This window comes from Streptomyces sp. NPDC002958 (assembly GCF_055563255.1).
The window spans coordinates 439561-496501 of record NZ_JBVHDS010000003.1; the positions used below are offsets into that span (position 1 = coordinate 439561).

Annotated in this window: 48 protein-coding genes, 1 tRNA gene and 2 pseudogenes (2 of these 51 running past the window's edge); 25 read left to right on the forward strand and 26 right to left on the reverse strand. The window is 69.3% G+C overall.

Going from position 1 to position 56941, the window contains the following annotated elements; genetic code table 11:
* A protein-coding gene (locus ACZ3IC_RS08345) for a lysine N(6)-hydroxylase/L-ornithine N(5)-oxygenase family protein (protein WP_467413814.1) crosses the window boundary here: on the forward strand, positions 1 to 1087 show its 3' portion. Its footprint begins 332 nt before the window's first position; only the last 1087 of its 1419 coding nucleotides appear in the window; its start codon lies beyond the left edge, outside the window; it ends in the stop codon at positions 1085 to 1087.
* Between the two features lie 94 nt (positions 1088 to 1181).
* Here ACZ3IC_RS08345 and ACZ3IC_RS08350 read toward each other — a convergent pair whose 3' ends face one another.
* Positions 1182 to 2993, reverse strand: coding sequence for a bifunctional metallophosphatase/5'-nucleotidase (locus ACZ3IC_RS08350; RefSeq protein WP_467413817.1), 1812 nt, complete (start codon positions 2991 to 2993; stop codon positions 1182 to 1184).
* 135 nt (positions 2994 to 3128) lie between these two features.
* On the opposite strand from ACZ3IC_RS08350, the gene ACZ3IC_RS08355 reads away from it, so the two are divergent.
* Together ACZ3IC_RS08355 and pyk are read left to right on the forward strand one after the other, a co-directional pair.
* Positions 3129 to 3833 (forward strand): SIMPL domain-containing protein, encoded by a 705-nt coding sequence (locus ACZ3IC_RS08355; RefSeq protein ID WP_467413820.1) that lies wholly within the window; start codon positions 3129 to 3131, stop codon positions 3831 to 3833.
* Between the two features lie 125 nt (positions 3834 to 3958).
* Positions 3959 to 5392: a pyruvate kinase gene (gene pyk / locus ACZ3IC_RS08360; protein WP_467413823.1), complete on the forward strand. Its 1434-nt coding sequence runs from the start codon at positions 3959 to 3961 to the stop codon at positions 5390 to 5392.
* Between the two features lie 8 nt (positions 5393 to 5400).
* Here pyk and ACZ3IC_RS08365 read toward each other — a convergent pair whose 3' ends face one another.
* Complete coding sequence (locus tag ACZ3IC_RS08365; protein ID WP_467413824.1) at positions 5401 to 6165, reverse strand: transcriptional regulator; 765 nt, start codon at positions 6163 to 6165, stop codon at positions 5401 to 5403.
* Between the two features lie 110 nt (positions 6166 to 6275).
* A tRNA-Leu gene (locus tag ACZ3IC_RS08370) sits at positions 6276 to 6350 on the reverse strand.
* 98 nt (positions 6351 to 6448) lie between these two features.
* Here ACZ3IC_RS08370 and ACZ3IC_RS08375 point away from each other — a divergent pair.
* A complete protein-coding gene (locus ACZ3IC_RS08375) occupies positions 6449 to 7111 on the forward strand; it encodes an ANTAR domain-containing response regulator (protein WP_467413826.1) in 663 nt (220 codons plus the stop codon).
* A gap of 78 nt (positions 7112 to 7189) precedes the next feature.
* Here ACZ3IC_RS08375 and ACZ3IC_RS08380 read toward each other — a convergent pair whose 3' ends face one another.
* The 7 genes from ACZ3IC_RS08380 to ACZ3IC_RS08410 all read right to left on the reverse strand — a co-directional run bounded on the left by ACZ3IC_RS08380 (position 7190) and on the right by ACZ3IC_RS08410 (position 16462).
* Positions 7190 to 7906: an ABC transporter ATP-binding protein gene (locus ACZ3IC_RS08380; protein ID WP_467413828.1), complete on the reverse strand. Its 717-nt coding sequence runs from the start codon at positions 7904 to 7906 to the stop codon at positions 7190 to 7192.
* A complete protein-coding gene (locus ACZ3IC_RS08385) occupies positions 7903 to 8832 on the reverse strand; it encodes an ABC transporter ATP-binding protein (RefSeq protein ID WP_467414049.1) in 930 nt (309 codons plus the stop codon). Before ACZ3IC_RS08385 ends, ACZ3IC_RS08380 begins: the two co-directional genes overlap by 4 nt.
* A 5-nt stretch (positions 8833 to 8837) precedes the next feature.
* Complete coding sequence (locus ACZ3IC_RS08390; RefSeq protein WP_467413830.1) at positions 8838 to 10634, reverse strand: branched-chain amino acid ABC transporter permease; 1797 nt, start codon at positions 10632 to 10634, stop codon at positions 8838 to 8840.
* Positions 10635 to 10639: 5 nt separating this feature from the next.
* Positions 10640 to 11569 carry a branched-chain amino acid ABC transporter permease gene (locus ACZ3IC_RS08395; protein WP_467413832.1) on the reverse strand — a complete coding sequence of 310 codons (930 nt, stop codon included), beginning with the start codon at positions 11567 to 11569 and terminating at the stop codon, positions 10640 to 10642.
* A gap of 110 nt (positions 11570 to 11679) precedes the next feature.
* On the reverse strand, positions 11680 to 12894 hold the full coding sequence (locus tag ACZ3IC_RS08400; protein WP_467414050.1) for a branched-chain amino acid ABC transporter substrate-binding protein: 1215 nt from the start codon (positions 12892 to 12894) through the stop codon (positions 11680 to 11682).
* Positions 12895 to 13553: 659 nt separating this feature from the next.
* Positions 13554 to 14024, reverse strand: coding sequence for a PaaI family thioesterase (locus ACZ3IC_RS08405; RefSeq protein ID WP_467413833.1), 471 nt, complete (start codon positions 14022 to 14024; stop codon positions 13554 to 13556).
* A gap of 101 nt (positions 14025 to 14125) precedes the next feature.
* Positions 14126 to 16462 carry an FdhF/YdeP family oxidoreductase gene (locus ACZ3IC_RS08410; protein ID WP_467413835.1) on the reverse strand — a complete coding sequence of 779 codons (2337 nt, stop codon included), beginning with the start codon at positions 16460 to 16462 and terminating at the stop codon, positions 14126 to 14128.
* Positions 16463 to 16618: 156 nt separating this feature from the next.
* On the opposite strand from ACZ3IC_RS08410, the gene polA reads away from it, so the two are divergent.
* The gene (gene polA / locus ACZ3IC_RS08415; RefSeq protein ID WP_467413837.1) at positions 16619 to 19330 is read left to right on the forward strand and encodes a DNA polymerase I; all 2712 of its coding nucleotides are present in this window, start codon (positions 16619 to 16621) and stop codon (positions 19328 to 19330) included.
* 52 nt (positions 19331 to 19382) lie between these two features.
* Here polA and ACZ3IC_RS08420 read toward each other — a convergent pair whose 3' ends face one another.
* Positions 19383 to 20222, reverse strand: a complete 840-nt coding sequence (locus tag ACZ3IC_RS08420) for a DUF4184 family protein (protein WP_467413838.1) — start codon at positions 20220 to 20222, stop codon at positions 19383 to 19385.
* A 186-nt stretch (positions 20223 to 20408) separates the two neighbouring features.
* Here ACZ3IC_RS08420 and ACZ3IC_RS08425 point away from each other — a divergent pair, with 186 nt between their 5' ends.
* The 3 genes from ACZ3IC_RS08425 (at position 20409) to pgfA (ending at position 23480) form a co-directional block, all read left to right on the forward strand.
* Positions 20409 to 22082, forward strand: coding sequence for a lytic transglycosylase domain-containing protein (locus ACZ3IC_RS08425; protein ID WP_467413840.1), 1674 nt, complete (start codon positions 20409 to 20411; stop codon positions 22080 to 22082).
* Between the two features lie 170 nt (positions 22083 to 22252).
* Positions 22253 to 22390, forward strand: a complete 138-nt coding sequence (locus tag ACZ3IC_RS08430) for an SPW_0924 family protein (protein ID WP_467413841.1) — start codon at positions 22253 to 22255, stop codon at positions 22388 to 22390.
* 79 nt (positions 22391 to 22469) lie between these two features.
* The gene (gene pgfA / locus ACZ3IC_RS08435) at positions 22470 to 23480 is read left to right on the forward strand and encodes a cell envelope lipid trafficking protein PgfA (RefSeq protein WP_467413842.1); all 1011 of its coding nucleotides are present in this window, start codon (positions 22470 to 22472) and stop codon (positions 23478 to 23480) included.
* Here pgfA and hrpB read toward each other — a convergent pair.
* Together hrpB and ACZ3IC_RS08445 are read right to left on the reverse strand one after the other, a co-directional pair.
* A complete protein-coding gene (gene hrpB, locus ACZ3IC_RS08440; protein ID WP_467413844.1) occupies positions 23467 to 26004 on the reverse strand; it encodes an ATP-dependent helicase HrpB in 2538 nt (845 codons plus the stop codon). The two genes, pgfA and hrpB, sit on opposite strands and share 14 nt — an antisense overlap.
* A gap of 143 nt (positions 26005 to 26147) precedes the next feature.
* A complete protein-coding gene (locus ACZ3IC_RS08445; protein WP_467413847.1) occupies positions 26148 to 26960 on the reverse strand; it encodes a class I SAM-dependent methyltransferase in 813 nt (270 codons plus the stop codon).
* A gap of 398 nt (positions 26961 to 27358) precedes the next feature.
* Between ACZ3IC_RS08445 and rpsA the strand changes: the two genes are divergently transcribed.
* From rpsA to ACZ3IC_RS08470, 5 genes and pseudogenes are all read left to right on the forward strand, one after another.
* Positions 27359 to 28870: a 30S ribosomal protein S1 gene (gene rpsA / locus ACZ3IC_RS08450; RefSeq protein ID WP_467413849.1), complete on the forward strand. Its 1512-nt coding sequence runs from the start codon at positions 27359 to 27361 to the stop codon at positions 28868 to 28870.
* A 107-nt stretch (positions 28871 to 28977) separates the two neighbouring features.
* Positions 28978 to 29220: pseudogene (locus tag ACZ3IC_RS08455) on the forward strand (FAD-dependent oxidoreductase); the annotation flags it as partial.
* Positions 29221 to 29382: 162 nt separating this feature from the next.
* The gene (locus ACZ3IC_RS08460) at positions 29383 to 30321 is read left to right on the forward strand and encodes a PAC2 family protein (protein WP_467413851.1); all 939 of its coding nucleotides are present in this window, start codon (positions 29383 to 29385) and stop codon (positions 30319 to 30321) included.
* A 34-nt stretch (positions 30322 to 30355) separates the two neighbouring features.
* Entirely contained in the window at positions 30356 to 30958 is a 603-nt protein-coding gene (gene coaE, locus ACZ3IC_RS08465; RefSeq protein WP_467413854.1) for a dephospho-CoA kinase, read from the forward strand.
* A 68-nt stretch (positions 30959 to 31026) separates the two neighbouring features.
* Positions 31027 to 31395, forward strand: coding sequence for a tetratricopeptide repeat protein (locus ACZ3IC_RS08470; RefSeq protein ID WP_467413856.1), 369 nt, complete (start codon positions 31027 to 31029; stop codon positions 31393 to 31395).
* A 56-nt stretch (positions 31396 to 31451) separates the two neighbouring features.
* Here ACZ3IC_RS08470 and ACZ3IC_RS08475 read toward each other — a convergent pair whose 3' ends face one another.
* Positions 31452 to 31730 (reverse strand): DUF6343 family protein, encoded by a 279-nt coding sequence (locus ACZ3IC_RS08475; protein ID WP_467413858.1) that lies wholly within the window; start codon positions 31728 to 31730, stop codon positions 31452 to 31454.
* Positions 31731 to 31808: 78 nt separating this feature from the next.
* Between ACZ3IC_RS08475 and ACZ3IC_RS08480 the strand changes: the two genes are divergently transcribed.
* Complete coding sequence (locus ACZ3IC_RS08480) at positions 31809 to 32927, forward strand: ADP-ribosylglycohydrolase family protein (RefSeq protein ID WP_467413859.1); 1119 nt, start codon at positions 31809 to 31811, stop codon at positions 32925 to 32927.
* Positions 32928 to 32993: 66 nt separating this feature from the next.
* On the opposite strand, the gene ACZ3IC_RS08485 is transcribed toward ACZ3IC_RS08480, so the two are convergent.
* The 3 genes from ACZ3IC_RS08485 to ACZ3IC_RS08495 are packed head-to-tail and all read right to left on the reverse strand — an operon-like array spanning position 32994 to position 35276.
* Positions 32994 to 34091, reverse strand: coding sequence for a tyrosine-protein phosphatase (locus ACZ3IC_RS08485; protein WP_467413862.1), 1098 nt, complete (start codon positions 34089 to 34091; stop codon positions 32994 to 32996).
* A 37-nt stretch (positions 34092 to 34128) separates the two neighbouring features.
* On the reverse strand, positions 34129 to 34419 hold the full coding sequence (locus ACZ3IC_RS08490) for a hypothetical protein (RefSeq protein ID WP_467413865.1): 291 nt from the start codon (positions 34417 to 34419) through the stop codon (positions 34129 to 34131).
* 5 nt (positions 34420 to 34424) lie between these two features.
* Positions 34425 to 35276 (reverse strand): SGNH/GDSL hydrolase family protein, encoded by an 852-nt coding sequence (locus tag ACZ3IC_RS08495; protein ID WP_467413867.1) that lies wholly within the window; start codon positions 35274 to 35276, stop codon positions 34425 to 34427.
* Positions 35277 to 35509: 233 nt separating this feature from the next.
* On the opposite strand from ACZ3IC_RS08495, the gene ACZ3IC_RS08500 reads away from it, so the two are divergent.
* Positions 35510 to 36715, forward strand: coding sequence for a PucR family transcriptional regulator (locus ACZ3IC_RS08500; protein WP_467414052.1), 1206 nt, complete (start codon positions 35510 to 35512; stop codon positions 36713 to 36715).
* A gap of 54 nt (positions 36716 to 36769) precedes the next feature.
* Complete coding sequence (locus ACZ3IC_RS08505; protein WP_467413869.1) at positions 36770 to 37477, forward strand: class I SAM-dependent methyltransferase; 708 nt, start codon at positions 36770 to 36772, stop codon at positions 37475 to 37477.
* Positions 37478 to 37701: 224 nt separating this feature from the next.
* Here the strand turns inward: ACZ3IC_RS08505 and ACZ3IC_RS08510 are convergent, their stop codons facing one another.
* Entirely contained in the window at positions 37702 to 38049 is a 348-nt protein-coding gene (locus ACZ3IC_RS08510) for a hypothetical protein (RefSeq protein WP_467413872.1), read from the reverse strand.
* A gap of 273 nt (positions 38050 to 38322) precedes the next feature.
* On the opposite strand from ACZ3IC_RS08510, the gene ACZ3IC_RS08515 reads away from it, so the two are divergent.
* The 3 genes from ACZ3IC_RS08515 to ACZ3IC_RS08525 all read left to right on the forward strand — a co-directional run bounded on the left by ACZ3IC_RS08515 (position 38323) and on the right by ACZ3IC_RS08525 (position 43834).
* Complete coding sequence (locus ACZ3IC_RS08515) at positions 38323 to 39339, forward strand: slipin family protein (RefSeq protein ID WP_467413873.1); 1017 nt, start codon at positions 38323 to 38325, stop codon at positions 39337 to 39339.
* A gap of 230 nt (positions 39340 to 39569) precedes the next feature.
* The gene (locus tag ACZ3IC_RS08520) at positions 39570 to 42545 is read left to right on the forward strand and encodes a DEAD/DEAH box helicase (protein WP_467413876.1); all 2976 of its coding nucleotides are present in this window, start codon (positions 39570 to 39572) and stop codon (positions 42543 to 42545) included.
* A complete protein-coding gene (locus tag ACZ3IC_RS08525; RefSeq protein ID WP_467413877.1) occupies positions 42542 to 43834 on the forward strand; it encodes an SWIM zinc finger family protein in 1293 nt (430 codons plus the stop codon). The genes ACZ3IC_RS08520 and ACZ3IC_RS08525 overlap by 4 nt, the downstream gene beginning before the upstream one ends.
* Positions 43835 to 43857: 23 nt before the next feature.
* Here the strand turns inward: ACZ3IC_RS08525 and ACZ3IC_RS08530 are convergent, their stop codons facing one another.
* A complete protein-coding gene (locus ACZ3IC_RS08530) occupies positions 43858 to 44172 on the reverse strand; it encodes a hypothetical protein (RefSeq protein ID WP_467413878.1) in 315 nt (104 codons plus the stop codon).
* Between the two features lie 86 nt (positions 44173 to 44258).
* Between ACZ3IC_RS08530 and ACZ3IC_RS08535 the strand changes: the two are divergent.
* A pseudogene (locus ACZ3IC_RS08535) lies at positions 44259 to 44366 on the forward strand (DUF7873 family protein); the annotation flags it as partial.
* Positions 44367 to 44748: 382 nt separating this feature from the next.
* Here ACZ3IC_RS08535 and ACZ3IC_RS08540 read toward each other — a convergent pair.
* Positions 44749 to 45444 carry a cysteine peptidase family C39 domain-containing protein gene (locus ACZ3IC_RS08540; RefSeq protein ID WP_467413880.1) on the reverse strand — a complete coding sequence of 232 codons (696 nt, stop codon included), beginning with the start codon at positions 45442 to 45444 and terminating at the stop codon, positions 44749 to 44751.
* 4 nt (positions 45445 to 45448) lie between these two features.
* Positions 45449 to 46660, reverse strand: a complete 1212-nt coding sequence (locus tag ACZ3IC_RS08545) for a pyridoxal phosphate-dependent aminotransferase (RefSeq protein ID WP_467413882.1) — start codon at positions 46658 to 46660, stop codon at positions 45449 to 45451.
* An 86-nt stretch (positions 46661 to 46746) separates the two neighbouring features.
* Between ACZ3IC_RS08545 and ACZ3IC_RS08550 the strand changes: the two genes are divergently transcribed.
* Together ACZ3IC_RS08550 and ACZ3IC_RS08555 are read left to right on the forward strand one after the other, a co-directional pair.
* A complete protein-coding gene (locus ACZ3IC_RS08550; RefSeq protein WP_467413884.1) occupies positions 46747 to 47451 on the forward strand; it encodes a winged helix-turn-helix transcriptional regulator in 705 nt (234 codons plus the stop codon).
* Positions 47452 to 47604: 153 nt separating this feature from the next.
* Positions 47605 to 48099 (forward strand): cupin domain-containing protein, encoded by a 495-nt coding sequence (locus ACZ3IC_RS08555; protein WP_467414055.1) that lies wholly within the window; start codon positions 47605 to 47607, stop codon positions 48097 to 48099.
* A 190-nt stretch (positions 48100 to 48289) separates the two neighbouring features.
* On the opposite strand, the gene ACZ3IC_RS08560 is transcribed toward ACZ3IC_RS08555, so the two are convergent.
* Together ACZ3IC_RS08560 and ACZ3IC_RS08565 are read right to left on the reverse strand one after the other, a co-directional pair.
* Positions 48290 to 49186, reverse strand: a complete 897-nt coding sequence (locus tag ACZ3IC_RS08560) for a carbohydrate kinase family protein (RefSeq protein WP_467413885.1) — start codon at positions 49184 to 49186, stop codon at positions 48290 to 48292.
* On the reverse strand, positions 49183 to 50244 hold the full coding sequence (locus ACZ3IC_RS08565; protein ID WP_467413888.1) for a pseudouridine-5'-phosphate glycosidase: 1062 nt from the start codon (positions 50242 to 50244) through the stop codon (positions 49183 to 49185). The genes ACZ3IC_RS08560 and ACZ3IC_RS08565 overlap by 4 nt, the downstream gene beginning before the upstream one ends.
* Before the next feature lie 150 nt (positions 50245 to 50394).
* On the opposite strand from ACZ3IC_RS08565, the gene ACZ3IC_RS08570 reads away from it, so the two are divergent.
* Positions 50395 to 50757: a cupin domain-containing protein gene (locus ACZ3IC_RS08570; protein ID WP_467413890.1), complete on the forward strand. Its 363-nt coding sequence runs from the start codon at positions 50395 to 50397 to the stop codon at positions 50755 to 50757.
* 4 nt (positions 50758 to 50761) lie between these two features.
* Here ACZ3IC_RS08570 and ACZ3IC_RS08575 read toward each other — a convergent pair whose 3' ends face one another.
* Genes ACZ3IC_RS08575 through ACZ3IC_RS08585 form a run of 3 tightly spaced genes read right to left on the reverse strand, consistent with a single transcriptional unit; the run spans position 50762 to position 53689 of the window.
* Positions 50762 to 52090: an MFS transporter gene (locus ACZ3IC_RS08575; RefSeq protein WP_467413893.1), complete on the reverse strand. Its 1329-nt coding sequence runs from the start codon at positions 52088 to 52090 to the stop codon at positions 50762 to 50764.
* 52 nt (positions 52091 to 52142) lie between these two features.
* Positions 52143 to 52685 (reverse strand): methylated-DNA--[protein]-cysteine S-methyltransferase, encoded by a 543-nt coding sequence (locus ACZ3IC_RS08580; protein ID WP_467413896.1) that lies wholly within the window; start codon positions 52683 to 52685, stop codon positions 52143 to 52145.
* A 59-nt stretch (positions 52686 to 52744) separates the two neighbouring features.
* Positions 52745 to 53689 carry a glycerophosphodiester phosphodiesterase gene (locus ACZ3IC_RS08585; RefSeq protein WP_467413898.1) on the reverse strand — a complete coding sequence of 315 codons (945 nt, stop codon included), beginning with the start codon at positions 53687 to 53689 and terminating at the stop codon, positions 52745 to 52747.
* A 237-nt stretch (positions 53690 to 53926) separates the two neighbouring features.
* On the opposite strand from ACZ3IC_RS08585, the gene ACZ3IC_RS08590 reads away from it, so the two are divergent.
* Together ACZ3IC_RS08590 and uvrB are read left to right on the forward strand one after the other, a co-directional pair.
* Positions 53927 to 54814: an MHYT domain-containing protein gene (locus ACZ3IC_RS08590; RefSeq protein ID WP_467413901.1), complete on the forward strand. Its 888-nt coding sequence runs from the start codon at positions 53927 to 53929 to the stop codon at positions 54812 to 54814.
* A gap of 62 nt (positions 54815 to 54876) precedes the next feature.
* On the forward strand, positions 54877 to 56941 hold the 5' portion of the coding sequence (gene uvrB, locus ACZ3IC_RS08595; protein WP_467413904.1) for an excinuclease ABC subunit UvrB. The gene runs 56 nt beyond the window's last position; only the first 2065 of its 2121 coding nucleotides appear in the window; the start codon lies at positions 54877 to 54879; the stop codon falls past the right edge of the window.

The window sequence follows — 56941 nt, forward strand, 5'->3', positions numbered from 1 at the left end:
CGACGCCTACTGTCGCTGGGTCAGCGACCAACTCCCCGGCCTCCACTTCAGCCACCAGGTCGACGCCGTCCGCTGGAACAACGAACGCGGCCTCTTCGAAGTCGACTTCACCCAACTCGACACCGACGGCGAAGCCGAAGCACTCGGCCGCGCCCACACCCGCCACATCGCCCTCGGAATCGGCACCGAGCCCTCCATCCCCGAACCCCTCAAACCCCTCGCCGAAGCCGAATCCGTCCCCGTCATCCACTCCGCCGACTATCTCCACCACCGGGAAACACTCCTCGACGCCCAACACATCACCGTCATCGGATCCGGACAGTCCGGCGCCGAAATCTTCCTCGACCTCCTACGCGCCCGCCCCGCAGGCCACGAAAGGCTCCACTGGATCGCCCGCACCCAGGCCTTCGCACCCATGGAGTACTCCAAACTCGGCCTGGAACACTTCACCCCCGACTACAGCCGCTACTTCCACGCCCTGCCCGAATCCGTACGCGACGAACTAGTCCCCCACCAATGGCAGCTCCACAAGGGCATCGACACCGACACCATCGCCGCCATCCACGACGAGCTCTACCGCCGCACCCTCCACGGCGGCTGGCCCGACGCCACCCTCACCCCCGGAGTCTCCGTACGCACCGCAGGACGCCTCGCCGACACCCGCATCGAACTCCACCTCGAACACACCCAGCAGAACACCCGCTCCCGCCTCACCACCGACGCCGTGGTCCTCGCCACCGGCTACCGCGAACGCTCCCTCGACCGCATCCTCACCGGCCTCGACCCCTACATGCGTCGCGACGCCTCCGCCCGCCCCCGCATCGACGACCGGTTCCGCCTCGTCCTCGACCCCACCGTCACCGGCAACGTCTACGTACAGAACGCCGAACGCCACACCCACGGCGTCGGCGCCCCCGACCTCGGACTCGCCGCCTGGCGCAGCGCCACCATCCTCAACAACCTCACCAACACCAACGCCTACCCCCTCCCACAACGCACCGCCTTCACCACCTTCGGCCTCACCCCCCAAGCCCCACCCGTCCCCAACCAGAACCCCGACCTCATCCCCCTCGCCCAAGGCAACTGACACCCGCCCCCCCACACACACAGAAGACGGCCGCCCCCTCCACAAGGAGAGGACGGCCGCCCACCCACACCAGTACACCCCCAGGGGCAACCGCCTAGAACACCGGCGTACCGTCCCGCGTCAGCCGCCAGTCCACCGAAGCGAACTGCGCACCGTCCACCGAACCCTTCGCCTGCACCCAGGAGATGATCGTGTTACGGATCTCCTCCGAGTTCGCCCACACCTGCTTGGCACCCGCCACATGCGGGAAATTGCCACCGCCGCCCGCCCGGTAGTTGTTCACCGCCAGCACGAACTGCGCCGCCGGATCGATCGGCTCGCCCTCGAACGACAGATTCACGATCCGCGAACCGCTCGGCTTCGCGATGTCGATCTCGTACGTCAGACCCGACACCGCGTCGTAGTTGTAGTCCGGGGTGTTGTCCGCGTTCGTCAGCTTCGCCGTGTCCACCGGAACGCCGGCCGCCGTCTGCACGTAGTACCGGGCCGAGAACTCCAGATAGTCCTTGACCTGCGCACCGGTCAGCAGCCGCGCCTCAAGGGTGTTCTCGAACGGGTAGAGCCCCGCCGCGTCCTTCAGCGTCACATTCCCGGCCGGAATCTGCGCCGTACGCGAGAAACAGGACGCCTGCGAGAGAACGGGAAGCGCCGCGTACGCACCACCCGCCAGCGCCGCCTTCACCGTCTCCGCCTGGACGACATTGATCAGATCGATGATCGGCTCGTCCTTCCAGGCCGCCTCCGCCGTCGTCATCGCCGCCGTGGACGTGCCGATGACCTGATTGACGTACGCCACGACCTTCTTGTGCTCATCCACGAGAAGCTTCTTGATCTCCGGGTCCTCGTCCACGGTGTTGGAGTTCAGCACCTGCGAACCCGCCTTCTCCACCACCCAACGGCCCTTCTCCCACACCAGATCGAAGTCGAACAGCGTCAGCCGCTGCCCCCACTTCAACGGCTCGGAGAGCACCACCTTCTTGCCGGTCCGCTTGTTCTCCACGAAGTACTCGGGGATTTCCTGATGCGCATGCCCGACCAGAATCGCGTCAATACCCGGAACCTGCTCGGCCACCAGACCCGCAGCGTTCTCGACATACGGAATCTGATCACCCCACGACGAGGTACCACTGTGGCCCGAGTGCGCCGAGACGATCACGACATCCGCACCCATGGAACGCAGCCGCGGCACGAACTTCGCCGCCTGCTCCTCCAGACCGGGGAACACCATCTTCCCGCTGACGTTCGCCTTGTCCCAGATGGCGATGCCCGGGTTGGTCAGACCGAGGATCGCGACCTTCACATCCCGACCGTGCGGGGTACGCAGCCTCTTGATGAAATACGGGGCGAACGCCGGCCGCAGCGTCTTCGCGTCCAGCGCGTTCGCACCCAGCAGCGGGAAGTCGCACTGCTCCTCGAACTTCCGCAGCACCGGGATGCCGTAGTTGAACTCGTGGTTGCCGAGCGCCGCGGCGTCATAGCCGATCGCGTTCATCGCCTGCGCCATCGGGTGCACCGGGCCGCGCTTCGCCGTGATCGGATCGACCCTGGCGTAGTAGTACGACAACTGGGTGCCCTGGATCGTGTCACCCGCATCGATCAGCAGGGTGTTGTGGCGGCCCTTCTCACGGCGCACCTGGTCCACAAGGGTGGAGATCTTCGCCAGGCCGACGTCGTTGTGGGCCTTGTCGTCGAACTCCTTGTCCGTGAAGTAGTCCCAGTTGAAGACGTTCCCGTGCAGATCGGTGGTCCCCATCACGGTGAACGAGTACCGCTTCGACGGACGTCCGTGACCGTGCCCATGGCCAGGATCATGGGCCGCGGCAGGCACGGCGGAGCCACCAGCGATCGCCACACCGGCACCGGCAGCCGCCGATGTGCCCAGGAACGTCCTACGGTTCAGCGGCATTTGTTCTCCCACATCTCAGTTCTCGCAGTACACAACGCGCGTAGATGATGACCCAGGAGACACACCCGGCAAAACCCCTTACGGGTTTCGATCTGATGACCACCCGTTGTCGTACCCGGATGCGAGGGTGAACCCATGACCGACATCCCGCCGCCCTACGGCACCCCCGACCACCCCCGCGTCGCCGTCCGGGGCGAGGCCCGCCTCGAAGTCGACCCCGAGACCGCCCGCATCGGCATCACCGTCAGCGCCCGCGGAAAAGACCGCCGCACCGCCCTCGAAGACCTCACCCGCCGCAACAACCACGTCCTCGAACTGGCACGGTCCTACGGACAAGCGGTCGAAAAACTCGAAACCGGCGCATTCTCCATCACCCCCGAACTCACCCAACGCGGCCGCGACGAAAAAATCCGCGCCTACCACGGCCGCGTCCATGTCACCGCCGTGCTCGGCGACTTCACCGCACTGGGCGAATTCACCACCCGCGTCGCCGACCTCGACATGACGCGCGTCAACGGCCCCTGGTGGGGCCTGCGCCCCGACTCACCCGCCCACGCGAACGCCCGCCGCCAAGCCGTACGCGAAGCCGTCCAACGCGCCCGAGAATATGCCGACGCCCTCGGCGCCCACCTCACCGCCCTGGTCGAACTCGCCGACCTCGGCGCGGAGAACGCCGCCCCGGCCATAGCCATGCCCGCCCCACCCGGGGGCGTCCGAGGCCGCGCGGCCTACGGCGGAGCAGCGGCCGAACCCGCCCCGGCCCTCGACCTCGAACCGCAACGCCAGACCGTCTACGCCCAGGTGAACGCCCGCTTCACCATGTCACCGCCAAAACTATGAAGAGAATGCTCATCCGAGCATCCCGCCGCACAATTCAACACTTGTCAATAACCCTTCACCCAAAGGTTGTTGGGTCGCCATGCGCGGCAGAATTGCTACCGGTAGGTAAGGTCTAGGGTCAAACCATGCGCCGAGCAAAAATCGTTTGCACCCTGGGCCCCGCCACCGACACATACGACCAGATCAAGGCATTGGTCGAAGCGGGAATGGACATCGCCCGCCTCAACCTCAGCCACGGCACCTACGCCGAACACGAAGAGCGATACCGCCATGTACGCAAGGCCTCCGACGAGAGCGGACACAGCGTCGGGATCCTCGCCGACCTTCAAGGCCCGAAAATCCGCCTCGGACGCTTCCGCGAAGGCCCCGTACTCCTTGAACGCGGCGACACCTTCACCATCACCGTCGAACCCATGGAAGGCGACCGCCACACCTGCGGCACCACCTACGACGGCCTCGCCGCCGACGTCACCACCGGCGAACGCATCCTCGTCGACGACGGCCGCGTCACCCTCGACGTCACCGAGGTGGACGGCCCCCGCGTCCACACCACCGTCATCGAGGGCGGCATGGTCTCCGACCACAAAGGCCTCAACCTCCCCGGCGTCGCAGTCTCCGTCCCCGCCCTCTCCGAGAAGGACATCGAAGACCTCCGCTGGGCCCTGCGCACCGGCGCCGACGTCATCGCCCTCTCCTTCGTACGCAGCGGACGCGACATCGAGGACGTCCACCGCATCATGGACGAGGAGGGCCGCCGCCTCCCCGTCATCGCCAAGGTCGAGAAGCCCCAGGCTGTCGAGAACATCGACGGCATCGTCGCCGCCTTCGACGGCATCATGGTCGCCCGCGGCGACCTCGGCGTCGAAATGCCCCTGGAGCAGGTGCCGATCGTCCAGAAGCGCGCGATCAAACTTGCCAAGCGCAACGCCAAGCCGGTCATCGTCGCCACCCAGATGCTCGACTCGATGATCGACAACTCCCGCCCCACCCGCGCCGAAGCCTCCGACGTCGCCAACGCGGTCATCGACGGCACGGACGCGGTGATGCTCTCCGGCGAGACCAGCGTGGGCAAGTACCCCATCGAGACGGTCCGCACGATGTCCCGCATCGTCGAAGCCGCCGAGGAGGACATCCTCGCCAAGGGCCTCCCGCCCCTGAACGACCGCAACAAGCCCCGCACCCAGGGCGGCGCGGTGGCCCGCGCGGCGGCCGAGATGGGCGACTTCCTGGGCGCCAAGTTCCTGGTCGCCTTCACCCAGAGCGGCGACACGGTCAGGCGCCTGTCCCGCTACCGCTCACCCATCCCGCTCCTGGCCTTCACCCCGGCCCCGGCCACCCGCTCCCAGCTGAACCTCACCTGGGGCGTCGAGACTTTCCTCGGCCCGCAAGTGGATTCGACGGACGCGATGGTGGCCCAGGTCGACGAGGAGCTGTTGAAGATCGGCCGCTGCGAGAAGGGCGACATCGTGGTCATCACGGCGGGCTCCCCGCCGGGAGTCCCGGGCTCGACGAACCTGGTCCGGGTGCACCACATCGGCGAGGACGACAGTCCGAAGTAGGCCGGTCGTCAGTACTTCGGCCCGACATGGGCGTCCATGAGAGCGACGGACGCCCGTCGGGCGACGGAGACGTTCCTTGAGTTGGCCATCCTCCATTCGACTCCCACGAGGTCGAGGGCTGCGGTGAAGAGTCCAATGATGTCGGCAGACAGGTTGGTGAAGAAGTAGCGGGGATACTCGTAGCGCCGCAGCTCCCCGTTGACACGGCGAGTGGTCCAGTTGATGATTCGGCATCCGTCCGAGTGAATGAGCCCGCGAATGAACTCCCACGGATAGTCGTCGACGACTTTCTGCTGCCACGCTTCGAGAGCGATCTCACGCTCATGCTTCTTGCCGGGGCCGTGCTGCGGGAAGAAGCACGGCCAGTGCTTGCTGTGGCAGGTGACGTACTGGCATCCCTGTCGCTGGACGCGGAACACCTTGTTCCCCGGACGTGCGATCTGCATGGCGTCGGCACAGGCATCAATGAGCCCTGGCCAGGCATCGGCGCAGGCAATGCGGAGGAAGTACACACCTCGTCTCGCTAGGCTGATGCAGCCATCACCCAGATAGAGACCGAGCAAGTAGGCGTATGCAGCGGGGTCTTCGGGATCGCCCTGCCGGTCGTGGCACCTTGGACAGTCCGCAGCGCGGTTCCGGCCGAGAGGTTCTATTCGTGTTTGCCATGAACGGATGGCGGCGCGGGAGACGCCGGTCTGCTTACTTACGGAGTTCTGGCTGAAGCCCTGGCCCAGGAGTGACAGAGCATGCTTGCGCATTTCTAGGTCGTACACACGGCCGAGCCTGGCTGAATCATGGTTCTTGGGAGATGGAACCGTGAAGCGATGACACGATCAAGTGAAGTGTTACCGCTTCCCTTGCGACCTTGGAATCCAAGGAAAAGTGCCCCAGGTGGGATTCGAACCCACACTTTCGGCTGTTTGAGAGCCGCCTCTCTAACCAGTTGGAGTACTGGGGCCTTAGAAAGGATGGGCAACGAGTGCCCTACGTAGTGACACCTTATCGTAGCTAGGTAGGCTCGTGGCAGCAGTACCCCTGCATTGATCAAGGAGCCCCGTGACCACGCCAGAGTCGCCCCAGCCCGCAGCCGACGACGACAAGTCGCACGTTCCGCCGCTGACGACCCGCGTCGTCATCGCCGAGGACGAGGCGCTCATCCGTCTCGACCTCAAAGAGATGCTGGAGGAAGAGGGCTACGCGGTCGTCGGTGAGGCCGGCGACGGGCAGAAGGCAGTCGAGCTCGCCCGGGAGCACCGGCCGGACCTGGTCATCCTCGATGTGAAGATGCCGATCCTGGATGGGATCTCCGCCGCTGAGAAGATTGCCGAGGAGTCCATCGCGCCGGTCCTGATGCTCACCGCGTTCTCGCAGCGCGATCTCGTGGAGCGGGCGCGGGACGCCGGGGCGATGGCGTATCTGGTGAAGCCGTTCAGCAAGAGCGATGTGGTGCCGGCCATCGAGATGGCGGTGTCGCGGTTCGCGGAGCTGAAGGCGCTGGAGTCGGAGGTCGCCGACCTTGCCCAGCGGCTGGAGACGCGGAAGCTGGTTGACCGGGCGAAGAGCATTCTGCAGACGGATTACGGGCTGTCGGAGCCGGCCGCGTTCCGTTGGATCCAGAAGACGTCGATGGACCGTCGGCTGTCGATGCAGCAGCTTGCCGAGGCGTTGATCGAGGACGCTGAGGAGAAGAAGCGGGCGGCGAAGGATGGCGAGCAGTAGCCGCGCGCTCAGCCGCGAGAGGCCCGCACCCCGGATTGATCCGGGGTGCGGGCCTTTTTCGTCCGTACGTCGAGTGTGTCAGTCCTCGCCGAGGTAGGCCTTGCGGACGGACTCGTCGTGGAGGAGGTCCGCGCCGGTGCCGGAGAGGACGATCTTGCCGACCTCCATGACGTGGCCGTGGTCCGCGAGGGAGAGTGCGGCCTGGGCGTTCTGCTCGACGAGCAGGATGGTGGTGCCTTGCGCCTTGAGTTCGACGATGGTCTCCATGATCTTCTGCATCATGATCGGGGAGAGGCCCATGGAGGGTTCGTCGAGCATCAGGAGCTTGGGCTGGCACATCAGGGCCCTACCCATGGCGAGCATCTGCTGTTCGCCGCCCGAGAGGGTTCCGGCAGCCTGCTTCCGGCGTTCTCCGAGGATGGGGAAGAGGTCGTAGGCGCGCTGGATGTCCTTCTCGATGCCTGCCTTGTCGTTGCGGAGGTAGGCGCCGAGCTGGAGGTTCTCGGTGATCGTCAGCCGGGGGAAGATGTGGCGTCCCTCGGGGGAGTGGGCGAGACCCAAGGAGACGATCTTGTGGGCCGGGATGTTGTTGAGTGGTTTGCCGTCGAAGAGGATATTGCCGCCGACGGGCTTGAGGAGCCCGGAGAGGGTGCGCAGGGTGGTGGTCTTGCCGGCGCCGTTGGTGCCGATGAGGGTAACGACCTGGCCGGCTTCGACGGTGAAGGAGATGCCCTTGACGGCTTCGATCTTGCCGTAGGTGACGCGGAGGTCCTCGACCTCTAGCAGTGCGGTCATCGGGCGTCCTCCTCTTCGGTGCCGGTGGTGCTGTGGGTTTCGGTGGTGCTGTCGGCGTCTGCGGTGCCGGTGGTGTCGGCCGTCTTGGTGGCGATGGCTTCCGCGGCTTCGACCTCGGCGAGTTCTTCGGCGCCGGGGGCGCCTTCGAAGGGGGTGCCGAGGTAGGCGGCGACGACGCGTTCGTCGCTCTGGACGATGTCGGAGGTGCCTTCGACGAGCTTTTCGCCCTGGACGAGGACGGCGACGCGGTCGCACAGGTTGAAGATGAACCGCATGTCGTGCTCGATGACGAGGACGGCGATGCCCTGGTCACGGATGGCGAAGATGAGTTCTTCGGTGACGCGGGTTTCCTGCGGGTTCATGCCGGCGGTGGGCTCGTCGAGGAGCAGGAGTCCGGGGTCGCTGGCCAGTGCGCGGGCGATTTCCAGCTTGCGCTGGTCTCCGTAGGGGAGGTTGCGTGCGAGGTGGTCGGCCTTGTCCGCCAGGCCGATGAACTCCAGGAGTTCCATGGCGCGTTCGCGGCTGGCGTTCTCGGCCCTGGTGAAGCCGGGGAGGCGCAGGAGGGCGGACCAGAGGCCTTCCTTGGTCCTGGTGTGGCGTCCGACGAGGACGTTTTCCAGGACGGTCATGTTGGCGAAGAGCCGGATGTTCTGGAAGGTGCGGGCGATGCCTGCCTGGGTGACGAGGTGGGGCTTGGGCGGCAGGACGGTGCCCTTGTAGCTGACCTTGCCCTCGGTGGGGACGTACAGGCCGGTGAGGCAGTTGAAGAAGGTGGTCTTGCCGGCACCGTTGGGGCCGATGAGGCCGACGATCTCGCCCGCGTTGACGGTGAGGTCGACGTTGCGTACGGCGGTGAGGCCGCCGAAGCGCATGGTGACGCCGTTTGCGTCGAGGACGGTGGTGGCGGTCTTCGTGGTGGTGGTCATGGTGGTCACGCCCCCGCCTTGGCGATGCCGACGCCGGTCTCTTCGGACTGTCGTGGCTCCGGTACGTCGAGCTGGTCGGTCTCGTGGAATTCGAGCTGCTTCCTGCGGTCGGCGACCAGGCCTTCGGGACGCAGGCGCATCAGGAGGATGAGTGCGACGCCGAAGAGGAAGAGCTGGTAGTCCTGCATGAACTGCAGCTTGGCCGGGATGAGGTAGAGCAGTGCGGCGCCGACGAGGGGGCCGCTGAGGGTTCCCATGCCGCCGAGGATGACGGCGGCGAGGAGGAACGCGGAGTTGGGTGGTACGGAGCCGGCGAACTGGTACTGCTCGGGCGTCACCGTGTAGTTGACGTGTGCCTGGACGGTTCCGGCGAGGCCGGCGAGGGTGGCGCCGAGGGCGAAGGCGAGCAGTTTGAGCCGGAAGGCGTTGATGCCCATGGCGGTGGCCGCGGTTTCGTCCTCGCGGATGGCGACCCAGGCGCGGCCGATGCGGGATTCTCCGGAGCGGCGGAAGACGAGGACGACGACGGCGGTGAAGACGAGCATCAGCAGGTAGTAGTTGGCGGACCTGCCGAGGGTGAAGCCGAGGATGTCGTGCTTGAGCCCGAAATCGAATCCGAAGAAGTTGAGGTCGGGGATGCTGGGGATGCCCTGGGAGCCGTTGGTGAGGTCGGGGCCGCTGTTGCCGTTGAGGTTGTTCACGGTGAGGCGGAAGATTTCACCGAAGCCGAGGGTGACGATGGCCAGGTAGTCGCCGCGCAGTCGCAGGGTGGGGGCGCCGATGAGGACGCCGAAGACGAGCGAGGCTCCGGCGCCGGTCAGGACGGCGGCCCAGAAGGGGAATTCGACGCCGATGGCCGACATGGTGGAGCCGGAGACCAGGGCGGCGGCGTAGGCGCCGACGCCGAGGAAGGCGACGTATCCGAGGTCGAGGAGGCCGGCGAGGCCGACGACGACGTTGAGGCCGAGTGCCACGGTGCCGAAGATGAGGATGTTGGCGCCGATGAGCGCGTATTGCTCCTTCTGCTGGGTGAACGGGAAGCAGAAGGCTGCGACGAGGGCGGCGGCGAGGGTGATGTTGCGGTGCTTGGCGGTGAGCGCGGTGAGGCGGGAGACGAGTCCGGCTCGGTGGAGGGCGGTGAAGGTGAAGCCGGCGGTGATGAGGAAGCCGATGAAGAGTTCGGTGTAGTCGGTGTCGATGCCGTAGCTGAAGACGTAGAGGCCGATGCCGAACGACACGACGATGATGAGGATTTCGGCCCAGTCGGGGAGTGCGTTGGCGCGGGGGGCCGACGGGGCCCTGAGGCTGTTGCGGAAGCGCTGCCAGGCGCCGGCTGCGGTGGTGCCGGAGATGGGCTGGTCGCTGGGGAGTCCGAGTGCGGCGATGGCGGCGATGAGTGTGCCGATGCCGCTGACCCAGGCGCCGGGCTCCAGGTTGACGATGCCGCCGAGGTCGTACGCGATGGCGCCGATGGTGTAGCCGGTGGTGCCGAGGGTGCCGAGCGCCAGGAGGCGGACAGGGCTGTTGGTGCCGCCGGGGGTGAGCCAGCCGAGGCCTCGGATGCCGTATCCGGACAGCGCGAGGAGCAGGGTGAGTGCGGCGCTGATGAGGGTGAGGACCTGGAGGCCGCCGGGGTAGCCGGTGACGGTGAGGTCGCCGGGGAATTCGCTGGTCCAGGTCCAGGCGAGGAAGGTGCCGGCGAGTGCGACGGCAGCGCCTGCGAGGGTGCCGATGCGGGCTGCGGCTGCGGGGATCGCGAGGAAGGGGGCGGCCCCGGGCGCGGTGGTGTGGTTGGTGGTCATCCGTATCACGCCCGATCCGCGACGCGTTCGCCGAGCAGACCCTGGGGCCGGATCAGCAGGACGACGATGAGGAGGACGAAGGCCCATACGTCCTTCCAGGCGCCGCCGCCGAAGAGTTCCATGCCGGGGACGTCGTTCATGTAGCCGGTGGCGAGGGATTCGGCGATGCCGAGTACGATGCCGCCGAGCATGGCGCCGTAGATGTTGCCGATGCCGCCGAGTACGGCTGCGGTGAAGGCTTTGAGGCCCATGAGGAAGCCCATTCGGAAGCCGATCGTGCCCTGCTTGAGTCCGTAGGCGACGGCGGCGATGGCGGCGAACGCGGCACCGATGGCGAAGGCCATGACGATGATGCGGTCGGTGTTGATGCCCATGAGCTTTGCGGTGTCGGGGTCCTGGCTGGTGGCTTGCATGCCGCGGCCGGAGCGGGTCTTGGAGACGAAGAGGCCGAGGGCGATCATGCAGAGGGGGGCGGTGATGAGGACGAAGAGGTCACCGCGCTGGATGTGGGCGCCGAAGATGTCGATCGCTTCGCCCTTGAACTGGGGGAAGGAGCGGTCCTTCTTGGCGTCGGGGTACCACTTCCAGATGGCCTGCTGGAGTGCGAGGGAGAGGCCGATCGCGGTGATCAGCGGGGCCAGCCGGGGGGCGTTGCGCAGGGGCCGGTAGGCGAAGCGTTCGGCGGCCGCGCTGACGGCGACGGAGCATACGACGCCGCCGATGATCATGAGTGGGACGGTGGCGAGGAGGGAGACGTCGGCCGGCATCCAGAGGGACACGGTGAGAGCTCCGAAGCCTCCGATCATGAAGATCTCGCCGTGGGCGAAGTTGATGAGCTGGATGATTCCGTAGACCATCGTGTAGCCGATCGCGATGAGTCCGTACATCGCGCCGAGGATGAGTCCATTGGCCAGCTGTTGCGGCAGTTCGTTCACCGCAGGGCCTCCGTGGAGTGGTTCGGATATGGCACCGCGCGGGAGCGCTGGTAGCGCTCCCGCGCGGTCTGGTGTCAGTCAGTGCGTTGGCCGGGAGGGCCCTGTTGGGGTCAGGGCTTGTAGACCTCGCTGAGCTTGGACGTCCACGTGCCGCCGTCGACCTGGTAGGCGGTCATCATGGTGTTGGTGGTGTCGCCGTACTCGTCGAAGGAGACGGGGCCGGTGACGCCGTCGAACTTGACCTTGGCCATGGCGTCGAGGACCTTGGCGCGGGCGTCGTCGCCGCTGGGGAGCTTGCCGCCGTTGTCGGCGACGGCGATCTTGACTGCCTCGATGATCGCCCAGGTGGCGTCGTAGGTGCCGCCGCCGTATGCCTCGTAGGCGTCCTTGTATCCGGCGGTCTTGTAGTCCGCGATGAACTTCTTGGCGGAGTCGAGCTCCTCGACGGGCTTGCCGACGGAGGTGGCGAAGTCGCCCTGGGCCTTCTTGTTGAGCTTGATGAAGTCGGCGCTGTACATGCCGTCGCCGCCCATGAGGGGGATCTGGACGCTGTCCTTGAGCTGCTGGCTCAGGGGCGCGCCGGCGGGGTACTCGCCGCCGTAGTAGACGGCCTTGGCGCCGGACTTCTTGACCTTGGTGACGACGGCGTTGAAGTCGCGGTCGTCGGGGTTGACGTGGTCGGAGCCGACGATCTTGCCGCCGAGGGTGGTGAAGGTGTTCTTGAAGGAGGCGGCGAGACCGGCGCCGTAGGGCTTCTGGTCGTCGATGAGGTAGACCTGCTTGATTTTCGCTTCGTTGAAGAGGTATTTCGCGGCGAAGGCGCCCTGGATCTGGTCCGTGGTGGCGGTGCGGAAGTAGGTCTTGTAGGGGCGCTTCTTGTCGCCGGTCTGCCAGTTCTCGCCCTGGGTCAGCTCGGTGCCGGTGTTGGCGGGGGAGACCTGGGTGAGGCCGGCGTCGTTGAGCGGCTTCTGCATCGACTGGGAGACGCCGGTGTTCAGGGGGCCGACGACGCCGAGGACGGTGTCGTCGTCGATGAATTTCTGGGCGTTCTGCTGGCCGACGGAGGGCTGTGCCTGGTCGTCGAGCGGCTTGACTTCGAACGTGATGCCGGGGACGGTCTTTTCCTTGTTCGCCGTCTTGGCGGCGAGGTCCGCGGAGTTCTTGATGCCGAGACCGAGGGCGGACAGGTCGCCGGTGATGGGCGCGTCGACGCCGATGACGACGGTCTGGGTGTCGCCGCTGCTGCTCTTGTTGCTGTCGTCGCGCGACCCGCAGGCGGTGAGTGTCAGTGCTCCTGTGGTGAGCACTGTGGTGAGGATGAGCAAAGAACGGTGTCGCACGAAAGGTCCTTTCCCTGGCGCGGCCTCCTCTGCTTGAGGTGCCGTGTCGTTCGCCGGGCCGTACTGGTTGGTACAGGGCCGTGCTGCAGAGGCGCCCGGCGGCGCGGTGACTGGCGGTGACTCTAGGCGCAGGTGTGGGGGTCCGGGATGGGTCAGCCGCAGGATGTGACTGTCTTGTTATGCCCTTGAGCAAGGCTTGAGGTGGCTGTGCGGACATGTACGGCTTTTTGCTGGTCGGTGAAAGTGGCCGCATGGTGAGAACTCGCAGCTCTGCTAAGGGGCTTGAGCTGATCTTGCTGCTGTCGCGCGGCGAGGCCGCATGAGGGCGCGACGACCGCCCGGCGCCTGCGGGGCCGGGTCCGGAGTGCTGTGCGGGGTTGTTTGCGCCTGGCCCGCTTGTTACGCAGTGTTACATCGGGGGTGACGTGGTCGACGCGGTGTTGTGTGCAGGGTGCGTGTCGGGTTTGATCGGTGGTGCCGAGTGGGCCACGCAACGGGCTTTGTAGTCAAGGGTGTTGACCGGCTCAGTTGCTCAGTAACGCCTTGTGCGTGGGTGGTTGTGGGCTGGGAATGGCGCTGCCCGGCCGGAATGCGGTCCGGCCGGGCAGTGGTGTCGAGGGTGTTGTGCGGTGTGCTCCGGGCGGTCAGGCGATGCCGGTCTGCGGTGCGTCGCGGAGCATGCAGGTGAGGCGGGCGGTGCAGACCCGCTTGTCCTGTTCGTCGGTGATGACGATCTCGTACGTGGCGGTGGAGCGGCCGCGGTGTACGGGGGTGGCGACGCCCGTGACGAGTCCGCTGCGTACCCCTCGGTGGTGGGTGCAGTTCAGGTCGACGCCGACGGCGAGCTTGGTGGTGCCGCCGTGGAGCATGGAGCCGACGGAGCCGAGGGTCTCGGCGAGTACGGCGGAGGCGCCGCCGTGGAGCAGTCCGTACGGCTGGGTGTTGCCCTCGACGGGCATGGTGCCGACGACGCGGTCCGCGGAGGCTTCGACGATCGTGACGCCCATTCGCTCGCCGAGGTGGCCGGCGGAGAAGAGTGCGGGCAGGTCGATGCCGAGTGCGGCGTACTCGTCGATGATCTCCTGGGGGAACTTGGGTGTGGTGTGCTCGCCCATGGGGTCCGGCTCCGATCGTCTGCGGTGGTTCATAGCTTTATTGCTGTGTGCATCGTTCTTATCAGACGACTGAGCGAACGCTTAGTGGGTTGTGGTGCGGATTACCTCTGGGCGGTCCGCCCCTGAGTGTTCTGCCCCTGAGTGTTCTGCCCCTGGGTGTTCTGCCCCTGGATGTTCTCGAAGCGCACGACGACGGACTTGCTGGCGGGGGTGTTGCTGGTGTCTGCGGTGGAGCCGAGGGGGACCAGCACATTGGTCTCCGGGTAGTAGGCGGCGGCGCAGCCCCGGGCGGTCGGGTAGTGCACGATGCGGAAGCCGGGTGCCCGGCGCTCCACGCCGTCCTTCCATTCGCTGACGAGGTCGGTGTAGGCGCCGTCGGCCAGGCCGAGGGCGCGGGCGTCGTCGGGGTTGACCAGGACGACGCGGCGGCCGCCCTTGATGCCGCGGTAGCGGTCGTCGAGGCCGTAGATCGTGGTGTTGTACTGGTCGTGCGAGCGCAGGGTCTGCAACAGCAGCCTGCCTTCGGGGAGCTGGGGGTATTCGACGGGTGCGGCGGTGAAGTTGGCCCTGCCGGTCGCGGTGGGGAAGCGGCGCTCGTCGCGCGGGGCGTGCGGGAGGGTGAAACCGCCGGGGCGTGCGACGCGGGCGTTGAAGTTCTCGAAGCCGGGGACGACGCGGGAGATGCGGTCGCGGATCGTCGCGTAGTCCTTCTCGAAATCCTCCCAGGGGGTGGCCGATCCGGGGCCGAGGACGGCGCGGGCGAGGCGGGCGACGATGGCGGGCTCGGACAGCAGATGGGGGCTCGCCGGGGTGAGGTTGCCGCGCGAGGCGTGGACCATGCTCATGGAGTCCTCGACCGTGACGAACTGCTTGCCGCTCGCCTGGACGTCCTTGTCGGTGCGGCCCAGCGTCGGCAGGATCAGCGCACGGGTGCCGGTCACGGCGTGTGAGCGGTTGAGCTTGGTGGAGACATGGACGGTGAGGCGGGCGCGGCGCATCGCGGCCTCGGTGACCTCCGTGTCGGGGGTGGCCGCGACGAAGTTGCCGCCCATGGCGAAGAAGACCTTGGCGTCGCCGTCGCGCAGGGCCTGGATGGAGCGGACGACGTCGTAGCCGTGGTGGCGCGGTGAGGTGATCGAGAATTCCTTGTCGAGCGCGTCGAGGAATTCGGGTGCGGGCCGTTCGAAGATGCCCATGGTGCGGTCGCCCTGGACATTGGAGTGGCCGCGCACGGGGCAGACTCCGGCGCCGGGGCGGCCGATGTTGCCTCGCAGCAGAAGGAAGTTGACGACTTCGCGGATGGTCGGCACGGAGTGCTTGTGCTGGGTGAGGCCCATGGCCCAGCACACGATGGTGCGCTTCGAGGCGAGGACCATCGCGAGGGCCTCTTCGATGGCGCTGCGGTCGAGGCCGGTGGCGGTGAGGGTCTGCTCCCAGTCGGCTTCGCGGGCCGCGGCCACGAACTCTTCGTAACCATGGGTGTGTTCTTGTACGAAGGCTTCGTCGACGGCGCCCTCGGTCTGAAGGATCATCTTGTTGAGGAGTCGGAAGAGGGCCTGGTCGCCGCCGATACGGATCTGCAGGAAGAGATCGTTGAGCGTGGCGCCCTTGACCATGCCGAGCGGGGTCTGCGGGTTCTTGAACCGCTCCAGGCCGGCCTCGGGCAGCGGGTTCACCGAAATGATCTTCGCGCCTGCGGACTTGGCTTTCTCCAGGGCCGAGAGCATCCGGGGATGGTTGGTGCCGGGATTCTGTCCGGCGACGATGATCAGGTCCGCCCGGTGAAGGTCTTCGAGGGAGACGCTGCCCTTGCCGATGCCGATGGTCTCCGTCAGCGCGGAGCCGGAGGACTCGTGGCACATGTTGGAGCAGTCGGGGAGGTTGTTCGTGCCGAATTCGCGGGCGAACAGCTGGAGCAGGAACGCCGCCTCGTTGCTGGTGCGCCCCGAGGTGTAGAAGAGGGCCTCGTCGGGGGAGGCGAGCGCGCCCAGCTCCTCGGCGATGATGCCGAAGGCTCGCTCCCAGGTCACCGCCTCGTACCGCTCGGCGCCCTCGGGGAGGTACATCGGCTGGGTGATCCGGCCCTGCTGGCCCAGCCAGTACCCACTGCGTGACGCGAGATCGGCGACCGGGTGCGCGGCGAAGAAATCGGGGGTGACACGGCGCAGCGTCGCCTCCTCGGCGACGGCCTTGGCGCCGTTCTCGCAGAATTCCGCCGTGTGCCGTTTGTCGCTCTCGGGCCAGGCGCAGCCGGGGCAGTCGAAGCCGTTCTTCTGGTTGACCTTGAGGAGGGTCTGCGCGGTGCGTCGCACGCCCATCTGCTGCTGGGCGATGAGCAGGCTGTGGGCGACGGCCGGCAGTCCGGCGGCGGCGTGCTGCGCCGCCTCGACCCGCGGCGCGTCCTGGACCGGGTCACCTGCGGGCGGCTTCGTGGCCATGGTGCGCTCCCCTCTGAGCCGACTGCGAACCTGCGCAGTGCGCTGTGCGCATTGATGCTTTACGTGTTCCCCCGATCCTGTCACGCGGCACCGGCAGAGTGCCCGGCGAGCCAGGCCCGGTCGGGATTGTCAGCGGTCCGTGGCAGGATCGGGGGCGTGGCTGAGACGGCATCGAAGAAGACGGCAGACAACCGACCGCGCCTGCTCCTGATGGACGGGCACTCCCTGGCGTACCGGGCGTTCTTTGCGCTGCCTGCGGAGAATTTCACGACAGGGTCGGGGCAGCCGACGAACGCGGTGTACGGCTTCGCGTCGATGCTGGCGAACACGCTGCGTGACGAGGCGCCGACGCATTTCGCGGTGGCGTTCGATGTCTCCCGCAAGACCTGGCGCTCGGAGGAGTTCCCCGAGTACAAGGCGAACCGTTCGAAGACCCCGGACGAGTTCAGGGGCCAGGTGGAGCTGATCGGCGAGCTGCTCGACGCGATGCACGCCGACCGTTTCGCGATCGACGGTTTCGAGGCCGACGATGTCATCGCCACGCTGGCCACGCAGGCCGAGGCGGCCGGTTTCGAGGTGCTGATCGTCACCGGTGACCGGGATTCGTTCCAGCTGATCACGGACAGCGTCACCGTGCTGTACCCGACGAAGGGCGTCTCGGAGCTGACGCGCTTCACCCCGGCGAAGGTCGAGGAGAAGTACGGGCTCACGCCGCAGCAGTACCCGGATTTCGCGGCGCTGCGCGGTGACCCGTCCGACAACCTTCCGGGCATTCCCGGCGTCGGTGAGAAGACCGCCGCGAAGTGGATCAACCAGTTCGGTTCGTTCGACGAGCTGGTGGAGCGCGCCGAGGAGGTCAAGGGAAAGGCCGGGCAGAATTTCCGGGACCACCTGGACGCGGTGCGGCTGAACCGCAGGCTGACCGAGATGGTCCGTGATGTGGAGCTGCCCAAGACCCCGCAGGACCTGGAGCGCGCGCCGTACGACCGCACCGCGGTGACGGGCGTGCTGGACGTCCTGGAGATCCGTAACCCGAGCTTGCGCGAGCGGCTGCTGGCCGTCGACCCGGGCGCGGCCGAGGCCGAGGCCCCGGCGCCCGCCGCGGGCATCGAGCTGGACGGCGTGGTGCTGGGCGCGGGCGAGCTGGCACCCTGGCTCGACGGGCACGGTGGACAGCCGCTCGGCGTCGCCACCGTCGACACCTGGGCGGTCGGCACCGGCACGGTCACCGAGATCGCGCTCGCCGCGGCCGACGGCGCGGCGGCCTGGTTCGATCCCGCAGAACTCGACGAGGGCGATGAGCAGGCGTTCGCCGACTGGATCGCCGATGCGCGGAGGCCGAAGGTCATGCACAACGCGAAGAGCGCCATGCGGGTCTTCCCGGAGCACGGCTGGCAGGTCGACGGCGTCACGATGGACACCGCGCTGGCCGCCTATCTGGTCAAGCCCGGCCGCCGTTCCTTCGCGCTGGACGCGTTGGCGGTGGAGTACCTGGGCCGGGAGCTGGCCCCCGCGGCGGCGTCCGGCGGACAGCTGGCCTTCGGCGCCGACGACCAGGCCGAGGCCGAGGCCCTGATGACGCAGGCCCGCGCGGTCCTGGACCTGGGCGACGCGTTCACCACCCGGCTCGCAGAGGTCGGCGCGGCCGAGCTGCTGCATGACATGGAGCTGCCGACATCCGCTCTGCTGGCCCGTCTGGAGCGGCACGGCATCGCCGCCGACCGCGCCCATCTGGAAGGCATGGAGCAGCAGTTCGCCGGTGCGGTGCAGCAGGCGGTGAAGGAGGCGCACGCCGCGGTCGGCCGCGAGTTCAACCTCGGTTCGCCCAAGCAGCTCCAGGAAGTCCTCTTCGGCGAGCTGGGCCTGCCCAAGACGAAGAAGACGAAGACCGGGTACACGACGGACGCCGATGCCCTGGCCTGGCTCGCCGCACAGACCGAGCACGAGCTGCCGGTCATCATGCTGCGCCACCGTGAGCAGGCGAAGCTCCGGGTCACCGTCGAGGGCCTGATCAAGACGATCGCGGCCGACGGCCGTATCCACACCACGTTCAACCAGACGGTGGCGGCGACCGGCCGGCTCTCCTCCACCGACCCCAATCTGCAGAACATCCCGGTCCGTACGGACGAGGGCCGGGCCATCCGCCGGGGCTTCGTCGTCGGCGAGGGCTTCGAGACGCTGATGACGGCCGACTACAGCCAGATCGAACTGCGGGTGATGGCCCACCTCTCCGAGGACGCGGGCCTGATCGAGGCCTTCACCTCCGGCGAGGACCTGCACACCACGGTCGCCTCGCAGGTCTTCGGCGTCGACAAGTCGGCCGTCGATCCGGAGATGCGGCGCAAGATCAAGGCCATGAGTTACGGACTCGCGTACGGGCTCTCCGCGTTCGGCCTCTCCCAGCAGCTGAACATCGAGGCGGGCGAGGCGCGCGGCCTGATGGACACCTACTTCGAGCGGTTCGGCGGAGTGCGCGACTATCTGCACCGCGTGGTGGAGGAGGCCAGGGCCACCGGCTACACGGAGACGGTCTTCGGCCGCCGCCGCTACCTCCCCGACCTCAACAGCGACAACCGCCAGCGCCGCGAGATGGCCGAGCGGATGGCGCTCAACGCCCCGATCCAGGGCACGGCGGCGGACATCGTCAAGGTCGCCATGATCCATGTCGACCGGGCGCTGTCCGAGGCGAAGCTGAAGTCCCGGATGCTGCTCCAGGTCCATGACGAAATCGTCCTGGAGATCGCCAAGGGGGAGCGGGCGCAGGTGGAGGAGATCCTTCGCCACGAGATGTCCACGGCCGTGCAGTTGCGCGCTCCGCTGGATGTCTCGGTCGGTGTCGGCCCGGACTGGGAGTCCGCGGCGCACTGACGCGGCGGCGTGCCGGACGGGCTCGGGCGTCTGTTGATGACCCCTTGAGGAATCAGGCCCGTCCGGCGACCGGGGGCGCTGACGCGCGCGGTCGCCGCAGCCGCATCCACGCCCCGTACAGCACCAGGCCCCCCGCCAGCCCGGCCCCGGCTCCGAAACAGACGGTCGGGATGATGTCCAACGGGGTGTCGATGCGCCCGAAGTACGCATACCAGCGCGCGCACCGGTGCACGACGCCGAGCAGTACACAGACGCCCAGCAGCGCCCCCGCCGACCACCGCCCCCGACGGCCCAGCACCGGCACGGACGGTGGGACCGGGCGAGCCCCGGTCCGCCGCAGCCCCGACGCCGTGAACCAGGCGAGCACGGCCAGTGCCACCGCCGAACTGCCGTACTGCACCAGCTGGAACACGGGAAGTCCGCCGACGCTCCCGTCGAGCACCGGCACCAGCCGCACACCCCACCGGTCGTGATGGGTGAAGGCGTCCCAGACGACATGTGTGGCGGCTCCGATGACCGCCGACAACACGAACCATCCCCCGTCGCGGACCCTCCGCACCCCCCGCCCGGCCGCACGCCGCTGCCCCCGTACGAACGCGTGCACCCGGCCCTGCCACGCCCCCGGCAGTAGCGCCACCAACGGCTCGCGCAGCAGCAGCCACAGCGCCACCACCGCCGCGGTGATCAGCACATCGACCGTCAACACGCCCCACACCGAGTGGGTGACCTGTCCGAACTCCATGGCGCCCGGGATCGCGGTGTCCGCGTAGTACGTCATGTCGGGGGCGAACGAACCCGCGACGAGGGCCGAGGCGAGGAGCGGGCCGCGCGCCGTTCCGTTCCGCCGCATCCCCGGCAGCACAGCCGCGGCATGACTGAGTGTGAACGGCATGGCGGCAAGTATGCGCGAGCCAGCCGCGCCCGCCCGACAACCGCCGTACAACTTGTTGTCCGGAACGTGAAAAACAGGTGAGAACCGGTCAGTGCGCGGTGTTCCGGCGCCACAAGTTGCCGTAGGGTCGCCTGAGTCCTGGCGCTGGGGAGCGCGGACAGCCGTCGAAGGGGAGGGGCCAGAGGTATGGCAGCGCAATTCGGTCGCCGACTTCGCGAGGGGGCGACCACCACCGCTGTGGCCGCCGTTGCCGTGGCGGCGCTCTCCGCCTCAGGGGCCCCTGGCGCAACGCTGGCCACCGGGAGCGGCGATCAGCAGTCCGCCGGAACGACACCTTCGTCCGACGACACCGCGGCAACCGGCAATTCGCCGTACTACACGGAGCTTCCGCCGCTGAATACGCCCAACAAGCCTGGAGCCGCCACGAATCTGCCCATCACCGGCAGCGCGGAGTCCGGCATACCGGCTTCGATTCTGGCCGCGTACAAGAAGGCCGAGCGGACCGTCGCCGACAGCGACGCCGCCTGCCGGCTGCCGTGGCAGCTGCTCGCCGCGATCGGCAAGGTCGAATCCGGCCATGCCCGCGGCGGCCGGGTCGACGCGAACGGCACCACGTTCTCCCCGATCCTCGGCCCGGTCCTCGACGGCCGGGGCTTCGCCATGATCAAGGACACCGACAACGGGGCGTACGACGGGGACTCGACGCACGATCGTGCCGTCGGCCCGATGCAGTTCATCCCGTCCACCTGGGCGACCTGGGGCCAGGACGGCAACGGCGACGGCCGCAAGGACCCCAACAACATCTACGACGCGGCGCTCGCCGCCGGACGCTATCTCTGCGCCGGCTCCCGCGATCTGTCCATCGCCTCGGATCTCGACCGGGCGGTCCTGAGCTACAACCACTCGGACGCCTATCTCCGTACGGTCCGCTCCTGGTTCGACTACTACAAGCGCGGCACCCACGAGATTCCCGATGGCACCGGCGTGGTCCCGCCGGGCCTCGGCGGCGGTACGGACCCGAGCCCGAACCCCGGCACTCCCGGCGCTTCACCGTCCCCGACCCCGCCTCCGAGCTCGAAGCCGAAGCCGCCCAAGGGGGATGGCGGCGGTACGGACGGTCCGAAGCCCACCCCCACGCCGCCCGAGACCCTCGCAGGTGTGGAGAACGCCGGCACCGGCACGCTGACCGCCACCGCGGGCGACGCGTTCGCCGAGCGGATCAAGGTGCGGGCCAAGAACAGCCTCGGCGGCCCGCTCGCCAAGGTGCCCGTGACCTTCACCATCGCCGGTGACACCGACGCCGCCTTCGCCGGCGGGAAGAAGGCAGTCACCCTCGACACCGGAGCCGACGGCACGGTCACCGCCCCGGTGCTGCAGGCGGGCGAGACGACGGGGAAGTTCACGGTGCGGGCTGTCGCCACCGGCCGTTCGCTGCCCGCCGTCACCTACACCGCGACCGTCTTTGCCCGTCAGGCCGATGCGATCGCCAGGACCGACACCAAGGAACTGACCGCGGCGCCCGGTGCCGAGTTCGCCGACACCGTCGAGGTCAAGGCCACCTACAAGGACGCGGTCGCCGCCGGTGTCGCCGTCACCGCAACCATGATCACCGAAGCCGCCGAGCCGGCCGAGAACGACAAGGGCCCGTACTTCAAGGACGCGGCCGGCAAGACGGTCCGTACCCTCACGGATCTCAAGACCGACGCCGACGGCATCCTGAAGCTCCCGAAGATCTACGCCGACGACACCGCGGGCACGTACAAGCTGCGTCTCACCACCGAGGGCGGCGCCACGGTCGTCATCGAGCTCAAGGTCGAGGCCCCGGAGGCCCCGGTGGCCCCGGAGACTCCCGCCGCCTGACCCGCCCGGCCGCACGCCACGACAGCCCCTGTGCCACCACCCGGCACAGGGGCTGTTCCACGTGTTCTCATCTCGCGCCCGCGTTGCTACGGTGCCCCAACCCTGACGACCCGTCAGAGGGGCCTCAACTCTGACGATCCGTCAGATCCGTGCTCTCCGGGAGGACCGGCATGCGTGCCCTCGTCGCCGCCGCCATCGGGCTGGCCGCAGCCCTCGCGCTCGTCTTCACCGTCACCACGATCGGCGCCCCACCCGGAGAGACCTCTCCCAAACCCCTGCTGACCACCGTCCCGGGCCCCAAGAACTAGTGCCGTGACGGGGCAAAGCCTGCCCGGAGGGGCACCAGCCACCGGAAAGAAGCAACAGAAGCTGAGGGAGGACACCACCATGCGCCGCCGAGCCAGCCTCGTACTCCTGGCCTTCGCCGTCTTCTTCGCCGTCATGTCGCCACTGCTGCGCTGGTACGCCTTCCCGAGGCTGGCGAAGATCCCGCCCAGCCAGTACCAGGAGATGGTGCTGGAGGCCAAGCCCGCCACCCTCCTCGACTACAACGACAACATGAAGGTCAAGCAGGTCCCCAAGGTCACCATCGTGCAGACCCTCAAGGGCAATGTGGAGGAGTCGGAGAAGATCGAGCGCAGCGCCGGCCGCGATGTCGTCGTCTGGGACTCCCTCAGCTACGTCGCCGACCCGAACGGCAAAATGGTCTCCGAGATTCCCGAGCGCTACATCTTCGACGCCCACAGCCAGGCACCCGTCCACGCCACCGGCGAAATGGTCGACGGCGACCCGGTCAGGCGCGAGGGCATCGAGTTCAAGTGGCCTTTCCTCACCGAGAAGCGCGACTACGAGTACTTCGACGCCCAGACCCGTACGAGCTCGCCCATCCACTACCGGGGCACCCGCACCTTCCGCGGCATGGACGTCTACTACTTCGAGCAGACCATCCCGTGGACCAAGGTCCGGATGCCGAAGAAGATGCCCATCAAGGGCGTCACCGCACAACAGGTCGCCAAGACGGGCATGACCCGCTGGTACACCACCAAGCGGATGTTCTGGGTCGACCCGGTCACCGGAGCGCCCGTCAACGGTGAGGAGATCCACAAGGAGGAGCTGCGCAACGCCAAGGCCATGGGCATGTCCCAGGACACCGTCACCGCGTTCGCCGGGCATGTGAAGATGCGCGAGGACTACATCGAATCGACCGTCGCCCTGGTCAAGTCCCAGCGCGTACTGATCCTGCTGCTCACCTCGTACCTGCCCTGGGGCTTTTTCGCCCTCGGCACCGGGCTGTTCGCGCTCGCCCTGTGGCTGGAAGCGCGCTCCCGGCGCCCGGACGGCCCAATGCCCGACGGGGCCCCGGCACCCGCCCCGGGCCCGAAACCTACTCCTGCCTGAGCCGGGCCTTCGTGAACCGGGTCGCCTCCACCGTCGTGGGGTCCTCCGGCCACGGATGCCTCGGATAACGGCCGCGCAGCTCCGCCCGCACGGCCCGGTAGCCGTCCCGCCAGAACGAGGCCAGATCCGCGGTGACCGCCGCTGGACGGCCGGCGGGGGAAAGGAGATGGACCAGCACCGGAACCCCGGCCACCCTCGGAGTCTCCTGCAGACCGAACAGCTCCTGGAGCTTCACCGCGAGCACGGGCTGCGCCCCGCCGTACTCCACCCTGATACGGGAGCCGCTGGGCACCTCGATCCGCTCCGGTGCCAGCTCGTCCAGCCGAGCCGCCTCACCCGTCGCCCACGGCAGCAGCCGCCGCAACGCCTGCCCCGCGTCGATCCGCGCCAGATCCGAGCGCCGCCGGGCCCGCGACAGCTCGGGCTCCAGCCACTCCTCGGTACGGTCCAGCAGCGCACCGTCCGACACATCAGGCCAGGGCGCCCCCAACGTCCGGTGCAGAAAAGCGAGCCGCTCCCGCAGCTGCTCCGTCTCACGCGTTCGGCGCAGCAGCCCGAGCCCTTCGCGCCGCAGCCCCTCGACCAGCGCCTCGCGCACCAGCTCGGGCGCCGACTCCTTCAGCGGGCGCACCGACAGCTCGACGGCACCCAGCCGCTCCACCCTGCGGGCCACCACATCGCCGCCGACCCAGCGGACCTCCTCGCCCGCGAACCGCAGATGCCCGGCGGCCGTCCGCGCCGTGTCCTCGTCGATGACGGCGGCGAGCCGCACCCGGGCGGACGCGGCGTGCGCGGGCCGGTCGGCGACGGCGACCGCCAGCCACGGCGCGCTGCGCAGCCCCGACCCGTCCCGCAGCTCGGCGCCCGTCCCCGACACCATCAGGAACGCCCCCTCGCCCCGGGCCCGCGCCACCCGCTCCGGGAACGCCAGCGCGGCCACCAGCCCGACGGCTCCACCATCCGGACCGGACTCCCCTCCCGCATCCCTGACGAAGGAGGACAGCCGCCGGACCTCCTGCCGCCAACGCGCCGCATAGCCGTCCCCACCCCGCCGGGCGGTACGCAGCGCGGCCGCCAGATCGTCCCCGTACTCCCGCGGCGGCTCCTCGCTCAGCAGCGCCACCACCTCGGCCGCCCGCCGCCCACCCACCTCTGCGGCGCCGTCCAGCAGGGCCCGCGCCAGGCGTGGATGCAGGCCCAGCCGGGACATCCGTACGCCCCGGTCGGTCACCCGCCCGTCCGCGTCCACCGCGCCGACCGCCATCAGCACCTCGCGCGCCGCGCCCATCGCACCCGCGGGCGGCGGATCGAGCAGCGCCAGCCCCGACGCGTCCGGATCGCCCCAGCACGCCGCCTGCAACGCGAACGCCGCGAGATCCGCGACCCTGATCTCCGGGGACGGGAACCGCGCGAGCCGCCCGTCCTCCGCCTGCTCCCAGCACCGGTACACCACCCCCGGCGCCTCACGCCCGGCACGGCCCGCCCGCTGCCTCCCCGCCGCCCGCGACGCCCGTACCGTCGTCAGCGCGCTCAGCCCCCGCGCATGATCGGTACGCGGCTCCCTGGCCAGCCCCGAGTCGACCACGACCCGCACCCCGGGCACCGTCAGGGACGACTCCGCCACCGAGGTCGCCAGCACCACCCGCCGGCCCTCGGACGACCCGGCCAACACCGCTTCCTGCACCGCCGCCGGAGCCCGCCCGTGCACCTGGAACACCTCGGCGGCCACCCCCGCCAGCTGTCCCGCCACCCGCCCGATCTCGCCGACACCGGGCAGGAAGCACAACACATCGCCCTCCCGCTCGGCGAGCGCCCGGCGCACTGTCGAGGCGACATGCGTCAGCAGCGCCGGATCGACCCTTCCCCAAGCTCTCGGCTGCGCTCGAGCAGGGGATGCCCCATTCCCGTGCGCCGGCCGCACCGGCCCGGCGGGCGGCGCCCAGACCACCTCCACCGGATGCGAAACACCCTGCGCCTCCACCACCGGGGCATCGCCCAGCAGCCGTGCCCAGCCCTCCGCGTCCGTCGTCGCGGACGCGGCGACCAGCCGCAGATCGGGCCGGATCGCCTCCCGCACATCGAGAAGGAACGCGGCGACCGTGTCCGCGTCCAGGTGCCGCTCATGGCACTCGTCGATGATCACCGCATCGACCCCGGCCAGCTCCTGGTCGCGCTGCAGCCGCTGGAGCAGCACCCCGGTGGTCACCACCTCCACCACCGTGTCGCGCCCCACCACCCGCTCCCCGCGGACCGTGAACCCCACCCGCCCGCCTGCCTGCTCCCCGATGAGCCACGCCATCCGCCGCGCCGCCGCCCGCGCCGCGATCCGCCGCGGTTCGGCGACCACCACCCTGCGCACCGGGCCGCCGCCGGTCAGACCGGCCAGGACCAGCGGCACGAGGGTCGTCTTGCCGGTGCCGGGCGGCGCGCACAGCACCGCCATCCCGCGGTCGTCGAGCGCCCGCTCCAGGGCGGGCACAGCGGTGCGTACGGGCAACTGGTCCAGGGCATCGGTACGGATCACGCCCCCCAGTCTCGTACGACGCGCCGCGGCTTCCATACCCCGAGCCCGAGCCCGAGCCCGAGCCCGGTCCCGAGCCCAAGCCCAAGCCCAAGCCGGTCCCGGTACCGGGCTCGTACGCAGACGAAGGCCGCCGTCTGCGGCCGTCAGTCCCGTACGCAGACGAAGATCGCCGTCCCCGGGATCAGATTCCCGCGCAGCGGGGACCAGCCGCCCCACTCCTGGTGGTTCCAGGCGGGCCACTCCGGTTCCACGAGATCGACCAGCCGGAATCCGCCGGTCACCACGTCCCGCACCCGGTCGCCCAGCGTCCGGTGGTGCTCGACGTACACGGCGTTGCCCTGTTCGTCCTGCTCGACGTAGGGAGTGCGGTCGAAGTACGAGGCCGCGACCGAGAGCCCCTCGGGCCCCGGCTCGTCCGGGAACGCCCAGCGGACCGGATGCGTCACCGAGAAGACCCAGCGGCCCCCGGGGCGCAGCACCCGGTGCACCTCGCGGAACACGTGTACGGGATCGGCGACGAACGGCACGGCGCCATAGGCGGAGCAGGCCAGGTCGAAGGAGCCGTCTCGGAACGGCAGTACCCCGGCGTCCGCCTCCACGAGGGGGACCTCGTCGCCTATCCGCAGCGCGTGCTGCAGCTGGCGGTGCGAGAGGTCCAGGGCCACCGGGCGGGCGCCCTGGGCGGCGAGCCAGCGCGAGCACTGTGCGGCGCCCGCACCGATCTCCAGGATGTCCAGGCCCTTCAACGACTCGGCGGGGCCGAGCAGACCGGCCTCCGCCTCGTCGAGTCCCTCCGGACCCCAGACGAAACGGTCGTCGCCGAGGAAGGCGCCGTGGTCGCTCTGGTACTCGTCGGCGTTCCGGTCCCACCAGCCGCGACTGGCCCGGCTGCTCTCGGCCTCCGACGCGCTGCGGCGAGTCGCTTCGGGTTCGGCCGCGTAGATCTCTTGGCTCATCGTGCCCGTCGTTGTAGTTTGCCTTTGCCCCGCCGCACGCGGTATGCACCCAGCGGTGCCTGTCGGTACGGCTCCGTACGCAAGGATTGTCTCCCGGGCCGATGTGGCCTCGGGGAACACGAATTGTGCCGGATATGGGCCGTTGTGCCCTGGGTGTGCACCTTCGCGCATTGACCGTGCCCGGCTGCCCCCGTATGCTACAAGTTGCGCTGCGAGCCTGCGCGCCTCAGACCTAGCAGGCCGCGCTCGCGTCTGTACGTATGTCCCCTCGGTTCACGAGGCTCCTCCCGTTCGGCGGGTTCGGTGCTTCCCGGGCTGTCCGGCTTCTGCAGAGGCGATACGGGCTCCCGGCGTAGCAGTACCTACGACTCACTGTCCGTACCGGAGCCCTTTCCCACATGACGAGCAGCACCGAGACCACCGCCACCACCCCGCAGGTAGCGGTCAACGACATCGGTAACGAGGAAGCCTTCCTCGCCGCGATCGACGAGACGATCAAGTACTTCAACGACGGCGACATCGTCGACGGCGTCATCGTGAAGGTCGACCGGGACGAGGTCCTGCTCGACATCGGTTACAAGACCGAAGGCGTTATCCCCTCCCGCGAGCTTTCGATCAAGCACGACGTCGACCCCAATGAGGTCGTCAAGGTCGGCGACGAGATCGAGGCCCTGGTTCTCCAGAAGGAGGACAAGGAAGGCCGCCTCATCCTGTCCAAGAAGCGTGCTCAGTACGAGCGCGCCTGGGGCACGATCGAGAAGATCAAGGAAGAGGACGGCATCGTCACCGGTACCGTCATCGAGGTCGTCAAGGGTGGTCTCATCCTCGACATCGGCCTCCGTGGCTTCCTGCCGGCCTCCCTCGTCGAGATGCGCCGCGTCCGCGACCTCCAGCCCTACGTGGGCAAGGAGCTCGAGGCCAAGATCATCGAGCTGGACAAGAACCGCAACAACGTGGTCCTGTCCCGCCGTGCCTGGCTGGAGCAGACCCAGAGCGAGGTCCGCCAGACGTTCCTCACGACCCTGCAGAAGGGCCAGGTCCGCTCCGGCGTCGTTTCCTCGATCGTCAACTTCGGTGCGTTCGTGGACCTCGGCGGCGTCGATGGTCTCGTCCACGTCTCCGAGCTCTCCTGGAAGCACATCGACCACCCCTCCGAGGTTGTCGAGGTCGGCCAGGAAGTCACCGTCGAGGTTCTCGACGTCGACATGGACCGCGAGCGCGTCTCGCTGTCGCTCAAGGCGACGCAGGAAGACCCGTGGCAGCAGTTCGCCCGTACGCACCAGATCGGGCAGGTCGTTCCCGGTAAGGTCACCAAGCTCGTTCCGTTCGGTGCGTTCGTGCGCGTCGACGAGGGCATCGAGGGTCTGGTCCACATCTCCGAGCTGGCCGAGCGCCACGTGGAGATCCCGGAGCAGGTCGTCCAGGTCAACGACGAGATCTTCGTCAAGGTCATCGACATCGACCTCGAGCGTCGTCGCATCAGCCTCTCGCTGAAGCAGGCCAACGAGTCCTTCGGTGCCGACCCGGCTTCGGTCGAGTTCGACCCGACCCTGTACGGCATGGCCGCGTCCTACGACGACCAGGGCAACTACATCTACCCCGAGGGCTTCGACCCCGAGACCAACGACTGGCTCGAGGGCTACGAGACCCAGCGCGAGGCGTGGGAGACGCAGTACGCCGAGGCGCAGCAGCGCTTCGAGCAGCACCAGGCCCAGGTCATCAAGTCCCGCGAGGCCGACGAGGCCGCTGCTGCCGAGGGCGCTGCCGCCCCGGCCGGTGGCGCCCCGGCTGCCTCCGGCGGCGCCGGTGGCGGCTCGTACTCCTCGGAGTCCGCGGACAACTCCGGCGCCCTGGCGTCGGACGAGGCCCTGGCTGCCCTGCGCGAGAAGCTGGCGGGCGGCCAGAGCTGACGCTCTGCCCCTCCAGCCGCTGATCGGCTGCGGTAGCTGAAAGTGAGGCCCGCTCCCTTCGGGGAGCGGGCCTCACTCGTATCCGCTGCGGGTTACGGCGTGACGGTGACTGTGCGGTCCTGGAGGCCCGGAATCGTGCCGGTGGCCGCAGCGTCACCGTGCGCGGTAGGGACTCCATCACCGGCATCCACGGCAACCGGCAGACCGCCCGGTTCAGCGACGGCCAGTACATGAACGCCGGACCTGGCCGGATTCCGCAGTGGGCGGTTACTCTCGACTGCTGCCGTGAACTCGGCGTCCCCATCGGGGTGTTCACCAACGTGAACACCAACGCCCATATCTTCCGGCAGGATCGGTCTCGAATACCGCAGCCGCTGGTGGGAGAGCGACCACCGGATCCACGGCGGCATCACCGAGACCTCGCATGAACCGCCGGGTGAACGGGCACGGTCCGGGAATGCCCGTGCCCCACTGGATGTTCTTCTCCACGAACACGAGGAGGAGCGGTAACCGTGCCTGATCCGCAGAGTTTGTACGAATGGGAGCCGAAGGGACTGGCCGTCGTCGACATGGCGCTCGCCCAGGAGTCGGCCGGCTTGGTCATGCTCTACCACTTCGACGGATACATCGACGCGGGTGAGGCCGGCGAGCAGATCGTCGACGGCCTGCTCGAAACGCTGCCGCACCAGGTCGTCGCCAGTTTCGACCACGACCGGCTCGTCGACTACCGCGCACGGCGCCCGCTGCTGACCTTCCGGCGCGACCGCTGGGCGGCCTACGAGACCCCGACGCTGGACGTCCGGGTCGTCCAGGACGCCACCGGAGCCCCCTTCCTCCTGCTGTCCGGGCCCGAGCCCGATGTGGAGTGGGAGCGCTTCGCCGCCGCCGTCGAGCAGATCGTCGAGCGCCTCGGCGTCCGCCTCGCGGTGAACTTCCACGGCATCCCGATGGGCGTCCCGCACACCCGCCCCGTCGGCATCACCCCGCACGGCAACCGCACGGACCTCATGCCCGGCCACCGCAGCCCCTTCGACGAGGCGCAGGTGCCCGGCTCCGCCGAGGCCTTGGTGGAGTACCGGCTGATGGAGGCCGGGCACGATGTTCTCGGCGTAGCCGCCCACGTGCCGCACTACGTCGCCCGCTCCGCCTACCCGGACGCGGCACTCACCGCCCTGGAGTCGATCACAGCCGCGACCGGCCTGGTCCTGCCGACCGTCGCCCACGCGCTGCGCACGGAGGCCCACCGCACCCAGACCGAGATCGACCGGCAGATCAACCAGGGCGACGAGGAGCTCGTCTCGCTCGTCGAGGGTCTCGAGCACCAGTACGACGCGCTCGCGGGCGCCGAGGCCCGGGGCAGTCTGGTCGCCGAGCCGGTCGACCTGCCGTCGGCCGACGAGATCGGTCTCGAATTCGAGCGGTTCCTCGCCGAGCGCGAAGGGGACGCCTGACCACCCGGTCACCGCTCGTACTAGGCTTCCCGGCATGCTGAAAGTGGGCCTGACCGGTGGGATCGGCGCCGGCAAGAGTGAAGTGTCACGGCTGCTCGTCGGATACGGAGCCGTGCTGATCGACGCGGACCGGATCGCCCGGGAAGTCGTCGAGCCGGGGACGCCCGGGCTCGCGGCCGTCGTCGACGCGTTCGGTACCGGCATCCTCACCACCGACGGCACCCTGGACCGGCCGAAGCTCGGCTCGATCGTCTTCTCCGACGCCGACCGGCTCGCCACCCTCAACGCGATCGTCCACCCGCTGGTCGGCGCCCGATCCGCCGAGCTGGAGCGGGCCGCGGGCCCCGACTCGGTCGTCGTCCACGACGTCCCCCTCCTCACCGAGAACGGCCTCGCCCCGCTCTACGACCTGGTCGTCGTCGTGGACGCGGACCCGGAGACCCAGCTCGACCGGCTCGTACGGCTGCGTGGCATGACCGAGTCCGAGGCCCGCGCCCGGATGGCCGCGCAGGCCACCCGGGAGCAGCGGCGCGCCGTGGCCGATCTGATCGTCGACAACGACGGACCGCTGGAGGAGCTGGAGCCGCAGGTCCGCAAGGTCTGGTCGGAGCTGACCCAGCGGGCCGCGGCCGGCTGATTTCCATATCGGAATACCGGGCCCCGGCCGGACGTTGAGAACCCGGTAGCGAAGGGAAGGATGCGATCGTGCCCGAGAGGACTCCGGAAACCAACGTCATCGACTTCCGCGCGGCCGAACACCTGTTGGCGGCGCACGACCCCCAGGGCGCGGTCAAGCTCCTGGACTCGGTGATCGCGTCCCATCCGGAGAGCACCGCCGCCCGGCTGCTGCGGGCCCGCGCCTTCTTCGCCGCCGCCCAACTGCGCCCTGCCGAGCTCGAATTCGAACTCGTCCTGGAGCGCGAACCGGACAACGCCTTCGCGCACTTCGCGCTGGCCCGCACCTTCGAGCGCTCCGGCCGCTCCGACCGGGCCGCCCGCCACTTCCGGCTGGCCGCCGCACTCGACCCGAACCCGGAGTATTTGAAGGCGGCCCGCTTCCCTGCGCAGGACTGACCGCTCCGCACGAAGGACCGGCTCCGGCACGAAGGACCGGCCCTGGCGCGCCTGCGTCAGTGCCCGTATCGGCCGCGCCCGCCGTGGTCGGGTTCGTACGGCGGGATATTGCGGCCCGGCTGGTAGTGCGGGCCCTGATGGATGTGGTGGATGATCACCGCGATGTCGACCAGGACCAGCAGGAGCAGCAGACCGCAGGCGGCGGCCCAGCCCGGGTGGTCGGTCAGCGTGAAGGCACCCAGGCCGAAGACGGCCCAGGCCAGCCCCCATAGACTCAGGCAGAGCCGCAGCCGCAGAGGACTGCGGGCAGTCGTCGGTTCGTTACCGGTACGCATGGCGATCGCCTCTCCTACCAGGATGGACCCGCGACGGCGTTCTGGGACATGCTCGACGTCGGATTGAGGGGATCGTGCGTGAACGGCACATCGTGGGGGGACCGTATCGGCCGCAGGGCGAGGGTCCGGGGCTGTCTGCTGGGCGGGGCGGTCGGGGACGCCCTGGGGAACCCGGTGGAGTTCCTTTCGCTCGCCGGTATTCGCCGCGCGCACGGTGAACACGGTGTGCAGGGACTCCTCGCGGACGAGGAGGGGGTCGTCGGACGTGTCACGGACGATACGCAGATGACCCTGTTCACGGCCGAAGGGCTGATCAGGGCCCATTCCCGGGCGATGGCGAAGGGGAGCGACGGTGCCGAGACCGGGATCCTGCGGAACGCCTATCTGCGCTGGCTGGACACCCAGAACCACCCAGCTCCGCCGGCCTGCGGAGCCGACAACCCGGTACGGACCGGCTGGCTCCGGCAGCAGCCCTGGCTGTACGCGCGCAGGGCCCCCGGCAACGCCTGCCTGACGGGGCTCGCGACCGGCCATGTGCCCGAACCGACGGGACGGCTCGGTGAGCCCGGACCCGTCAACACCGGGTCCAAGGGATGCGGCACGGTGATGCGGTCCGCTCCCTTCGGACTGGTGGGGGAGGACGCCCGGACGGGCTTCCGGCTCGCCTACTGGTGCGCGCAGATCACCCACGGCCACCCGACCGGTGCGTACGCGGCCGGGGCGTTCGCCGCGATCGTCGCCCATCTCCTGGAGGGCGACTCGATGGCGGGTGCGGTGCTGCGGGCCATGGAGCTGCTGCGCAGCCACCCGGGGCACGAGGAGACGACCGCGGCCCTGCGCGCCGCCGTCGACCTGGCAGCCGAAGGTGAACCGACCGCCGAGAAGATGGAGACGCTGGGCGCGGGCTGGGTCGCCGAGGAGGCCCTCGCCATCGCCGTGTACTGCGCCCTGGTGCTGCCGGGCGCCGACCAGGTGGCCCAGTCGCTGCTGCTCTCGGTCAACCACTCGGGCGACAGCGACTCCACGGGTGCGGTCTGCGGCAACCTCCTCGGCGCGCGCCACGGGGACGTACACCTTCCGCCGTCCTGGCTGGTGGCCACCGAAGGTCGAGCGGTGATCACGGAGCTCGCGGACGATCTGTGCGTGGAGTTCGAGCACGCGGTCGTGTGGCCGGCCGACCGCTACCCGGCGTACTGAGGGTGGTGCCCCCGCCGTTCACCGGCGGGAACACCACCCTTCAGTGCACCGGGAGTTGACGGTCGGTCAGTCCGTCAGCAGCTTGTTGCGCAGGGCGGCCACCGTCGCGTCGTCGAGCTTCAGGCCCTCGCGTACGTAGGTGTCGAAATCGCCGTACAGATGCTCCATCTCGTCGAACGCCGCGCGCAGCCAGCTCAGTTCGACGGCCTTCGGGTTGCCGAGGTAGTCGTTGCTGGCGAGGAAGTCCGCCTCGACGGTCTCGCGCGGGACGCCGAGCAGGGTGAGCAGGACGGCGGTGCTCCAGCCGGTGCGGTCCTTGCCCGAGCTGCAGTGGTAGACCGTCGCACCGGAGTCGTTCGTGGCGACGGCCGTGAGCAGGTCGCGGAAGGCGTAGTCGGCGCCGACGAAGTTGACCATGAACGGGTAGCCGATGGACTGGCCGAGGTCGGACGAGCCGGAGAACAGCCCGGCCGCGATGGCCTCGGCCAGGGTCATCAGGGCCGAGTCGTGGAAGCGGATGCCGTGGCTGAGCGACACCACATCGGCGACCTGGTACTTCACACCGGTGGGCAGCCGGTCCGGGTCGTCGTGCCGCTCCACCGCGTTGCGCAGGTCCACATCGAGGGTGAGGCGCTGGGAGAGCAGGCGCTGCTGCTCGGCGTCGGTGAGGCTGTTGATCTTGTTGGAACGGTAGACCAGACCCGGGCGCACCCAGCGGCCGTCGGTGGTGCGGTAGCCGCCGATGTCCCGGAAGTTGCGGGCGGACTCGATCCCGAGCGAACGGTCGGCGACGACGAGCGGGGAACCGCTGTCCGGTACCAGCCGGAAGTACCAGCGTCCCGCCTCGGCGAGGGTTCCGGCGGGGACGGCCAGCGAACCGGTGCCGGGGGCGGTGCCCACCGGGGTGCCGGTGGGGGCGTCGGGGGAGGTGACGGCGGTGACGGTCACCGATGCGGCGGCGGAGGACCAGGAGAGCGTGTAGCCGCCGTCGGCGGCGCGCTTGGCGGTGGCCGCGGTGAACGGTACGGCGGCGGCCCGCGTGCCGGCCTCGGCGCTCGCCGCGGGTGCGCCGGCCGGTGTGGCGGCGAGGGCGGGCGGTACGAGGACCGTACCGGCGAGCAGGACGGCCGCGACGGCTGTTTGGGCGATGCGGTGCGTACGCATGGTGCTCCTTGTCTGTATCCCGGTGAGGGAGGGGGTGTCAGGAGGGAGAAGCCGTCGGACCGGTTCCAGACGGTCGGGTCGATGGGAGACCGGCCGTGGCACGCGGGGGCGTGGCGGCGCCGGAGGACACCCGGCGACCGGTGTCGGTGGCCGGGTCGGGCCGGGTGTACCAGTCGTTCGGGAACGGCAGCAGGCACTCGGCGGGTGCGAGCGGGTCGCAGCCCGGTCCGTGCGGTGCGGTGGCCCGTGCCACGGGGGCGGTCGGGACGAGCAGGGCGGCGACGCCGAGCGCCGCCGCCGGCAGCCCGCGCAGCAGGCGGTGTTGCAACGGGGTCAGTTCCCCTGGATGTGCGCGTCGATGATGGCGGCGTAGTTCGCCTCACCGTTCCGGTTGGGGTGCAGCGGGGCGGCGGCCGCGGTCGGCACGTATCCCTCGATCCACTTGTCCGACGGGGCCTGGCAGGAGTCGTGGCCCTTGCTCGGCGTGGCGAGATCGATGTACTCGGCGCCATGCGCCGCGCTCTGACCGGCGATCACCGCGTTCATCCGGTCGACGCTGCCCTGGAGGAAGTCGGCGTCCACCGGGAGGACCGGCTGGAGCGGCCAGCAGCCACCGGGCTCGATGTAGAGGCCGTACCCCGTGACGATCACCCGGGCGTGCGGCGAACGCTGGTGGATTGTGTCCAGTACGGCACCCAGCTTCGGTGCGAACTCGGCGATGCGTTGCCCCACCTGGTCCACACCGCCTTCGTTGTACCTCTCCTTGCACGGTGTGGCGTTCGGGTCGAGGGTGGTGCAGTTCTCTGCGATGCCGACCAGGCCGGTGTCGTTGCCGCCGATGGTCAGGGTCACCAGGTCGGTGTCCGGGCCCAACGCGTCGAACTGGGGCGGGGCCGAGCCCATCGGAATGTCGAGCAGCGAGAGCGACTGCTTCTGGGTCATGTGCTTGGACGCGGCACCGCTGCAGGTGACGTCGCGCAGCGAGGCACCGAGGCGCTCGGCGAGCTCGTGCGGGTAGTTGTGCGTCGAGCGGCCGCAGGCCACCGGCCCCGTGATGTCCGGGATGAGCGGCCCGGAGGCCATGGAGTCGCCGAGCGCGACGTAGGACGTGGCGTCGTCGGCTGCGGCGGATGCCGGCACCGCGCCGGTGCCCACGGCCAGACCGGCCAGGGCGAGTGCACCCATGAGTGTTCTGACGGAACGACAGAAACCTTTGCTCTGCGTCAAGTTCACAAAAACCTCCGACGGTGGGGGCGAGCTGGGCATGGCGTGTGACGCCGGTCATCATGCAGACTCGAGTGCCGTCGTTTAACTGGTGGGTAACGCAGACTTCTGCGGGAGAACTTGTGACGCGTGACAAACAGCGGCTTGTCGGGGCGGAGGAACGGGGCGGCTCCGCACGACCGGTGGCCACACCTCTGTCCATCGCCGGGCGTCCGGTGGCCCCGTATCTGCGCGCCCGTGTCCCGGCCCTGACCGCCCGCGTCGTCGCCCGTCTCCTCGCTGATCTGCCCGTCTACGCCGACCTGCCCCACGAGGAGATCTCCGGCGACATCGCAGACATCGTCCAGCACAATCTGCGGCTCTTCGCCGACGTCGTCGAGCACCGCCGCCCCGCCACCGAGGCCGAACTCGCCCAGCAGCGCGACTCCGCCGCCCAGCGTGCCGAGGAGGGAGTGCCGCTGGACGCGATCCTCACCGCGTACCAGGTCGGTACGGCGATGTGCTGGCAAGAGGCCGCGAAGGGGGCGCTCCCCGGGGATCTCGCCACTGTCCTGGAGGTCATGGACCGCATCATGGTCCTTCAGCAGCAGCTGACCTCTGCCGTCAGCAGCGCCTATCTGGAGGCCCGGCGGATCCTCGACAGCCAGGAACACGGCGGTCGGCACGCCCTGATGGCCGCCCTGCTGACCGGTGAACCCCTGGACCGCTTCACCCACCGCGCGGGACTGCGGCCGTCCGCCCGCTACCTCACGATGACGCTCGCGCTGGCCCCGCACCCCGACGAGCTGAACCACTCACCGGGCGCCGGTGTCGCGGCCCGCCGCAAGATCCGCCGCGTCCGCACCGTCCTCGACCACTTCGCCGGTACGCCCGCGCTCACTGCCCTCGACACCTCCGGCGGTACGGTGCTGCTACCCGCTGCCGAGCAGCCACCATGGCACGGTCCGGCCGGCCTGTGCGCACTGATCGACGAGGCGACCCGCGCGGCGGGGGTCCCCATCACCGCCGCCGCGGAGACCGCCGAACCGGAGGCGGTTCCGGCCGCCGTGGCCCGTAACGCCGAGATCGTCGATCTGATCGCCCGTACGGGCCGGCCGCCCGGCCTGTACCGGCTGGCCGACGTCCTGCTCGAGTACCAGCTCAGCCGGCCCAGCGAGGCCCTGCACGGCCTCGCGCAGCTGCTGAAGCCGCTGGAGGCGAAGCCGGAGCTGCTGCACACCCTGGAGACGTATCTCGAACTCGGCCTGGACCGGCGGACCACCGCTGCCGCCCTGCACATCCACCCCAACACCGTCGACTACCGCATCCGTCGCATCGCTCGCCTGACCGGACTCTCCCCGGCCTGCCCGGCCGACCTCCAGCACATCAGCGCGGCCCTGGTCGCCCGTCGCTCGGTGTAACGGGGCGGTGTCCGCGGCCGGAACCGCCGTCAAAGGCTGTTCGTTCGCCGGTACATGAGCAAACAACTGGTGCGTGAGGGTCATTCAGGGACGGGCCCCGGCGAGATCACGCCGGACGGCTGCGCGGTCGAGCTGTACTGCCGTCTGCCCGTCGGCGACGAACCGGAGGTGATCGCCGCCGCCGTGCCCGCCGGGGCGAGCATTCTGGAGCTGGGCTGCGGAGTGGGCCGGGTGACCCACCCGCTGATCGAACGCGGCTTCGAGGTCACCGCGGTGGACGAGTCGCCGCGGATGCTGGAGCACATCCGCGGCGCCCGTACCGTGCGGAGCCCCATCGAGTCGCTGGACCTCGGCGAGGAGAGGTTCGACGTGGTGATGCTCGCCTCGCTCCTGGTGCACACGAGCGATGACCGGGTGCGTGACGGGCTGCTGCGGACCTGCCGCAAGCACGTCAAGGACGACGGAGTCGTGCTCATCCAGCGAGAGGGCGCCGACTACCACAGGAACCTGCCGCGGGAGAGGACCTATCCGGACGGATACCCGGGCGGATACACCGTACGGATCGTCTCGGCGGAGCCCGTGGGGGACGGGGTGGACTCGATGCATGTCGAGTACGTCTTCGACGACGCGCGATGGACCCAGACGTTCCGGTCACGGGAACTGTCGAAGGAACAGTTCGAGGGACATCTGGCGGCGGCGGGCCTGACCGTCGACCGGTATCTCACGGATGACGGAATATGGGTGCGCGCCGTGCCGAAGTAGCTCCTCCGGAGCGAAGGAGACCCGCGGTCCGGGAGGCGATGAGTTCCAACCGCGGACCGGCCCACCTCTTCGTAGGAAACACCGCGCGAAGCTTTCCCGCGGAGACTCAGCTGTCCGAGTGCACACCGGTCCGGAGCACCCCCGCTGCCGCCCTTGCCATTTCTTCCGACACCCGAACCGGGGGTGGGCACCCTTCAGCGGCTTTCCGCTCCGTGTGCGGCCGGTCAGTGGACCGTGCTGAAACTGCGCCACGGCAGGGCGCCGGCCCCGTTGACGTCGCTGAGCATGGTCGCGAGGTACGTCGTACCCGGACCGGTGCAGTCGGGTGTGCGGTACAGAATGATGTCGATCAGGGTGCCATTACTCACTTCCTTGGCCCCAGCAGGAGCAAGCGGGTGGCAGCCTTTCACCGAAGGGCTGTTCACCTGGATCACGGCATCCCGCTCGGTCGTGTAGGTGATCGGCCCGACCGCGGTCCGGCCCAGGCCGGAACAGCCTGCGACGGTGAGGGTCAGGAGCGCGGTCCCGGCTGCGACGCCGAGACGGCGGCGTCGGTGATCGATCACGGGCATGGGCGGGTCCTCGTCTGTCTCGTCCGGCTCGTCCGTCAGCACCGCGTGTGCCGGGGCACCGCACACGCCACGGCGCTTCGTGCGCCACGGAGAACGTGCTGACGCTGGTCACCCTGCCTGTTCCCCGGCGACCCGGCATCCTGTGCGCGGCCGGCCGGGCGACAGCCGTACCGAAGCCCCCGACTGATGTTCGTATCATCCGATTCTGGGCATACCGTGTTAATAGCGATTGATTTGTGCGTCTCAGATGTTTCCGGCATTCAGGGGGCCGTCATGGTCCAGGAGCTCGTAATCGCAATAGTGGCCGCGGCCTCGGCGGGTGGGCTGTACATGGCGGCGGCGGCCAAGGTCGTCAAGCAGTACGAGCGGGGCGTCGTGCTGAGGCTCGGCAGGCTCCGTGACGACGTGCGAGGGCCCGGTTTCACCACGGTGATCCCCGGCATCGAGCGGCTGCGCAAGGTGAATATGCAGATCGTGACGATGCCTGTGCCCGCGCAGGACGGAATCACCCGGGACAACGTGACGGTGCGGGTGGACGCGGTCATCTACTTCAAGGTGGTCGATGCGGCGAGTGCGGTGATCCAGGTGGAGGACTACCGGTTCGCGGTGTCGCAGATGGCACAGACCTCACTGCGGTCGATCATCGGCAAGAGCGATCTGGACGATCTGCTGTCCAACCGCGAGAAACTGAATCAGGGCCTTGAGCTGATGATCGACAGCCCTGCGGTCGGGTGGGGCGTGCAGATCGACCGGGTGGAGATCAAGGACGTTTCGCTCCCGGAGACGATGAAACGCTCCATGGCCCGCCAGGCCGAGGCCGACCGTGAGCGGCGAGCCCGCGTCATCAACGCGGACGCCGAGCTCCAGGCATCGAAGAAACTCGCCGAGGCGGCGGGGGAGATGTCCGCCCAGCCGGCCGCGCTCCAGCTGCGCCTGCTCCAGACGGTGGTGGCGGTCGCGGCCGAGAAGAACTCCACGCTGGTGCTCCCGTTCCCGGTGGAGCTGCTCCGCTTCCTGGAGAGGGCGCAGCAGCCCGCACAGCAAGAGGTGACGCAGCAGCGGCCGCAGCCCGCACAGGCACAGCGCCCTGCGCAGCCGCAGCGCCTCGCCGCGGCGCAGCGTCCGGCACAGACACAGCCGAAACCACAGCCGCAGCCGAAACCACGGCCACGGCCGCAGCAGCCTTCGTCCTCGGCGCCTGCTCCCACTCCGGCTGCCGCGCCCGCTCCGGCTCCCGCGGACACCGCGCCCGCGCGCCCCTCTCGTTCGAAGCCGCTCGCCAGCCACTGAGTCGAACCGCTCCGTTCCCTCCGTTCCGCCGTTGTGGACCGGTCGGTTCGGCCCGCGTCCGTGCCCGTATCCGAATTCATGCCCGTATCCAAGCCCTCATCAAGGGTCCTACCGCATCTGACCTGCTGGAATACAGGTCCGCGACCGGTTGTCAGACCCCCCGCCTAGACTCACAGGAGTCATGAGGATCAAGACGATCAAGAGGACCGGGGCGGGCCGGGAGGGGACCGATGACCACGGCACAACACCATCTGGACGCGTCTGCTGTCCGCCTCCTGAGCTGTGCCGCTGTCTTCCTGCCCGCATCGCTGCCGAGGGACGGAAGGGTTGCTTTCTGGGATCCCGACGGCGGCCTTCTCCCGGAGCCGGGCGACTTCTCCGAACGCTCCGCAGATCCTGAGACCGCGACACCCGGTCCGACCGCCGCGGAGATCACCGTCGTCCGGCGGCACGGACAGCAGAAGGGCGCCCGTCGGCGTACGGTGCCGGCTGTCCTGCTGCCCGTGACCGATGCCCTGCCGCTGCTGGCCCGTGCCCGGCACCAGCAGTCCGCCCACCCCGCCACGCGCTGCTGGGGCGCCGCCGCACTCCAGGCACTCAACCTGGTGGCGCGCGGCAGACTGCTCCCCGGTCTGACGGGCGACGACCACGACGCCTGGCGCGCCGGTCCGCGCGACGCCGAGGACATCGCTCATCTCCGGGCGATCGCCGCCGCCATGCCCGTCGAGGGGTACGCCGTCCCGCTCCCGGACCGCACACCGCTCCAGGTCCCCGCCCCGGAGTGGCTGCTCGGGGCATTCCTCGACGCGGTGGCCGACACCCTGCCCCGTACACCCGCCGCGGCCTACGCGATGGGGGAGCCCTTCGCGGCCCGTGAGGCCCAGCATCTGCCAGGAGCCCGTGACTGGGCCGTCGAAGTCGCGGCCGGTCTCGATGCGGGCGTACGGGTGTCGCTGCGCCTCGATCTGTCGGCGTACGAACTCTTCGACACGGCCGATACGTACGACAGCCCCGACGCCGCCGACGGTTCCGATGACTTCCACGACGGCGACCGCGACGGCTCCGGCACGGCTGCGGATGCCCGTCCCGGCGCCGCGCGGCACGCCGCCGGGGCCATCACGCAGGTGCACAGCCTGGCCGACCCGACCTATGTCATCGACGCCGCCGCACTGTGGAACGGCGGGGCGGGAGAGCCGTTCGGCCCGCGGGCCAGGATTGACGCCGTGCTCGCACTGCGCCGCGCCGCCCGTGTCTGGGCACCGCTGGAGCGGTTGCTGGACCAGCCGGTGCCCGATGTGCTCGCACTGGCGGAGGACGAGCTGTACGAGCTGCTGAGCGACGCCGGAGCCCGGCTGGCGGCGGCCGGGGTGAGCGTCCACTGGCCCAGAGAGCTCGCCCGTTCGCTCACCGCCTCCGCTGTCGTACGGCCCGCCCCCGGTTCGGCCACCGACGGCACCTCGTTCTTCGACGCCGAGCAGCTCTTCTCCTTCAACTGGCAGTTGTCTCTGGGTGACGAGTATCTGACCGAGGCGGAGATGGACGTCCTCGCGGAGGCCCACCGCCCGGTGGTACGCCTGCGGGACCAGTGGGTCGTCGTCGACCCCGCGCTCGTACGCAAGGCGCGCAAGCGGGAGCTCGGCCTGCTCGATCCGGTCGACGCCCTCGCCGTCGCCCTGACCGGAAGCGCCGAGGTCGACGGTGAACAGGTCGAAGCAGTGCCCGTCGGGGCGCTGGCTGCACTCCGCAGCCGCATCACCGCCGACGACACCACCATCGCCCCGCCGCCCGGTCTCGACGCCACACTCCGCGACTACCAACTGCGTGGCCTCGCCTGGCTGGACCGGATGACCTCACTCGGCCTCGGCGGCTGCCTCGCCGACGACATGGGCCTGGGCAAGACGATCACCCTCATCGCCCTTCACCTGCACCGCGCCCACTCCGCGCCCACCCTGGTGATCTGCCCCGCCTCCCTCCTGGGCAACTGGCACCGGGAGATCAATCGCTTCGCTCCCGGTGTCCCCGTGCGCCGCTTCCACGGCACCGACCGCACTCTCGCCGAACCCGACGGCGGCTTCGTCCTCACCACATACGGCACGATGCGTTCGAGCGCGGCGCAACTCGCCGACCACAGCTGGGGACTGATCGTCGCCGACGAGGCCCAGCACGTGAAGAACCCGCACTCCTCGACGGCGAAGGCGCTGCGCACCATCCCCGCCCCGGCAAGAGTCGCCCTCACCGGAACCCCCGTGGAGAACAACCTCTCCGAGCTGTGGGCCCTGCTCGACTGGACCACGCCCGGACTGCTCGGCCCTCTCAAGGCGTTCCGGGCCCGCCACGCCCGTATTGTCGAGAACACCGGGACGGCCGCCGGGCTCGCCAACGACGAAGCGGTCGAACGGCTCTCCCGGCTCGTCCGGCCCTTCCTCCTGCGCCGCAAGAAGTCCGACCCGGGCATCGCCCCCGAGCTGCCGCCCAAGACGGAGACCGACCACCCCGTTTTCCTCACCCGCGAGCAGGCCACACTCTACGAAGCGGCGGTCCGCGAGACGATGGCGTTCATCGAAGCCTCGGAGGGCATCGCCCGACGTGGTCTGATCATGAAGCTGCTGGCCTCGCTCAAGCAGATCTGCAACCACCCCGCGCAGTACCTGAAGGAAGAACCGACCCGCCTCGTCGGCCGTTCCGGAAAGCTCGCCCTGCTCGACGAACTCCTCGACACGATCCTCGCCGAGGACGGCTCCGTCCTCATCTTCACCCAGTACGTGACGATGGCCCGGCTCCTCTCCGCCCACCTCGCCTCGCGCGCCATCCCCTCCCAACTCCTGCACGGCGGTACCCCGGTGGCCGACCGGGAACGGATGGTCGACCGCTTTCAGTCCGGCGAGGTCCCGGTCTTCCTGCTCTCCCTCAAGGCAGCGGGCACCGGACTGAATCTCACCAGGGCCGCCCATGTCATCCACTACGACCGCTGGTGGAACCCGGCCGTCGAGGAACAGGCCACGGACCGGGCGTACCGCATCGGCCAGACGCAACCCGTGCAGGTGCACCGGCTGATCGCGGAAGGCACGGTCGAGGACCGGATCGGCGAGATGCTGCGGGCCAAGCGAGTCCTGGCCGACGCGGTCCTCGGCGCCGGCGAGACCGCGTTGACCGAGCTCAGCGACCGTGACTTGGCCGACCTCGTCTCGCTCCGGAGGCCGTCATGAGCCCCCGCCCCCAGCCCCGCCCCGTCGCGCGCTCGCGACCCGGCCCCGACGATCTGCGGCGCACCTTCGAGGCCGTGCCGCCCCGCACATCCGATGGCGACGAACCCTTTGCGGACAGCTGGTGGGGCCGCGCCTGGGTGGCTGCCCTGGAGTCCTTGTCGATGGACGAGGGACGGCTCTCCCGCGGCCGTACGTACGCCGACAGCGGGAAGGTCGCCGCGATCACCGTCACCCCCGGACGGGTGGTCGCCTACGTCCACGGCAGCCGCCCCCGCCCCTACCGCGCCGAGCTGCGTCTGCGGTCGCTCACCGACACCGCCTGGGACACGTTCCTGGACGCGGTCGCCGCCCGCCCAGGTCACCTCGCCGCCCTGCTCGCCAAGGAGATGCCGCACTCGCTGGTCGACACGGCAGCCGAGGCCGGCATCGGGCTGCTGCCCGCCGCAGGCGACCTCGACCCCGACTGCTCCTGCCCCGACCACGGCTGGCCCTGCAAGCACGTGGCCGCCCTCTGCTACCAGATGGCCCGGCTCCTGGACGCCGACCCGTTCGTCCTTCTGCTGCTGCGCGGCCGGGGTGAGCGCGAACTCCTCGAAGAGCTGGGCCGTCGCAACGCCGCGCACTCCGCCCGGGAACGCCCCACGGCCCCCGCCACCCCCTCCGTACCGGCCCGCGAAGCCCTCGCCGACCGCTACCTCCTGCCGCTTCCCGCCCCGCTCCCGGTCCTGCCGCATCCCGGGCAGCCACCCTCGTACCCCAGCCTGCCCAGCGCCCGGGACCCGCTCGCCCTCGACCACCTCGCCACGGATGCCGCGGCCCGTGCGCACGCGCTCCTCACCACCGGCCTCGACCCGCTCGCCGGTCTCGCCCCCTGGCAGGACGCGGTACGACTGGCGGCGTCCCGCCCCACCGCCGGACTCACCGCAACGACCCGCGCCCTCTACCGCGAACTGGCGTACGCCACCGGCCGTACGCCCACCGACCTGGCCCGAGCGGTCGCGGCCTGGCGCCAGGGCGGCGCCGAAGGGCTGGCCGTCCTCGAAACACCCTGGGATCCTCCGGCCGGCCCTTTCGACCGGGCCCGCCCCGCGCTCGCAGCCGCCGACTTTCCCCGCTTCCACCCCTGGCGCAACCACCTCACGCACCCCAGCGGCACGCTCCAGCTCCGCTTCGGCCACGACGGTCGTTGGTACGGCTACGAATCCGAGCCGGGGGAGGACGACTGGTGGCCCCGCGCCACCCCGGACGCCGACCCGGTGGGAGCGCTCATGGAACTCAGCGGGGGCTGAGCCCCGGCCGATCCGGCCGACCGTCAGCCCCAACTCCGCAGATAGACGAAGAGGCCGATCATCAGCACAGCGACGATCGGCAGCATGATCAGCCGGGCTTTCCGGAACGACTCGTTGTCCTGCTGGGACAGTCCCCGGTCGGCGCCGTGCGCCGACGCCAGATGTTCCCCCGCCATGTCGATGATCTTCTTCATGGTCAGGAGCGAAGGCGACCAGTCGCAGTGAGCACAGACCAGGAAGTCCCGGTACGGGTCGTATCGGAAGTCTCGTTCTATGTTGACCGTGAACACCTCACCGTCCGGCGTCGTGGCTGTGAAGTGGCGTATCGGCGTTCCCATGTGGATTGCTCCCTGTTCCGCGCATGTGATTGGTCCCGGTACTCAGCCGCGGCACAGTACCCGACCGCACCCGCCCTGGTTCCGGCGAGGACATCCCGATCGGGTACTGGACTACCGTGAAGTTCTCCGGAGCCCTTCCTGCACGCCGCGTCAACGAACTGCTGGACCGGGTGGAGAAGCTCCAGCAGGCCGTGAATTCCCCGGCCGTCCACTACGGCCGGGGTGCGCGAGGAGCGCAAGCTGAAACTGAAGCTTGTCGTGACGACGCGGTTCCAGTGGAGGTTCGAGTCCTCCCCCGGCATTCTGTGCCGCCCGCACATGAACGGGCCGGGGTAGCCCAAATGGCAGAGGCAGACCGCGATCAATCTCAGACTCTTGCTCCAGACTCAGCATTCGCCACCCATCGCCGAATCAAACGGGCCCGTGCCCATGGGCGTCGAGATGCCGGTTCGACTCCGGCTCGCAGAGCTTCGATCTGCGGTCGTCTAAAGGCAGGACGCGGCGACATATACCTGACACGGGTCCTTAAAAGTGTCGGCGTGCCGAACGGGTGGCACACCAGGGCTCGGGGGCCGGCTACGCCCCCGGGCCCGCTCCCGTTCCGGACGATGAGCTGCTCGCGGGAAGCGACACCCCGCGCCCCGCGAAGAAGCGCTCGAAGTCGGGTAGCGCGAGCTCCGCGGCCCGCGTCCCCGCCGTCGTGCCTGACGGGTTGTGGAAGTGGACGCCGGTGCCGTCGGCCGTACGGGACGTCAGCAGCACCAGATGCCCGCCCCGCCCCGGAGCGGGCCGCTCCGGATGCCGGATGCCGTAGTGCACCGAGGCCATGACCGTCCGGCCGCCGTCCAGCAGGCCGAGGATCTCCTGCAACGAGAGATGGCGGTGCACCGTGGCGTCCACGCCGTGCACCTCGCGTGCGTACTCGGCGAAGGGGGCGTAGATGAGGCCCCGGATCGCCCCCTGCGCATCCTCCGTGTACGCACCGTACTTGAGCGCCCCGTCGCGCAGCGCGAACAGGGACGGGGCCCCGGCGGCCTCCGCCGGAGCGGTGTCCGAACTCTTCCCGGCGCCGAGCGCCATGCGCAGGCAGGTCATACCGCACAGATGACCGGACCAGCGCGCGTATTCGGCCGGTGACGCCGCGCCCGACTCCGCCCACGCCGGATCGGTGGCCGGATCGAGTCCGTCCTCGACGATCGGGCCGACGAGTTCGGGCGAGGCGAACTGGGTGAGGACGGGAACGCGACAGGCGGGGCAGATCACCGGGGGCATCCGATCACTGGCGGTATCCGGTCAGGAAGCGGCCGATCCGGCTGATCGCCGCGTCGAGATCGTCAGCGTACGGGAGTGTCAGGATCCGGAAGTGGTCGGGCCGCGACCAGTTGAAGCCCGTGCCCTGCACGACCTGGATCTTCTCCCGCAATAGCAGGTCCAGGACGAACTTCTCGTCGTCGACGATCGGATGCACCTTCGGGTCGATGCGCGGGAACGCGTACAGCGCGCCCTTCGGCTTCACGCACGACACTCCGGGGATCTCGTTCAGCTTCTCCCAGGCCCGGTTGCGCTGTTCGTACAGCCTGCCGCCGGGCACGACCAGTTCCCTGATCGACTGCCGGCCGCCGAGCGCCGCCTGAATGGCGTACTGCGCGGGCGCGTTGGGGCACAGACGCATGGAAGCGAGAGTGGTCAGCCCCTCCAGATAGTTGCGCGCGTGCTGCTGCGGGCCGGAGACCACCATCCAGCCGGAGCGGAAGCCCGCCACGCGGTATGTCTTCGACAGGCCGCTGAAGGTGAGGCAGACCAGATCGGGGGCGAGCAACGCCACGCTGTGGTGCTCGGCGTCGTCGTACAGGATCTGGTCGTAGATCTCGTCCGCGAACACCATCAGGCCGTGCCTGCGTGCCAGATCGAGGATGCCTTCGAGGACCTCGCGCGGATAGACCGCGCCGGTCGGATTGTTCGGATTGATGATCACGACGGCCCTCGTGCGGTCGGTGATCTTCGACGCCATGTCGGCCAGGTCCGGGTTCCAGTCCGAGGCCTCGTCGCAGGTGTAGTGCACGGCCTTGCCGCCCGCGAGGGTCACCACCGCGGTCCACAGCGGATAGTCGGGGGACGGGATGAGCACCTCGTCACCGTCCTCCAGCAGTGCCTGGACGGCCATGGAGATCAGCTCGGAGACGCCGTTGCCGAGGAAGATGTCGTCGACTCCGACGTCCGCCAGGCCCATCGCCTGGTATCGCTGCGCCACCGCCCGGCGGGCGGACAGGATGCCGCGCGAATCGGTGTAGCCGTGGGCCTGCGGGAGCATCCGGATCACGTCCTGGACGACCTCCTCCGGCGCCTCGAAACCGAAGAGTGCCGGGTTGCCCGTGTTGAGGCGGAGCACGCTGTGGCCCGCCTCCTCCAGGGCGTTGGCCTGCTCGATGACCGGGCCCCGGATCTCGTAACAGACCTCGTTGAGCTTGCTGGACTGCCGGAATTCCATGCGGTGGCCTCCCCGACCTGATTGCGATACTTGGTTTTACCAAGCTCAGGCTTGGAAAGTCCAACAACATGTCTAGACTGCGTCGCATGCCACGTCAGCAACAGTCCGCAACCCGCCCGGCCCGTCGCCGGAGTTACGACCAGTTCTGCGCCACCGCACGCTCCCTCGACTCCGTGGGCGACCGGTGGACCCTGCTGATCGTCCGTGAACTGCTGGCGGGCCCCCGCCGCTACACCGACCTCCATGCCGACCTGCCGGGCGTCAGCACGGACGTCCTCGCCTCCCGGCTCAAGGACATGGAGCAGGGCGGCCTGGCCACCCGCCGTAGGCTCCCGCCGCCCGCCGCGGCCTCGGTGTACGAACTGACGGAGCGCGGCCACGGGCTGCTGCCCGTACTTGCCGCGCTCGCCGAGTGGGGCGCGCCCGCGCTCACCGAGCGGCGGCCCACGGATGCGGTGCGGGCGCACTGGTTCGCGCTTCCGCTGCTGCGGGCGCTGGACGGACTGACCCATGCGGGGGTCGTCGAAGTCCACCTGGAAGAGGGCGAGTTCCATGTGCGCGCCGGTGGTGCGGGGGGCGGCAGGGAGAGTGTCGGTACGGCGAGCGCGGCGGCCGGTTCGGCTGTGTACGGGGACGGTCCTGCCGCCCACGCCGACGCCCGTATCGCACTCGACGTCGAGCTCTGCCTGGCGCTCGGGCGGGGTGAGTTGACACTCGCCCAGGCCGTCAAGGACGGCCGTGTCGAGGTGTCGGGCGACGGGCCGCTCGCCGCTGAGCTCCGCGGCGAGTGACCGCCGGATCGCAAGGGTTCCACACGTCAACTCACGGGTAGCGTGAGGATATTTGGGATGTGCGGTCCGGGGTGTCCGGGGCGCTTGCGGGGCGCTGAGGCAGAGGAGTCGCACGTGAGGATCGGCAGACAGCGGGGAGGCCGGGGGCGGCGGATGCGGCAGGGGCAGCCGGCAGGGCGGGGGCGACTCGCCAGGGCCCTGGTCATGGGCGGCTGCGTTGCCGCGCTCGGCTTCGTACCGTCGGCTGCCATCGCCTCACCCGGCAGCGGTGTGAGCGGCACAGTGGTCGCGAAGGGCACCTCGGCGGGGAAGTTGAAGGTGAATACCCCGAACGGCCGCACCGATGTGACCTTCCGGTCCATCACCGTCGAGCCGGGCGGCTCCACCGGTTGGCACACGCACAGCGGTCAGCTGATCGCCGTCGTCAAGTCCGGGACGCTGACGCGCACTCTGGACGACTGCTCGGTCGAGGTGACGCCGGCGGGCTCTTCCTTCATCGAGCCGTCCGGGGCCGATCACCGCCACATCGGACGCAACCTGGGGGCCGAGCCCGTCGTGCTCTGGGTGACCTATCTGCTGCCCGAGGGCAGTGCGCTCTCCGACGATGCCGACGCGGTGGACTGCGACGCGAAGAAGCAGCCCGCGTGACGCTCGTCCGCCGTCGGTGCCGGCCCTCGGTCGGTGAGCGTCTCGTCCACCGGCCCGCGCGGATGCGGTCGTACGGGCCGATGGTCCGCTGCACCCCGCCTGGGCCGGATGGGGGCAGGGAGGGTAGCGGGCCGGTCTCGTCCAGGGACCTGGGTGCGTCGTGTACCGGGGCGGCCGCCTCTGGTAGTGGTCACGGACCGGGGCGGCCCCCCACGGTGGTGACCGCCTCCGCCCCCGACCGGCAGCCCGCCTCCACGGCCGAGGCGTCGTCCGCCCCCGACAGGTGCGCCGCGAGGAAGCCGCCGGTGAACGCGTCGCCCGCGCCCGTCGAGTCCACGGCCCCGCGCACCTGGACGGCCGGAATGTGCCGGGTCACCGCGCCCGCGGCGGCCAGCAGGGCTCCACCCTTGCCGAGCGTGACCACCACCCGGGGCACCTGAAGGCTCAACTTGGCTGCGGCGTCGGCTGGTTCGGGCAGCCTGGTGAGCAGTCGCGCCTCGTCCGCATTGGGCAGCAGCAGATCCACGCCCTCCACGGCTGTCAGGAACCGGTCGACGCCCAGCTCACCGAGGAAGCCGGCCGAAGCCGGGTCGACGCTCACCGGGATCTGCCGCCGCCGGGCTTCCCGCAGGGCGAGCAGGGCCGTCGCCCGGCTCGTCGCGGCGAAGAGAAGGTACCCGGAGAGGTGGAGATGGGCGATGCCGTCGAGCATCGACGGTGACCAGTCGCCGGGGGAGAGGCGGAGCACGGCACCGCTGTCGGTGAGGAAGGTGCGCTCGGCGGCGGAATCGACAAGGGCGACGACCGTGGCGGTCGGTACGTCGTCGTCCACGGCAAGCAGGCAACGCACCCCTGCCCGCCGCAGCGCGTCCCCGTGCCAGGCCGCACTGTCGGCGCCGACCCGGGCCAGCAGCCGTACGTCGCGACATCCCGAACGCGCCGCCCAGCAGGCGACGTTGGCGCCCGCTCCGCCGGGTAGGGTGCGGATGTGCGCCGAGGTGTCCGTACCGTGGATCAGCGCCGTTCCGTGCCGGGCCACCACATCCGTGACCACGTCGCCGATGACGAGAAGGCCGCCGTCGGTCATTGTCCGGCCGCCGGGTTCCGGCGCGGTGTCGCGTCCTGGGCGTTCGGGTGCGTTGCCGTGTCCTGCGCGTTCGGGTGCGCCGCCATGTCCTGCGCCTCCGGGGGCGCTGCTGTGTCCTGCGCGGCGGCCCATGCGCAGGAGATCCGCGCGGCGAGCGACACGTTTCCGCGTACGGCCGCCAGATTGGCCTCCAGTGAAGCGCCCCCGGTGCCCCGCATGAGCTGGTCCAGCAGGAACGGTGTGACTGCCTGGCCCACGACACCGCGCTCCCGGCATGCGGCAAGGGCCTCGGCCAGCACACGGTCGTGGAGCGCGGGATCCAACTGGTCCTCCATGGATACGGGGTTGGCGACGATCAGCGCGGAGACGGGACCGCCGAGCGCGTCCTGGGCCCGCATCACCTCCGCGACCTGCTCGGGCGTCCGCACGGTCCAGTCGACCGGCTCGCCCGAGCTGTTCAGATAGAAGCCGGGGAAGCGGTCGGTGCCGTAGCCGAGCACTCCGACACCGAGCGTCTCCAGTCGCTGCAGCGTGGCGGGGACGTCCAGGATCGATTTCACCCCTGCGCACACCACGGTGATGCCGGTCCGCGCGAGGAGTCGGAGGTCCGCGGATTCGTCCTGGGTCTGTGTCCATTTCCGGTGTACGCCGCCGAGGCCGCCCGTCGCGAAGACGCGCAGGCCCGCGTGTGCGGCCAGGAACGCCGTCGCGGACACGGTCGTCGCCCCGATCGCGCCCGTCGCCAGGGCGGGCGCGAGGTCCCGGTGTCCCAGCTTCCGCATCGCCGGGTCTGCGGCGACCCGCCCCAACTGGGCTTTGTCCAGGCCGATGTGGGCCCGTCCGTCGAGTACGGCGATCGTGGCGGGCACTGCGCCCGCGGACCGTACGATTCCTTCGAGTTCCTCGGCGACCTGCAGATTGCGGGGGCGTGGCAGACCATGGGCGATGATCGTCGACTCCAGGGCCACGACGGGGTGGTGCGCGGCGAGGGCCGCCTGTACCTCGGTGGAGAGGACAGGGGTGTAGGGGTGTGTGCCGTGCGACGAAGTCAGTGACATGTTCACATCCCTGTCGCGGGTGCAGCGGCCTCAAACGTGTGGCCGGGACACCGGCCGGATCACCCGTCTCCTCCGCTCACCCGTCCCCTCCACATGTTCTCCCGGTCGTGATGCCGAGTCGCCTCGAAGCGGTCGCTAGGGTGACCGGTCATGAACATACTCGATCAAGCTCCCGCCTCGTTTGCCGTGCACATTCCGGATGCCGAACTGGAACCGGAACCGCTCGACCCCGCACAGATCGTCTCGGGCGAGCCCGTGGTGACCGGCAAGGTGCTCTGGGAGTCGCCCGACGGCAAGCAGGTGCGCGGGATCTGGCAGATCACGCCGGGCGTGGTCACCGACACGGAGGCCAACGAGCTGTTCGTGGTCGTCAGCGGGCGCGCGACCGTGGCGGTCGAGGGCGGGGCGACGCTGGAGATCGGGCCGGGGGACGTCTGTGTGCTGCGCGAGGGCGACCGTACGACGTGGACCGTGCACGAGACGCTGCGCAAGGCGTACCACATCAGCCTCTGAAGTCTCAGAGCCTGTCGGGTGAGGCGGGCGCAGCAGTCGCGGCCGGCCGGGTGAGCGCTCGGCGCAGTGCCAGCGCCGCCATCGGCAGCAGCAGGCATGCTCCGACCACGTTCAGCCAGCCGTAGCTCGCCCGGGCTACGATGACCCCGGCGATCGCACCGCCGATGCCCGCTGCCGTGTTCATGGTCAGGTCCGACAGACCCTGCACGGCGGCGCGGGCGGGCTGCGGTACGGAGTCGGTGAGCAGCGCCGAACCGGCGACCAGCCCGGCCGACCAGCCGAGCCCGAGCAGGAACAGACCTGCCGCCGTCTGGCCATGGCTGGGGCCCGCGGTGCCGGCCAGAAGTGCGGCGCAGGAGAGCAGCCCGACCGCCAGACCGATCACGGCGAGTCGGCCGAAGCGGTCCGACAGCCAGCCCATCACCGGGGAGAACGCGTACATACCCGCGATGTGGCCGCTGATGACCAGGCCGATCAGCTGGAGTCCGGCGCCGTGATGCCCCAGATCGACCGGGGTCATCACCATGATCGAGACCATCACGGTGTGCGATACGGCCACCGTCACCAGCGCGAGCCGTGCCATCGCGGACGCCCGAACGGCCGCGATGCCGGCACGCAGCGAACGGCCTGCGGGGGACTCGTCGTCCTGCGGCGCCAGCGCCCGCGCGGTGAGCAGCGGGTCCGGCCGCAGCAGCACCCCGACCACGACGGCGGCCAGCAGAAAGATTCCGGCCGCGAAGAGGAACGGGCCGGCCTTCTCGGATATTGGGGTACCGCGGAAGACTTGTCCCACCGGGGCCGCGATGTTCGGCCCGAGAACCGAACCGATCGTCGTGGCCCAGATGACGTTGGAGATCGCCCGGCCGCGCCGGTCGGGTTCGACGAGATCCGCGGCGGCGAACCGGGCCTGCAGATTGGCCGAGGAACCAGCACCGAACCCGGCCATGCCGAGCAGCAGCAGCGGGAAGCTCTCCACGACAGTGGCCAGGACCACGAGTCCTGCGCCGAGCGCACCGATCAGATACGCCAGTACGAGACCGGGGCGCCGACCGCGCGAGGTCATCACCGCGGCCAGCGGAAGTGAAAGCAGTGCGGTACCCGCCACCGATGCGGTCGGGGCCAGCCCGGACAGCGCTTCGGAGCCGCTCACCTCCGTGGCCAGGACCGGGGCCAGGGCAATACCGATGGGTACGCCGAGGCCGCCGAGTATCTGGCTGGCTATCAGCACCGCGGACGTTCTGCGGCGCAGTCCGGGCAGCTCGGCCGCCGTGACCCGGTGCGCGGGGTGGCCGGGTCCGGTGGGGATATCAGGTGCATCGAAGGTGTTGGTCACTGACGCAGTGTGCCAGCCCGTACACAGGTACGAAACCCGGTCCGGACCCGACTCAGAACAGCGGCTGGGGCAGCACACCCTCCAGAGCCAACAGCTTCCGCTTGGTTTCGAGACCACCGCTGAACCCGCCGAGTCCGCCGTCGCTCTCCACCACCCGATGGCACGGCACCACCACCGGCAGCGGATTGGACCCCATGGCCGCCCCGACCGCCTGCGCCGCCCCCGGCTGCCCCACGCGCTCGGCGAGGTCCCCGTATCCGACGACCGCCCCGTACGCCACCCCCGCCGCCAGCTCACGGAGTACCTGGCGGTTGAAGCCGGATGTCAGCGACCAGTCCAGGTCGAGCGAGAACTCCCGCAACGATCCCGCGAAATACGCTGCGAGCTGGCGTATCGGCTCGGCGAGCCGTGCGGAGCCGGGACTGTCCACCGGCTCTGCACCGAGTCGGGTCCGCAACTGCCCGATCGCCTTCTCCCGCACCTGGGGGCGGGCGTGGAAGACCACGCTCACCAGCCCCGCGTCGGTCGCGGCGAGCAGCAGCGGGCCGATGTCGCTCTCGATGACGGCCCACTCGACAACGCCGTTGCTGTTCATGGGAACCACCGTACGGCCGGCCACTGACAACGGGCCGCGGAGACGGGGCGGCCGAGGTGTCAGCCCGTGGCCTCGCGCACCACATCCGGGTAGTTGGTGATGATCCCGTCGACGCCGAAGCCCGCCACCTTCGCCGCCGTCGCAGCGTCGTTGACCGTCCAGGTGTTGACCTGGAGCTTCTTGCCGTGTGCGCCCTTCAGAGCGTGTACCGCCTCCACGTAGTCGGCGGAGACGGACGTGTGAGAGGGGTTGATCTGGTCGGTGAACGCCGCGTACGAGGGCAGATCGGCCACCGAGGGGGTGCCGAGGAAGCCGGTCGTGACGTCCGGACGCTGCTCGTGCACCTTCTTCATGCTGTCCGCGCCGAAGCTCTGGATGACGAGCCTGTGCTTGACGTGGTTGCGGTCGAGCCAGCCCTCCTCGCGGAGCACCCGCAGGGTCTCCTTCTCGATGCCCGGGTAGGTCTCCGGGCTCTTGATCTCCAGCAGCAGCTTCTGGTGATTGCGCTCGACCCGGTTCAGGTACTGCTCGAGGGTGGGCACCCGGGCACCGGCGAACTGCGGGCCGAACCAACTGCCCGCGTCCAGCTGGGCGATCTCGGCGGCCGTGAAGTCCTTGACCGCCCACGGAGCGCGGTCCGGGAAGACCTCTTCGACGTTGGTGGTCCGCTTCAGGTTGGTGTCGTGCATGACCACCAGTTCACCGTCCTTGGTGAGCTGGACATCGTTCTCCACCCAGTCGATGCCGAGGGCGTCGGCCTTGTCGACAGCGGCCAGGGTGTTCTCCGGCGCATAGGCCGAAGCGCCCCGGTGGGCGAAGACGACCGGGGCGTCCGACTTCTTGTGCTCGGTCTGAGCGCTCACGGTCTGGACGCCCGTGACCGTTCCTGTACCCGTGCCCCCGGCCGTGGCCGCGGCCTGCGCATCGGTGGTGGTCGACATCAGCAACGCGCCAGCACCCATGAGAGCGGCGGCCACGGCGGCGGTTGCGTTACGTGCGTACACGTGTGCTCCTTGTTCAGAGAAACGTACGGGCTGAGAGTGGCAGCCGTCTGCCAACGAGGGACAGGCGAAGGATGGCCATAACGTGAACACTGCTGCTGAGGCCGGGGCACGGGTGTGTGAGACCGGGGGGAACGGGCCGAATTCCCCGTCGGTAAAATGCAGCTCTTCTGTTTGTCTGCCGGGCCTCGCGCCTTAGGGTCACCTCCGAACCCGGGCTTCCGCGAAGGGCGTACGAGCATGCAGGGCACGATCGACGGTTTCAGCTACGGAGCGGTGACGCCCATCGCGGCCTTCCTCATGGCCTGCCTCGGCGCGGCCCTCGGGCTGCGCTGCACGGCCCGTTCGCTGCGAACCGAGCGTTCCTTCAAGGCCGGCTGGCTGGCTCTGGGCGCGACCTCCATAGGCTCCGGCATCTGGACGATGCACTTCATCGCGATGATGGGCTTCTCCGTCGAAGGGGTGGTCATCGACTACGACAAGCCGATCACGTTCGCCAGCCTCGCGGTCGCGATCGGCATGGTCGCCATCGGCATCTTCATCGTCGGATACCGGGGCGCCACCCGTATGGCACTGGTGACGGGCGGCACCATCACCGGACTCGGCGTGGCCACCATGCACTACCTGGGCATGGCCGGAATGCGCCTTGCGGGACAGCTCGAGTACGAAACGGTCACCGTGGCACTCTCTGTCGTCATCGCCGTCGTGGCCGCCACGACCGCGCTCTGGGCGGCCGTCTCCATCCAGGGCTTTCTGCCCAGCCTCGGCGCCAGCGTCGTGATGGCCGTCGCGGTCAGCGGCATGCACTACACGGGCATGGCGGCGCTCAGTGTCCATCTGCACCCCGGCGCCCTCTCCGGCACCGCTGCGGCCGACGGGCCGACCGCCCCCCTCGTACCGCTGCTGATCGGCCCCGGCTGCTTCCTGCTCCTTGCCGCGGTGGTCGTGATGTTCGACCCCCTGATGGTGATGGGCACCCCGGACTGGGACGACCCCAAGGCCAGGAACGGTGCCGGACGACAACCCGGAATCCCGGCCCGGCGGCAGGTGCCGCGGTTCGGAACACATGCCGACCCCGCGTCGTTCCACTCCCGGCCGCGCGATCCCGCGCCGCCGGGAGAATGGTGACCCCGGTCCGGCACGACGGCTGACCCGGCCCGGTTGTCAGTGGTGGGTCGTACGGTGGTGGCATGCGGCCCGTTTCGAAGATCGAACGTTCGGTGGCGCCTTTCGAGGTCGTCAGTCCCTACCAGCCCAGCGGCGACCAGCCCGCGGCCATCGCCGAGCTGGAGCGGCGCATCCGCGCGGACGAGAAGGATGTCGTCCTGCTCGGCGCGACCGGCACCGGCAAGTCGGCGACCACCGCCTGGATGATCGAGAAACTTCAGCGCCCCACGCTCGTCATGGCGCCGAACAAAACGCTCGCGGCCCAGCTGGCGAACGAGTTCCGCGAACTGCTGCCCAACAACGCCGTCGAGTACTTCGTCTCCTACTACGACTACTACCAGCCCGAGGCGTACGTCCCGCAGTCGGACACCTACATCGAGAAGGACTCCTCGATCAACGAGGAGGTGGAGCGGCTGCGCCACTCCGCGACGAATTCACTGCTCACCCGGCGCGATGTCGTCGTGGTCGCCTCCGTCTCCTGCATCTACGGCCTCGGTACGCCCCAGGAGTACGTGGACCGGATGGTCCAGCTCAAGGTCGGCGACGAGATCGACCGCGACCAGCTGCTGCGCCGCTTCGTCGAGATCCAGTACAGCCGCAACGACCTCGCGTTCACCCGTGGCACCTTCCGGGTCCGCGGCGACACCATCGAGATCTTCCCGGTCTACGAGGAGCTCGCCGTCCGCATCGAGATGTTCGGCGACGAGATCGAGGCGCTCTCCACCCTCCACCCGCTCACCGGCGAGGTCATCAGCGAGGACCAGTCCCTTCACGTCTTCCCCGCCAGCCACTACGTCGCGGGCCCCGAGCGCATGGAGAAGGCGGTCGACGGCATCGAGCGGGAGCTGGAACAGCGCCTCGCCGATCTGGAGAAGCAGGGCAAGATGCTGGAGGCCCAGCGGCTGCGGATGCGCACCACGTACGACATCGAGATGCTCCGGCAGATCGGTACCTGCTCCGGCGTCGAGAACTACTCGATGCACTTCGACGGCCGCTCACCCGGCACCGCCCCCAACACCCTCCTCGACTACTTCCCCGAGGACTTCCTCCTCGTCCTCGACGAGTCGCATGTCACCGTGCCGCAGATCGGCGCGATGTACGAGGGCGACGCCTCCCGCAAGCGGACCCTCGTCGACCACGGCTTCCGGCTGCCCTCCGCGCTCGACAACCGCCCGCTGAAGTGGGAAGAGTTCCTGAGCCGGATCAACCAGACCGTCTATCTCTCCGCCACACCCGGGAAGTACGAGCTCTCCCGGGGCGACGGCTTCGTGGAGCAGATCATCCGCCCCACCGGCCTCGTCGACCCGGAGGTCGTCGTCAAGCCCACCGAGGGCCAGATCGACGACCTGGTGCACGAGATCCGCACGCGCGCCGAGAAGGACGAGCGGGTCCTGGTCACCACCCTCACCAAGAAGATGGCCGAGGACCTCACCGACTACTTCCTGGAGCTCGGCATCCAGGTCCGCTATCTGCACAGCGACGTCGACACCCTGCGCCGCATCGAGCTGCTGCGCGAGCTGCGCTCCGGCGAGTACGACGTACTGGTCGGCATCAACCTCCTGCGCGAGGGCCTCGACCTGCCCGAGGTATCGCTCGTCGCCATCCTCGACGCGGACAAGCAGGGCTTCCTGCGCTCCGGGACGTCCCTGATCCAGACCATCGGGCGCGCCGCCCGTAACGTGTCGGGACAGGTCCATATGTACGCGGACAAGATCACCCCGGCGATGGCACAGGCCATCGACGAGACCAATCGCCGCCGCGAGAAGCAGATCGCCTACAACACCGAGCGCGGCCTCGATCCGCAGCCACTGCGCAAGAAGATCAACGACATCGTCGCCACGATCGCCCGCGAGGAGGTCGACACCGAGCAACTGCTCGGCACCGGCTACCGCCGGACGAAGGGCGCCAAGGCCCCCGTTCCCACGCTGGGCAGTCAGACAGCCGGTTCCAGGAAGGCCGGGGGCGACGCTGCGGTGGTCACCGACCGGCCCGCCACCGAACTCGCCGGAATCATCGAGGAGATGACCGACCGGATGCGGGCGGCCGCCGCGGACCTGCAGTTCGAGGTGGCGGCCCGACTGCGTGACG

Bases quoted from the DNA above. Each gene is read 5' to 3' on its own strand.
- ACZ3IC_RS08350 (WP_467413817.1), bottom strand. From the start codon at position 2,993: ATGCCGCTGAACCGTAGGACGTTCCTGGGCACATCGGCGGCTGCCGGT.
- ACZ3IC_RS08355 (WP_467413820.1), top strand. From the start codon at position 3,129: ATGACCGACATCCCGCCGCCCTACGGCACCCCCGACCACCCCCGCGTC.
- pyk (WP_467413823.1), top strand. From the start codon at position 3,959: ATGCGCCGAGCAAAAATCGTTTGCACCCTGGGCCCCGCCACCGACACA.
- ACZ3IC_RS08380 (WP_467413828.1), bottom strand. From the start codon at position 7,906: ATGACCGCACTGCTAGAGGTCGAGGACCTCCGCGTCACCTACGGCAAG.
- ACZ3IC_RS08385 (WP_467414049.1), bottom strand. From the start codon at position 8,832: ATGACCACCACCACGAAGACCGCCACCACCGTCCTCGACGCAAACGGC.
- ACZ3IC_RS08390 (WP_467413830.1), bottom strand. From the start codon at position 10,634: ATGACCACCAACCACACCACCGCGCCCGGGGCCGCCCCCTTCCTCGCG.
- ACZ3IC_RS08405 (WP_467413833.1), bottom strand. From the start codon at position 14,024: ATGGGCGAGCACACCACACCCAAGTTCCCCCAGGAGATCATCGACGAG.
- ACZ3IC_RS08410 (WP_467413835.1), bottom strand. From the start codon at position 16,462: ATGGCCACGAAGCCGCCCGCAGGTGACCCGGTCCAGGACGCGCCGCGG.
- ACZ3IC_RS08420 (WP_467413838.1), bottom strand. From the start codon at position 20,222: ATGCCGTTCACACTCAGTCATGCCGCGGCTGTGCTGCCGGGGATGCGG.
- ACZ3IC_RS08425 (WP_467413840.1), top strand. From the start codon at position 20,409: ATGGCAGCGCAATTCGGTCGCCGACTTCGCGAGGGGGCGACCACCACC.
- ACZ3IC_RS08430 (WP_467413841.1), top strand. From the start codon at position 22,253: ATGCGTGCCCTCGTCGCCGCCGCCATCGGGCTGGCCGCAGCCCTCGCG.
- pgfA (WP_467413842.1), top strand. From the start codon at position 22,470: ATGCGCCGCCGAGCCAGCCTCGTACTCCTGGCCTTCGCCGTCTTCTTC.
- ACZ3IC_RS08445 (WP_467413847.1), bottom strand. From the start codon at position 26,960: ATGAGCCAAGAGATCTACGCGGCCGAACCCGAAGCGACTCGCCGCAGC.
- rpsA (WP_467413849.1), top strand. From the start codon at position 27,359: ATGACGAGCAGCACCGAGACCACCGCCACCACCCCGCAGGTAGCGGTC.
- coaE (WP_467413854.1), top strand. From the start codon at position 30,356: ATGCTGAAAGTGGGCCTGACCGGTGGGATCGGCGCCGGCAAGAGTGAA.
- ACZ3IC_RS08475 (WP_467413858.1), bottom strand. From the start codon at position 31,730: ATGCGTACCGGTAACGAACCGACGACTGCCCGCAGTCCTCTGCGGCTG.
- ACZ3IC_RS08485 (WP_467413862.1), bottom strand. From the start codon at position 34,091: ATGCGTACGCACCGCATCGCCCAAACAGCCGTCGCGGCCGTCCTGCTC.
- ACZ3IC_RS08495 (WP_467413867.1), bottom strand. From the start codon at position 35,276: ATGGGTGCACTCGCCCTGGCCGGTCTGGCCGTGGGCACCGGCGCGGTG.
- ACZ3IC_RS08505 (WP_467413869.1), top strand. From the start codon at position 36,770: ATGAGCAAACAACTGGTGCGTGAGGGTCATTCAGGGACGGGCCCCGGC.
- ACZ3IC_RS08510 (WP_467413872.1), bottom strand. From the start codon at position 38,049: ATGCCCGTGATCGATCACCGACGCCGCCGTCTCGGCGTCGCAGCCGGG.
- ACZ3IC_RS08515 (WP_467413873.1), top strand. From the start codon at position 38,323: ATGGTCCAGGAGCTCGTAATCGCAATAGTGGCCGCGGCCTCGGCGGGT.
- ACZ3IC_RS08520 (WP_467413876.1), top strand. From the start codon at position 39,570: ATGACCACGGCACAACACCATCTGGACGCGTCTGCTGTCCGCCTCCTG.
- ACZ3IC_RS08525 (WP_467413877.1), top strand. From the start codon at position 42,542: ATGAGCCCCCGCCCCCAGCCCCGCCCCGTCGCGCGCTCGCGACCCGGC.
- ACZ3IC_RS08530 (WP_467413878.1), bottom strand. From the start codon at position 44,172: ATGGGAACGCCGATACGCCACTTCACAGCCACGACGCCGGACGGTGAG.
- ACZ3IC_RS08540 (WP_467413880.1), bottom strand. From the start codon at position 45,444: ATGCCCCCGGTGATCTGCCCCGCCTGTCGCGTTCCCGTCCTCACCCAG.
- ACZ3IC_RS08545 (WP_467413882.1), bottom strand. From the start codon at position 46,660: ATGGAATTCCGGCAGTCCAGCAAGCTCAACGAGGTCTGTTACGAGATC.
- ACZ3IC_RS08550 (WP_467413884.1), top strand. From the start codon at position 46,747: ATGCCACGTCAGCAACAGTCCGCAACCCGCCCGGCCCGTCGCCGGAGT.
- ACZ3IC_RS08555 (WP_467414055.1), top strand. From the start codon at position 47,605: ATGCGGCAGGGGCAGCCGGCAGGGCGGGGGCGACTCGCCAGGGCCCTG.
- ACZ3IC_RS08560 (WP_467413885.1), bottom strand. From the start codon at position 49,186: ATGACCGACGGCGGCCTTCTCGTCATCGGCGACGTGGTCACGGATGTG.
- ACZ3IC_RS08565 (WP_467413888.1), bottom strand. From the start codon at position 50,244: ATGTCACTGACTTCGTCGCACGGCACACACCCCTACACCCCTGTCCTC.
- ACZ3IC_RS08570 (WP_467413890.1), top strand. From the start codon at position 50,395: ATGAACATACTCGATCAAGCTCCCGCCTCGTTTGCCGTGCACATTCCG.
- ACZ3IC_RS08580 (WP_467413896.1), bottom strand. From the start codon at position 52,685: ATGAACAGCAACGGCGTTGTCGAGTGGGCCGTCATCGAGAGCGACATC.
- ACZ3IC_RS08590 (WP_467413901.1), top strand. From the start codon at position 53,927: ATGCAGGGCACGATCGACGGTTTCAGCTACGGAGCGGTGACGCCCATC.